The organism is Kitasatospora sp. NPDC058406 (assembly GCF_042722765.1).
Classification (GTDB): domain Bacteria; phylum Actinomycetota; class Actinomycetes; order Streptomycetales; family Streptomycetaceae; genus Kitasatospora.
Genome location: NZ_JBHXKE010000056.1, coordinates 1 through 41427, shown reverse-complemented (window position 1 = coordinate 41427; position 41427 = coordinate 1). Strand labels below are relative to the sequence as shown.

At 75.6% G+C, this 41427-nt stretch carries 35 protein-coding genes and 1 pseudogene; 22 read left to right on the top strand and 14 right to left on the bottom strand.

Features of this window, described 5'->3' with window-relative positions:
- Nucleotides 1–19: 19 nt before the first annotated feature.
- The 3 genes from ACFWOG_RS13780 to ACFWOG_RS13770 form a co-directional block, all read right to left on the bottom strand.
- Nucleotides 20–883: a thermonuclease family protein gene (locus ACFWOG_RS13780; protein WP_329950925.1), complete on the bottom strand. Its 864-nt coding sequence runs from the start codon at nucleotides 881–883 to the stop codon at nucleotides 20–22.
- Nucleotides 884–1223: 340 nt separating this feature from the next.
- On the bottom strand, nucleotides 1224–2135 hold the full coding sequence (locus tag ACFWOG_RS13775) for a hypothetical protein (protein ID WP_380358031.1): 912 nt from the start codon (nucleotides 2133–2135) through the stop codon (nucleotides 1224–1226).
- 234 nt (nucleotides 2136–2369) lie between these two features.
- Nucleotides 2370–3260, bottom strand: a complete 891-nt coding sequence (locus ACFWOG_RS13770; RefSeq protein WP_329950923.1) for a LysR substrate-binding domain-containing protein — start codon at nucleotides 3258–3260, stop codon at nucleotides 2370–2372.
- Between the two features lie 116 nt (nucleotides 3261–3376).
- On the opposite strand from ACFWOG_RS13770, the gene ACFWOG_RS13765 reads away from it, so the two are divergent.
- The 3 genes from ACFWOG_RS13765 to ACFWOG_RS13755 all read left to right on the top strand — a co-directional run bounded on the left by ACFWOG_RS13765 (nucleotide 3377) and on the right by ACFWOG_RS13755 (nucleotide 6684).
- The gene (locus ACFWOG_RS13765; RefSeq protein WP_380358027.1) at nucleotides 3377–4375 is read left to right on the top strand and encodes a DMT family transporter; all 999 of its coding nucleotides are present in this window, start codon (nucleotides 3377–3379) and stop codon (nucleotides 4373–4375) included.
- 333 nt (nucleotides 4376–4708) lie between these two features.
- Nucleotides 4709–6031, top strand: coding sequence for a sensor domain-containing protein (locus ACFWOG_RS13760; RefSeq protein ID WP_380358034.1), 1323 nt, complete (start codon nucleotides 4709–4711; stop codon nucleotides 6029–6031).
- Nucleotides 6019–6684, top strand: a complete 666-nt coding sequence (locus ACFWOG_RS13755) for a response regulator transcription factor (protein WP_329950921.1) — start codon at nucleotides 6019–6021, stop codon at nucleotides 6682–6684. The genes ACFWOG_RS13760 and ACFWOG_RS13755 overlap by 13 nt, the downstream gene beginning before the upstream one ends.
- 260 nt (nucleotides 6685–6944) lie before the next feature.
- Here ACFWOG_RS13755 and ACFWOG_RS13750 read toward each other — a convergent pair whose 3' ends face one another.
- From ACFWOG_RS13750 to ACFWOG_RS13740, 3 genes are all read right to left on the bottom strand, one after another.
- Entirely contained in the window at nucleotides 6945–7403 is a 459-nt protein-coding gene (locus ACFWOG_RS13750; RefSeq protein ID WP_380358025.1) for a GyrI-like domain-containing protein, read from the bottom strand.
- 76 nt (nucleotides 7404–7479) lie between these two features.
- On the bottom strand, nucleotides 7480–8733 hold the full coding sequence (locus ACFWOG_RS13745) for a glycosyltransferase family 4 protein (protein ID WP_380358022.1): 1254 nt from the start codon (nucleotides 8731–8733) through the stop codon (nucleotides 7480–7482).
- On the bottom strand, nucleotides 8730–10058 hold the full coding sequence (locus tag ACFWOG_RS13740; RefSeq protein WP_380358019.1) for a glycosyltransferase 87 family protein: 1329 nt from the start codon (nucleotides 10056–10058) through the stop codon (nucleotides 8730–8732). Before ACFWOG_RS13740 ends, ACFWOG_RS13745 begins: the two co-directional genes overlap by 4 nt.
- Nucleotides 10059–10548: 490 nt before the next feature.
- On the opposite strand from ACFWOG_RS13740, the gene ACFWOG_RS13735 reads away from it, so the two are divergent.
- The 8 genes and pseudogenes from ACFWOG_RS13735 to ACFWOG_RS13700 form a co-directional block, all read left to right on the top strand.
- On the top strand, nucleotides 10549–11646 hold the full coding sequence (locus ACFWOG_RS13735) for a GNAT family N-acetyltransferase (protein WP_380358016.1): 1098 nt from the start codon (nucleotides 10549–10551) through the stop codon (nucleotides 11644–11646).
- Between the two features lie 53 nt (nucleotides 11647–11699).
- The gene (locus ACFWOG_RS13730) at nucleotides 11700–12488 is read left to right on the top strand and encodes an aminotransferase class IV (protein WP_329950916.1); all 789 of its coding nucleotides are present in this window, start codon (nucleotides 11700–11702) and stop codon (nucleotides 12486–12488) included.
- Between the two features lie 309 nt (nucleotides 12489–12797).
- Nucleotides 12798–13595 (top strand): ABC transporter ATP-binding protein, encoded by a 798-nt coding sequence (locus ACFWOG_RS13725; protein WP_329878367.1) that lies wholly within the window; start codon nucleotides 12798–12800, stop codon nucleotides 13593–13595.
- Nucleotides 13592–16156 (top strand): FtsX-like permease family protein, encoded by a 2565-nt coding sequence (locus ACFWOG_RS13720; protein WP_380358011.1) that lies wholly within the window; start codon nucleotides 13592–13594, stop codon nucleotides 16154–16156. Before ACFWOG_RS13725 ends, ACFWOG_RS13720 begins: the two co-directional genes overlap by 4 nt.
- Before the next feature lie 403 nt (nucleotides 16157–16559).
- Nucleotides 16560–17102 (top strand): hypothetical protein, encoded by a 543-nt coding sequence (locus ACFWOG_RS13715; protein WP_380358008.1) that lies wholly within the window; start codon nucleotides 16560–16562, stop codon nucleotides 17100–17102.
- Entirely contained in the window at nucleotides 17099–18694 is a 1596-nt protein-coding gene (locus ACFWOG_RS13710; RefSeq protein WP_380358005.1) for a multicopper oxidase family protein, read from the top strand. Before ACFWOG_RS13715 ends, ACFWOG_RS13710 begins: the two co-directional genes overlap by 4 nt.
- Nucleotides 18695–18897: 203 nt before the next feature.
- Entirely contained in the window at nucleotides 18898–20271 is a 1374-nt protein-coding gene (locus ACFWOG_RS13705) for a DUF2252 domain-containing protein (RefSeq protein WP_329950911.1), read from the top strand.
- Between the two features lie 87 nt (nucleotides 20272–20358).
- Nucleotides 20359–20895, top strand: a pseudogene (locus tag ACFWOG_RS13700) (helix-turn-helix domain-containing protein); the annotation flags it as partial.
- Nucleotides 20896–21157: 262 nt separating this feature from the next.
- Here the strand turns inward: ACFWOG_RS13700 and ACFWOG_RS13695 are convergent.
- Together ACFWOG_RS13695 and ACFWOG_RS13690 are read right to left on the bottom strand one after the other, a co-directional pair.
- A complete protein-coding gene (locus ACFWOG_RS13695) occupies nucleotides 21158–22072 on the bottom strand; it encodes a diacylglycerol kinase (protein ID WP_380358003.1) in 915 nt (304 codons plus the stop codon).
- Entirely contained in the window at nucleotides 22069–23691 is a 1623-nt protein-coding gene (locus tag ACFWOG_RS13690) for an FAD-binding oxidoreductase (RefSeq protein WP_380358000.1), read from the bottom strand. Before ACFWOG_RS13690 ends, ACFWOG_RS13695 begins: the two co-directional genes overlap by 4 nt.
- A gap of 20 nt (nucleotides 23692–23711) precedes the next feature.
- Between ACFWOG_RS13690 and ACFWOG_RS13685 the strand changes: the two genes are divergently transcribed.
- Together ACFWOG_RS13685 and ACFWOG_RS13680 are read left to right on the top strand one after the other, a co-directional pair.
- Nucleotides 23712–24311: a helix-turn-helix domain-containing protein gene (locus tag ACFWOG_RS13685; RefSeq protein WP_329950909.1), complete on the top strand. Its 600-nt coding sequence runs from the start codon at nucleotides 23712–23714 to the stop codon at nucleotides 24309–24311.
- A 132-nt stretch (nucleotides 24312–24443) separates the two neighbouring features.
- The gene (locus ACFWOG_RS13680) at nucleotides 24444–26012 is read left to right on the top strand and encodes a glycerol-3-phosphate dehydrogenase/oxidase (RefSeq protein ID WP_380357997.1); all 1569 of its coding nucleotides are present in this window, start codon (nucleotides 24444–24446) and stop codon (nucleotides 26010–26012) included.
- Between the two features lie 95 nt (nucleotides 26013–26107).
- Here ACFWOG_RS13680 and ACFWOG_RS13675 read toward each other — a convergent pair whose 3' ends face one another.
- Together ACFWOG_RS13675 and ACFWOG_RS13670 are read right to left on the bottom strand one after the other, a co-directional pair.
- Nucleotides 26108–26401 (bottom strand): hypothetical protein, encoded by a 294-nt coding sequence (locus tag ACFWOG_RS13675; protein ID WP_329950907.1) that lies wholly within the window; start codon nucleotides 26399–26401, stop codon nucleotides 26108–26110.
- A 202-nt stretch (nucleotides 26402–26603) separates the two neighbouring features.
- Nucleotides 26604–27347 carry an SDR family oxidoreductase gene (locus ACFWOG_RS13670; protein ID WP_329950906.1) on the bottom strand — a complete coding sequence of 248 codons (744 nt, stop codon included), beginning with the start codon at nucleotides 27345–27347 and terminating at the stop codon, nucleotides 26604–26606.
- Between the two features lie 72 nt (nucleotides 27348–27419).
- On the opposite strand from ACFWOG_RS13670, the gene ACFWOG_RS13665 reads away from it, so the two are divergent.
- Together ACFWOG_RS13665 and ACFWOG_RS13660 are read left to right on the top strand one after the other, a co-directional pair.
- Nucleotides 27420–28334: a LysR family transcriptional regulator gene (locus ACFWOG_RS13665; RefSeq protein WP_329878348.1), complete on the top strand. Its 915-nt coding sequence runs from the start codon at nucleotides 27420–27422 to the stop codon at nucleotides 28332–28334.
- Nucleotides 28335–28518: 184 nt separating this feature from the next.
- Complete coding sequence (locus ACFWOG_RS13660) at nucleotides 28519–29094, top strand: TerD family protein (protein WP_329878346.1); 576 nt, start codon at nucleotides 28519–28521, stop codon at nucleotides 29092–29094.
- Here ACFWOG_RS13660 and ACFWOG_RS13655 read toward each other — a convergent pair.
- Nucleotides 29076–30434 (bottom strand): FAD-dependent monooxygenase, encoded by a 1359-nt coding sequence (locus tag ACFWOG_RS13655; protein ID WP_380357991.1) that lies wholly within the window; start codon nucleotides 30432–30434, stop codon nucleotides 29076–29078. The two genes, ACFWOG_RS13660 and ACFWOG_RS13655, sit on opposite strands and share 19 nt — an antisense overlap.
- A 290-nt stretch (nucleotides 30435–30724) precedes the next feature.
- Between ACFWOG_RS13655 and ACFWOG_RS13650 the strand changes: the two genes are divergently transcribed.
- The 5 genes from ACFWOG_RS13650 to ACFWOG_RS13630 all read left to right on the top strand — a co-directional run bounded on the left by ACFWOG_RS13650 (nucleotide 30725) and on the right by ACFWOG_RS13630 (nucleotide 36522).
- Nucleotides 30725–32764, top strand: a complete 2040-nt coding sequence (locus tag ACFWOG_RS13650; protein WP_380357989.1) for an FAD-dependent oxidoreductase — start codon at nucleotides 30725–30727, stop codon at nucleotides 32762–32764.
- 66 nt (nucleotides 32765–32830) lie between these two features.
- On the top strand, nucleotides 32831–33439 hold the full coding sequence (locus tag ACFWOG_RS13645) for a PadR family transcriptional regulator (RefSeq protein WP_380357986.1): 609 nt from the start codon (nucleotides 32831–32833) through the stop codon (nucleotides 33437–33439).
- Between the two features lie 90 nt (nucleotides 33440–33529).
- Nucleotides 33530–34372: a hypothetical protein gene (locus ACFWOG_RS13640; protein WP_380357983.1), complete on the top strand. Its 843-nt coding sequence runs from the start codon at nucleotides 33530–33532 to the stop codon at nucleotides 34370–34372.
- 235 nt (nucleotides 34373–34607) lie between these two features.
- Entirely contained in the window at nucleotides 34608–34916 is a 309-nt protein-coding gene (locus tag ACFWOG_RS13635) for a hypothetical protein (RefSeq protein ID WP_380357980.1), read from the top strand.
- Between the two features lie 232 nt (nucleotides 34917–35148).
- Nucleotides 35149–36522 carry an erythromycin esterase family protein gene (locus ACFWOG_RS13630; protein WP_380357977.1) on the top strand — a complete coding sequence of 458 codons (1374 nt, stop codon included), beginning with the start codon at nucleotides 35149–35151 and terminating at the stop codon, nucleotides 36520–36522.
- 70 nt (nucleotides 36523–36592) lie between these two features.
- On the opposite strand, the gene ACFWOG_RS13625 is transcribed toward ACFWOG_RS13630, so the two are convergent.
- Nucleotides 36593–37405 carry an NAD(P)H-dependent oxidoreductase gene (locus tag ACFWOG_RS13625; RefSeq protein ID WP_380357974.1) on the bottom strand — a complete coding sequence of 271 codons (813 nt, stop codon included), beginning with the start codon at nucleotides 37403–37405 and terminating at the stop codon, nucleotides 36593–36595.
- A 98-nt stretch (nucleotides 37406–37503) separates the two neighbouring features.
- Here ACFWOG_RS13625 and ACFWOG_RS13620 point away from each other — a divergent pair, with 98 nt between their 5' ends.
- Both ACFWOG_RS13620 and ACFWOG_RS13615 read left to right on the top strand, forming a co-directional pair.
- Nucleotides 37504–38460: a helix-turn-helix transcriptional regulator gene (locus tag ACFWOG_RS13620; protein WP_329950899.1), complete on the top strand. Its 957-nt coding sequence runs from the start codon at nucleotides 37504–37506 to the stop codon at nucleotides 38458–38460.
- Between the two features lie 243 nt (nucleotides 38461–38703).
- Nucleotides 38704–39327 carry a hypothetical protein gene (locus ACFWOG_RS13615; protein WP_380357969.1) on the top strand — a complete coding sequence of 208 codons (624 nt, stop codon included), beginning with the start codon at nucleotides 38704–38706 and terminating at the stop codon, nucleotides 39325–39327.
- A 112-nt stretch (nucleotides 39328–39439) separates the two neighbouring features.
- On the opposite strand, the gene ACFWOG_RS13610 is transcribed toward ACFWOG_RS13615, so the two are convergent.
- Nucleotides 39440–40099, bottom strand: coding sequence for a DUF642 domain-containing protein (locus ACFWOG_RS13610; RefSeq protein WP_380357966.1), 660 nt, complete (start codon nucleotides 40097–40099; stop codon nucleotides 39440–39442).
- 372 nt (nucleotides 40100–40471) lie between these two features.
- Entirely contained in the window at nucleotides 40472–41209 is a 738-nt protein-coding gene (locus tag ACFWOG_RS13605) for a hypothetical protein (RefSeq protein ID WP_380357963.1), read from the bottom strand.
- Nucleotides 41210–41427 lie beyond the last annotated feature (218 nt).

Here is a 41427-nt window from a genome sequence, read left to right as displayed (position 1 = left end):
GCGCCGGGGCGGCGCCCGCTCAGCCCTCGCTGAAGACGAGGTCCTCGACCTCGACGGTCATCCGCACGGCGTTGCCGTCGAGGACCTGGACCAGCGGCTCGAGGCTCAGCTCGGTCCGGTCGGTCGGGATGACCTTGACCTCGTCCTGCGCCCCGGCGAGGAAGGCGGGGAGGCAGGTGAGGGAGGTCCCGACCAGGTTGAAGTGGTCGACCAGCCGCCGGAACAGCTTGGGCAGCAGCACCAGGCCGGTGAGCGCCTCCATGGTGGGGATGACCGCGCCGGTGGCGGAGGTGGTGACGTCGTCCCGCCAGAGTCCCTTCTTCTCCGTGCGGGCCTGGTGGGCGACGGTGGTCAGTTCGGTGCGGAGGTCCGCGAAGAGCTTGCTGTAGAAGGTGGGGTAGGCCAGCCCCCTGGAGAGCAGGTCGTGGTTGGCGGTGGTCCGCAGCAGCGGGACGTCCATCTGGACCTGGCTGCCGTCGGCGCCGGGCGGGGCGCCGACGCCGACCAGGGCGACGCAGCGGCCGAGGTTGTCGGCGCCGAGGGTGGCGATCCAGCCGGGCGTGGTGGCGGGAGTGGCGGCGACGACCTTCTCGCCCTCGTGCTGGACGTGGCTGAAGCCGAGGAAGGCGAGCAGCGCGTCCCGGGCGGCGTGGGCGAACTCGTGCGGCTGGCTGACCTCGGGGCCGGTCCGGTCGTAGTGGGTCTCCAGGGCGTCCACGGCGTCGAGCCGCAGTCTGGTCTCGCCGGTGGCGGCGCTGTGCTTGACCGGACAGCCGGGGAGCCGGTCCCAGGCCTTCGGATCGAGCGGGACGAAGCGGACGGTGTCGCCGTCCGGCTCGGAACCGATGATCTTGAACGAGCCGTGGACCAGGAGCATCGTCATGGCAGCCTCTTCGTGGTGGCGACGGAGGCCGCCCGCCCGGTCGGGGGTGCCGGTCCGTGGGGGTCCGTCACGGCCGGTGCGGCCCCGGTGGTGGGAGGCGGCGGGGTGGCGCCACTGTAGGTTCGTGTCCGATCCGGTTCAATCACCCCCGGCGTTCCCCGTTCGGCGCGTCGCCGGTCCGGCGCGCGACCCGGTGGGGGCTGTCGTGCGGTGCTCCCCGGCGCGGGGGACGGGAACGCCCCGGTGCCGGGGGGATCGGCACCGGGGCGTTCTCCGGTCGGGCGGTCAGTGGGGCCGTGGGTCAGCCGGTCGGTCGGTCATTCGGATCGGTGTCGGACGGTCAGGAGGCGGTGAGTCGGCCCGCCGGGCCGCCGATCCGGTTCCACGTGGTGCCGTTGAGCCACTGGAAGACGCCGCCGCGGTCGGGGGACAGGGCGAAGATCCGGCCGACGCCGTCGATCACGAACTCGGCGCCCGGTCCGCCGATCCGGGCCCAGCCGGAGCCGGAGCCGAAGGACCGGTAGGCGTCGCCGGTGGTGGGGTTGGTGGCGATCAGGGTGTTGCCGCCGCCGGCGGTGATGGTGGCGGCGGGGCCGCCGACCTGGGTCCAGGAGGTGCCGCCGTTCCACTGGAAGACGGCACTGCCGTCGGGGGTGAGTCCGAAGATCCGGCCGGAGCCGTCGACGGCGAACTGGCGCCCGGGCCCGCCGATCCGGGACCAGTCGAAGGCCGCCCCGTTGTACCGGTAGGCGTCGCCGGTGGTGGGGTTGGTGGCGATCAGGGTGTTGCCGCCTCCGGCGGTGATGGTGGCGGCGGGGCCGCCGACCTGGGTCCAGGAGGTGCCGCCGTTCCACTGGAAGACGCCGCTGCCGTCGGGGGACAGGCCGTAGATGCGGCCGGAGCCGTCGATCGCGAACTGGCGTCCGGGGCCGCCGATCCGGGACCACGCGGCGCCGTCGTAGCGGTAGAGGTCCCCGGTGGTGGGGTTGGTGGCGGCCAGGACGCCGCCGCCGCTCACGACGGTGCCCGCCGGGCCGCCGACCTGGATCCAGGCGGATCCGTTCCACTGGTGGACCCCGGCGCCGCCGGGCGAGAGCGCGGCGAGCAGCGGGGAGGCCGCGACCGCGGCGGCTGCGGCTGGTGCGGCGGCTGCGACCGGTGCGGGGGAGAGCCCGGCGGCCTGCGCCGGGAGGGTGGCCAGCGTGCCGCCGAGGACGACGGCGGCGCCGGTGAGGAGGAGCTTGCGGGTCATGGCGCGGAGGTTCATCGGAGTACCTGCCTTCGGGTGAGGTGCGGGTACGTGCGGAGAGAGACCACGGCCGGCGGGGATGTGGCGCCCCGCCTTGACCGTTCAGCGCGAACATGCCACGGCCATCCTCGCCCGCGGTCCCCCCGCATGTCGTACGACGAAATGCGGATTCCGTTCGGGCGGCTCCTGCGGTACAAGCGACTCAGCATCAAGTCACTTGCGGTGACGCGTAGTTGGTCAGGACGGGCGGGCCTCGATCCGCTCGGCGCGGACGGCGGTCAGCAGGCCCGCGACCGCCGGGGACCACGGTCGACCGGTCGGACCGGTGAGTGTGAGCGTCCGGTGCACGGCGGGCCGGATCGGGACGAGCACGCAGTCCGCCGGAAGCATCGGCTGCGCCAGCGAGGGCATCACCGAGACGCCCACGCCCGCGTGCACCATGCCGATCAGCGTGTTGAGGTCCCGGATCCGGTGCCGGGGTGCGAACCGGACGCCCGCCCGGCGGTACGCCTCCCGGATCTGGCGTTCGCAACCGCCCTCGGAGAGCAGGAAGTCGTCGTCCTCCAGCTCGGCCACGTCCACGGTGTCCTCCCCCGCCAGCGGATGGTCGCGACGGAGCAGCGCGTGCATGGCGTCCGAGCCGAGCGTGACCGCGCCCGGCGGCACCTGGGTCGTGTCGATCAGGACCGCCGCGTCCACGGTGCCCGCCTCCAGCCAGGCGGTCAGTTCGTCGTCCTCGCCCTCGAAGACCCGCACGGTCAGCCGCGGGTGCGCGGCCCGCCAGTCGTGCAGCAGCCCCGGCAGCAGCCCCTGGCAGACGGTCGTGGGCGCAGCCAGCCGGACCGTTCCGGTGAGCCCGCCCGAGTGGCGGGCGGCGATCGTGCGGACGGCCGCCGCGGAGGCGACCGCCGTCCGGGCGTGCGGCAGGATCCGTTCGCCCAGCGGGGTCGGCCGGGCCGGTGCGGCCCGGTGCAGCACGGGCGCGCCCAGGACCCGTTCCAGGGCCGCCACCGCGTGCGAGACCGCGGACTGGCTGATGCCCAGCTCGGCCGCCGCCGCCCCGAAGCCGCCCGCGTCGGCCACCGCGACCAGCGCCCTGAGCTGGGCCAGGTTCACCTCGGGGGTCATGAGACTTCCTCATCTGCTGCGCACCTTGACTTGTTGGACTCATGGTCCGCCGACGAGCCACCCTCTGTCCACGCGGTCGGCCGGGGACACCCGGTCGGGGCGGCGAGGAAGGGCGGGTGGTCCGGGTGCGGCAGCGCTGGTGGCCGGGGTTCGTTGCACTGTCGGCGATCTGGGGCGCGAGCTTCGCGTTGATCAAGGTGGCCGTCGACGCGGGCGTGCCGCCGGTCTGGGTGGCCTGCTGGCGATGCCTCCTCGGCGCCGCGGCACTCTGGGCGATCCTCGCCGTCCGCCGGGAGGCCGCCCCGCGCTCGCTCGCCACCTGGGGTCACTCCGCGGTGGCGGCCGTCCTGCTGAACGCGGCGCCGTTCGTCCTCTTCTCCTACGGCGAGACGCGGGTCAGCTCGGTGCTGGCCGGCGTGCTGAACGCCACCACCCCGCTGTTCACCCTGCTCTTCGCGGTCGCCACCGTCGCCGGGGAACGCCGCCCCGGCCCGCGCCGGCTCGCCGGCCTCGGCCTCGGCTTCGCCGGGGTGCTCACCGTCCTGGGCGTCTGGCGCGGCGCCGGCGCCGGTTCCGTCGACGCGGTCGGCGGTCTGGCCTGCCTGGCCGCCGCCTGCTGTTACGGCGCCGGGTTCGCCTACCTGCGGCGCCACCTCGCGGCCCGCCCGGAGTCGGCGACCGCCCTGTCCGCCGTGCAGATCGCCTGCGGTGGTGCCGAACTGCTCCTGGTCGCACCCTTCGTCGCCGGTGCCCCGCACTGGCCCGGCGCCGGACCGGCCGCCGCCCTGCTGGTGCTCGGCGCCCTCGGCACCGGAGTGGCCTACATCCTCAGCCTCAACCTGGTCCGCACGGCGGGCACCGCCGTGGCCGCCGCCGTCACCTACGTGACCCCGCTCTGGTCGACGGCGCTCGGGGCCCTCCTGCTCGCGGAGCCGGTCGGCTGGAACGCGTTGTTCGGCGGGCTCGCCGTGATCGCCGCGGTCGCCCTCACCCGGCCCCCGGCCCCCGCCGGGGCGGGGGCGGGCGGTGAGGCCGGCGGCGGGGCAGGTGGCGGGGACGGTCGGAGCCGCCGGGGCTTCCCGAGCCGCCGGAAGGCGCGTCAGCCGGTCGGTTAGGGTGGGTTGATGGGCAAGGGGCGGGCAGGTGACGGAGGCCGTACGAGCACGGCCCTTCGTGGCGGGTACCCGGGTGGCGCCGCACCGGACGCGCCTGCGTCGGACTTCCCGGTGCCGGACGCCGTGACGGCGGACGCCCCAGCGCCGGACGCCCCGACGGCGGACGCCGCGACGGCGGACGACTCCGCGCCGGGTACGTCCGGTGTGGTCGAGGCCGCGCCGGCCGCCGGGCGCGCGGGTGGGCCCCTCCGCGCCGGGCTCGCGGCGAACGAGCCCCCGGCCGACGGCCCCGAACCGCCGTCGCCGTCGCCGCCCGTCGCCGTCTGGGCCGCGCTGCGCGCCCGACCGCTCCGCTTCCCGTTCACGCCCCACACGGTGCGCTGCTGGGCCTACCTGGTCGGCGGCGCCCTGATCGGGCTGCTGACGACGGTGCTCCTCGTCGTCCTCGCACTGCTCGGACTCGCCCTCTCCGTGGCCGGCATCGGCCTGCCGCTGCTGCTCGCCGTCGCCCTCGCCGGCCTGCCCGCCGGCGCCCTCGAACGCCGCCGGCTCCGGCTGGTCGAACCGAACGCCGTGCCGGACCCGCACCGCGCGCTGCCCGGCGCCGGCCGTCGCGCCCGGCTGCGGACCCGTCTGCGCGAGCGCGCGACCTGGCGCGAACTCGCCCACACCGCGCTGGTCGGTCCGGTGCTCACCGCCGCCGGACTCGGCCTGACCGCCCTGCTGGTGTTCTCCGCGGCCCTGGTCGTCAGCCCGGTCGTGGTGTGGGCGCTCGCCCCCGAGACCGTCATGCTGATCCCCGGCCATGCCGTCCCGGGGCCGCTCCACGCGCTCCCGGCGACCGGGGCCGGCCTCGTCGGCCTGCTGCTCGGCTCCTACGCCGGCGCGCTGCTGACCACCGCCCACGTCCGGCTGGCCCGGTTGCTGCTCGGCCCGCGGGAGGAGGACCTCGGTCGCCAGGTCGTCGAACTGACCCGCTCCCGGGCCCGGTTGGCCGACGCCTTCGAGGCCGAGCGGCGCCGCATCGAGCGCGACCTGCACGACGGTGCCCAGCAGCAGCTCGTCGCCCTCACCATGACGCTCGGCCTCGCCGCCCACGAACTGCGCGAGCGGGCCCACCCGCCGGGTGCGGGGGCCGACGAGCGCGACGGCCGGGCGGGTGGACCGGGAGGCCGGACCGACGAGGACCCGGCCGCCGTGCTCGTCGACCGTGCCCGGGCCGAGGCCCGGCTGGCGCTGGAACAGCTGCGCGACCTGGTCCGCGGCATCCACCCCCAGGTGCTCACCGACCACGGGCTCGCCGCGGCCGTCGCCGAGATCGCGCTGCGCCACCCGGTCCCCGTCGAGGTCGACCTCGACCTGCCCGGCCGGCTGCCCGGCCCGGTCGAGAGCACCGCCTACTTCACGGTCACCGAGGCCCTCACCAACGCCGCCAAACACAGCGGTGCCACCGCCGTCAGCGTCCACGGACGGGTCGCGGACGGCCGGCTGGTGGTCCAGGTGACCGACGACGGCCGCGGCGGAGCCGACCCGGCCGCCGGGGCCGGGCTCCAGGGACTGGCCGACCGGGTCGCGATCCTGAGAGGACGACTCATGGTGACCAGCCCGACCGGCGGGCCGACCAGGCTCCGGCTGGAGGTGCCGTGCTCCGGCTAGTCATCGCCGAGGACGCCGTCCTGCTCCGGGCCGGCCTCGTCGAACTGCTCACCCGGGGCGGCCACCGGGTGGTCGCCGCCGTCGGCGACGCGGCCGCGCTCGCCGACGCCGTGGACGCCGAACGGCCGGACGCCGTCGTCACCGACGTCCGGATGCCACCCGGCTTCCACGACGAGGGACTCCGCGCCGCCCTGGAACTCCGCGAGCGCCACACCGACCTGCCCGTCCTGGTCCTCTCCCAGTACGTGGCCACCCCGTACGCCACCCGGCTGCTCGGTGCCGCGGGCGCGCAGCAGGCCGGGCTCGGCTACCTCCTCAAGGACCGGGTCGGCGACGTCGGCGACTTCCTGGACGCGCTGCGCCGGGTGGCCGCCGGTGAGACGGTGATCGACCCGGAGGTGGTCCGCGTCCTGCTCCGGGGCCGTTCCGCGGACCGGCCGCTCGGCCGGCTCACCCCGCGCGAGCGCGAGGTGCTGGGGCTGATGGCGGAGGGCCTGAACAACCAGGCCCTCGGCGCCCGGCTGAACATCACCGAGGCCTCGGTGGTCAAGCACTGCGGGAACATCTTCATGAAGCTGGACCTCGACCCGGCCGAGGGCAACCGGCGCGTCCTCGCCGTCCTGGCCCACCTCGCCGATCAGCGCGGCGAGTAGCCGCCGGACGTCCCGGGGCCGGGTCACCACCCGCTGACGCTCTCCGGTCTCCTGGCACGTGGCCGAGCCGGAGACCGGCCACCGGCCGATGTTCTCCCAGCCGCGCGAACCGGCCTGCGTCCTGCGGGAAGCCGCCGCCCCCTGAATGCGGACTCCCGGGCCCGACGAGCGGCGACGGGCGCCTGCCCCGTAGCCTTTCGATTGAATTTCCCCGGGGGGGGGGTGGGTAATTCACGGCCGTGCGAAGAAACCGGCTCGTCTCAGCAGGGGAGGACGGGAACGCAGATCTCGCACAGGTGAGCGTCGAGCATCTGTGGACGGTACCGTTCGACAATCGGCCGCCCGGGGTCCGGACTGAAACCCGCACCTGTCAGTGCGTGGAACAGTCCGGCCCAGGCGCGTGACAACCCCTCGGGGGTGTGCGGGACGACCAGGACCGCGTGACGGCCGCCGGCCAGTCGGGCCTCCTCGACCTCGCCGTGCGGGACCCCGGCGTCCTGCGGAAGGACGAGGCACGCGTCGTACCTGCAGTTCTGCGGCGTCGTCCGCGCGGGGTCGTCCCGGGCGATCCCCAGGACGACCGAGTCGGCCCGGAACAGGCCGTTGGTGGTGGCCCATTCCTTGAGCCTTTCCATCGGGGCGGCATTTCCGGGCCCGTACGGGCCGACGTGCCTCAGGTAGGCGATCCGGAATTCCGGAATGTCCTCCACGGTGAACACGACGTCCCCTCCGTTCGATCGGCGTGAATCGAACAGTAGCAAGGTATAAAATCCCTTCCGGTCGATATTTCAAAAGTCATCGCTCGGGAGTGCCCGGCCCGCTACTCCCGAGCCGGTTGCCGGTTGCCGGTTGCCGGTCGCCGGTCGCCGGCGTGGGCCTCGGAGTCGAGGGGGACGCGTCGGGGTCGAGGAGGGCGGCCAGCCGCTGGGCGGTGGTCTCCCAGGACCACTGTTCCCGGACCCACCGGCGACCGGCCTCGCCCGTCCGCGCGCGCTCGGCGGCGGGCGTCCGGAGTATGCGGACGATCGCCTCGGCGACGGCGGTGTCGTCGCGGCCGTCGACGACGGTGCCGGTGACGCCGTCGAGGACGGCGTCCGGTGCACCGCCGGAGCGGCCCGCGACGACGGGGAGTCCGGAGGCCGCCGCCTCCAGGAAGACGATGCCGAGACCCTCCGCCTCCAGACCGGCCCGGCGGGTGCGGCACGGCATCGCGAAGACGTCGGCCGCCGCGTAGTGGGCGGGCGTCTGCGCGTGCTCCCGGCCGCCGGTGAACACGACCGAGCCCGGCTCGGTGTGCCGCCGCGCGAGGTCGCGCAGCCGCTGTTCGTCCGGGCCGCGGCCGACCAGCACCAGGGTGGCGCCGGGGACGGCCCGCCGGATCTGCGGGAGCGCGCGGATCAGGGAGTCCTGACCCTTGCGCGGGACCAGCCGGGCCACACAGAGGATCACCGGCCCGGTGGGACCGCCGCCCCGCTGCTCCCGCCACAGTGCGGACGACTCGTCGGACGGCCGCCCGGGCCGCGGCCGGAACAGGTCGGCGTCGACGCCGGGCACGAGCCGTTCCAGCCGGGCCGCGGGTCCGAGCGCGGGGGCGATCCGCTCGCGGGTGTACGGACCGAGGTAGGTGACGACGTCGACGCTGTCACCGATCCGCCGCAGCAGTCGACGGGCCCCCGGGGTGCGCGCCCACCAGATCTCGTGGCCGTGCGTGGTGGCGACGGTCCGCCGGATTCCCGGCGCTCGGCGGCGGAGCCCGGGCGTCATCGCGGCGAGCGGGGCCGCGGCGCCGAACCAGACCCGGTCGCAGCCGTACGCCCGGGCGATCTCGGCGGCCCGGCGGGTGACCCGCCCGGTCGGCAGCAGCGTCCGGGACCGGTCGCGGATCACCGGGAACGGCAGTGCGGCGTCGTGGTGGGCGGAGCCCGGTTCGTCCGAGGTGTAGACGACGACCTCGCCGCCGGGCAGCCGGGTGGCCATGGCGTGGACGAAGGTCTCGATGCCGCCCTGTCGGGGCGGGAAGTCGTTGGTGACGATGAGGGTGCTGGTCATGGGGTGGTGACGACCTCGGTTCGGGGGAAGGCGGTGGCGGTGGCGGTGGCGGTGGCGGTGGTGCGGGCCGGGGCGCGGGCCGGTTGCCGGGGGCGGGCGGGCACCGGGGTGGTGGGGCGGCGCGGCGCGGGACGGACGCACCCGCCCGCCCGCGGCGGCGGGGCGAGGAGAGCAGGGGCACGTACGGACGGGGCGGGCACGGCGGGCACGGCGGTGGCGGTGCGGGCACGGTCGGCCCCGGGGCGGTCGCGCGCGGACAGCCTGGCGAGGAGGACGAGGAGCGCGGGCAGCGCGAGGTAGCCGAACCGTCCGGCGGGCGCCAGCAGGAAGGCCAGGCCGAGTCCGAGTGCCAGCCGGTTGGCTGCGCCGGTGGCGTCCCGGGGCGGGCGGAGCGCGAGCGACGCGGCGACCGCGAGTCCGGCGAGCAGGAGCAGGGTGAGGGAGGTGTACCACCCGGCCGGGCCGAGGTCGGCGAGGATCCGGCCGGGCAGGGGGCTGCTCGCGGGCGTGGGCAGCCCGCCGCGCCCGGTGGGGAAGGCGAACACCTGCTGCACCAGCGGTCCGGGCGCGCGCAGTGCACCGGGCAGGACGATCGCGGCCGTGCCGGCCACGGCGGTGGCCGTCGCGCGCACCGCCGCCCGCCGTCCGGCGGTGGCGGCCAGCAGGGCGGCGACCACGGCGACCGCCGGCCAGGCCGTCCACTTGAGCGTGCAGGCCAGGGCGAGGGCCGCTCCGGCGCCGAGAGGGCGGGCCCGGCCGGCCAGGGCGAGCGCCAGGCAGCAGAGTCCGGTGAGTGGCAGGTCGACCCCACTGACGCAGAGCGGCAGCGCGACCGGCGGCGAGGCGATCAGCGCCGCGACCTGCGTGCCGACCTGCGGGCCGACCGGGCCGACGGCAGGCCCCGAAGCCAGAACAGGTCCGCCCCGATGCCGACGCCGATGCTCACGCCGCAGCCGCAGCCGCAGCCGCAGCCGGGTCCGGTGCGGTCCGACGGCCGCGACCAGGCAGCCGAAGAACGCGGCGGCACACCACACCCGTGCGTCGCCGAGCATCCGGACCGGCCACCCGTCCGATCCGAGCAGCGCGCGAGGCAGCCCGAACAGCGCCATGCCGGGCAGGTACGGCGTGTACTCGGCGACCGTGTGCGGCTCGGCCAGGTACGGCGTGCCGTGCCGGAGCAGCAGTTCGCCCGACCGTTCGATGACGGTGACCTCGCTCTGCCCCTGCCCGGTGGCGACCAGGACGAACAGCGGTACGGCGATCGCGCCGGCGAGCGCGACGGCCGCCGCGCAGCGGGACGCCCACCGCCGGGGCAGCACCAGCACGGCAACCGCCGCCGCCAGGTATCCCGTTGCGGCGTGCAGTCCCCAACTCCGGTGCGGTCCCAGCCCGGAGACGAGCGGGAACGCCCCGGCCCAGCCGGCCGCGACCAGCCATCCGCCGCACCACAGCAGCCGTCGCCCGCCGGGGGAGCGGTGGCGGTGACGGTCGTGGCGGTGGCGGTCGTGGAGACGAGGTCGATCGTGAGGGCGGGGAGGGCTCGGACGGCTTCGACGGGCGCGGTGAATCAGCACCACTTCATTGCAGCGGCGCAGGTCGGCGAGGTCATGAGGGCCAGGTCGAGTCCTGTGGTCGGGTTTCCCCTACCACGGTCGGGCGCGCGGGGAGGGCCGCGCGCAGGCCGGACGGTGGGATCGTGCACGGGTGGGGTCCGCCCTTTCGCGAGGTGTTCCGAACAAGTGAATTCGTACCCGACCTGACGTTCGGTGTCCATGGAATTACGCTCGGTGCCGTCCGGTCGCTATCGTGGACGGCGTGGTGAGGTCCTGGGATGCGGCGGTGGAACGGGCGCAGGCGCGGCTGGAGGCGGCGCCCGGGGTGCGGGCGGTGGGGGAGGGCGAGGGGCGGCGGTTCGCGCTCTGGGACCTCGCGTCGCGCGCCGAGGGGGAGTTGGGCGAGCAGGTGGATCCGGAGGCGATCGGTCCGGCGGAGGAACGCGCCCTGCGACAGCGGCTCGGAGAGAGCGGGCGCGAGTGGCCGGACGGTGAGCTGTACCGCCGCCGCTACTGGTTGACCGGCGCCGCCGGGACCGCCGACCCCGTGGGCGGAGCGGCCGACGCCACCGGTGCCGTGGCCGGCGCCCCGGTCGGCACCGTCGCCGTCGACAACTGGACGAAGGGGCCCGGGCAGTTGGCCGTCTCCTCGCTCTACCTGCGCCCCGCCGCGCGTGGGCGCGGCCTCGCCGCGACGGTGCTCGACCAGCTCTACCGGGCCGCCACGGCCGAGGGCCTGCCCGGCTACCGCCTGGAGGCGCACTGGACGTGGCAGCACGCCGTCCGGTACTACCTGCGCCGCGGTCTCTGGGTGGTCTCCTGGAAGCACGCCGTCGGCCTGGCGCGGCTGCCCCAACTGCCGCCCTACAGGGTGCGGGAGGAGGAGGACCGGCTGGTCCTGCTGGTCGCGGACGGGGCGCCGGGCCCCGGTGGCGGCTGGACCCCGCTGCTCACCGCCGGCCGCGAGGGCCGCTGGCTGCGGCTGGACGAGACCACGGACTACCGCCGGGCGGACGGCTGGGTGCGCGACTTCGCCCGCTCCACGCTCGCCCTGCACCTGGCGCTCGCCGGACGCCCGCTGGTGCGCGGCCCGCAGTGGTGGGCGGAGGCGTGGCGGTGGTCGGACGCGGGGGAGCCGGAAGGGCTCGCGTACCGGATCGAGCACGTCGAGCGGTCGGCGCGCGACGGCGGCCGGCCGGTCACGACCCCCTACCGTCCGATCCTGGCCGGCCCGGGCGGCGGCCCGGGCGGCAGGCAGGTCCGTGAGCAGGCCCACGACCAAGGCCGAGATCAGGGCCGCGATCAGGGCCGCGACCGGACCGGCGACCGGAGGGGGGAGCCCGGCGATCCCGCGCGATGACCTCGCCGCGCACCGCTCCGCACCCCGGCGGGCCGACCTGGGAAACTCGCCGCATGGCAGAGATCGAGATCGACGGCGCACCCGCCGACCCCGCGCAGCTCGCGGCGCTGGGCCTGCTCAACTACGGGCACTTCACCACGCTGCGCGCCGAGGCGGGCCGCACCCGCGGGCTGACGCTCCACCTGGACCGGCTGGTCCGCGACTGCCGCACGGTGTTCGGGGCCTCCCTGGACCGGGAGCTGGTCCGCGACCGGATCCGGCACGTCCTCCCGGCCGACGGCGCGCCGGTGATCGTCCGGGTCACCGTGTTCGACCCGGCGCTCGGCCTCGAACGCCCGGCCGCGCCGGCCGAACCCCGGCTGCTGGTCACCACCCGCCCGGCGCCGGCCGGCCCGCCCGGCCCGCTGCGGGTCCGCACCGCCGTGTACCGGCGCGAGTTGCCGGGAGTGAAGCACGTCGGCCTGTTCGGGCTGCTCCATCACCGCAGGCTGGCCCAACTGGCCGGTTTCGACGATGCGCTGCTGGTCGACGAGGACGGTCGGATCACCGAGGGCGCCACCTGGAACCTCGCCCTCCACGACGGCCGTGACCTGGTCCGACCGGACGCCGCCGCCCTGCCCGGCGTCACCGAGGCACTGCTGGCCGGCGCGTACGGCGGCCCGCAGCGGCGCGAGCCCGTCGCACCGTCCGGGCTGGACCGCTTCGTCGCCGCCGTCGCCGTCAACGCGGGCGTCGGGGTCCGCCCGGTCGCGGCGATCGACGGCACCCGGTTCGACCCGGCCCACCCCGCCGTCGCCGAACTCCGCGCCGCGTACGAGGGCATCGACGGCGAGCGGATCTGACGAGGAGGCCCGAGGGGGAGGGTCCGAGGAGAGAGCCCGGGGAGGAGATCCGCCCGAGAGGCCGGACGGCGAGGCCCGACGGCGAGGCCCGACGGAGAGTCCCGGGCGTGCGACCGGCGCCCTGGCGCGACCGCGCCCGCACGCGGGCCGTCGTCCGGCGGCGGCGGGGAGGGCTGGCGCCACCCGGAGAGCGCGCCGGGGGATAACCCCACCCCCCGTCCGCCAGCGGCCTCCATGGTCCGCCGCGCCGCGTCTTCCTAGCCTGGAACACGTCGACGACCAGCGACGATCCCCGAAGGAAGGCCCACCATGGCACCCCGCCGCACCCGCCCCCAGCCCGAGCCGTACGGGCGTTCCGACGCCCACGCCGCGATCGAGCTGCGCGGCGTGCGGCGCAGCTACGGCCGGGGCGGCGAGACCGTGCACGCCCTGCGCGGCGTCGACCTCGCCCTCGGCCGCGGTACCTTCACCGCGGTCATGGGCCCGTCCGGCTCGGGCAAGAGCACGTTCCTGCAGTGCGCGGCCGGCCTGGACCGCCCGACCGCCGGCGAGGTCTACCTGGGCGGCGAGGAGATCACCCGGCTGAGCGAGAACCGGCTCACCAAGCTGCGCCGCAGCCGGATCGGCTTCGTCTTCCAGTCCTTCAACCTGCTGCCCTCGCTGACCGTGCTGCAGAACGTCCTGCTCCCGCAGCGCCTCGCCGGTGAGCGCCAGGACCGTTCCCGGGCCAAGGAGTTGCTCGCCCGGGTCGGTCTCGGTGACCACGCCGGGCGCCGGCCGGGGCAGCTCTCCGGCGGTCAGCAGCAGCGGGTGGCGATCGCCCGCGCACTGATCACCGACCCGGACGTGCTCTTCGCGGACGAGCCGACCGGCGCACTGGACACCAGGACCGCGCACGAGGTGCTGGGCCTGCTCCGCGGCGCGGTGGACTCGATGGGTGCCACCGTCGTGATGGTCACCCACGACCCGGTGGCCGCCTCGGTCGCCGACCGGGTGCTCTTCCTGGCCGACGGCGCGCTCGCCGACGAGCTGTACCGGCCGGACCCGCGGACGATCGCCGACCGGATGGTCACGCTGGCCGCGCGCCCGGTGGGGGTGGCGGCATGACCAACGGACTCGCCCGCGCCTCGGTGCGGTTCCGCCCCGCCTCCTTCGTCGGCACCTTCGTCGCGCTGCTGTTCGGCGCGGCCGTCGTGATGGCCTGCGGCACGCTGCTGCAGACCGGCCTCACCGCCTCCGTGCCGGCCGGCCGGTACGCGAGCGCGCCGGTGGTCGTGGCCGCCGACCCGACCGTCACGATCACCTACAAGAGCGCCGAGGACACCGAGACCGAGAGCCAGTCGGTGCCCGAGCGGGCCCGTCTGGACGCGGGGCTGGCGGCCCGGATCGCCGCCCAGCCGGGCGTGGCCGCCGCCCGCCCCGACACCGCCTTCCCGGTGCAGGGCGCCGCCGGCACCCCGCTGGCGGGATCGCCGCTGACCGGCCGGGGCTTCGCCTCGCTCGGCATCACCGGCCCCGCCGACAAGCTGGTCGAGGGCCGCGCCCCCGGCGCCGGCGAGGTCGTCCTGGACGCCGACACGGCGCGCGCCGCCAAGCTGGCGCCCGGGACCACCGTGACGCTCACCGCGCCCGGCGGCAGCGGCAGTTACCGGATCTCCGGCCTCGCCGCCCCGCAGCAGTTCGGCGCCGCGGCGGCCGGGACGCCCACCGCCTGGTTCGCGGACCAGCCGGCCGACCGCCTCTCCGGCCACCCCGGCCGGGTCGACGCCATCGCCGTGCAGCCCCGCGAGGGTGTCGACGCCAAGGCGCTCGCCGCGCAGGTCGAGCAGGCCGTGGGCGACCGGGCGGAGGTGCTGACCGGGGACGACCGCGGCACCGTCGAGCAGCCCGTGCTCGCCGAGGCGCGCACCATGCTGACCGCCCTGGGCGGCTCCTTCGGCGGCACCGCCACCATGACCGCCGTCTTCGTGGTCGTCTCCACCGTCGCCCTGGCCACCGGCCAGCGCGCCCGCGAGTTCGCCCTGCTGCGCGCCATCGGCGCCACCCCGCGGCAGATCCGCCGCACCATCGCCACCGAGGCGATGCTGGTCGCCCCCCTCGCCGGTGCGCTCGGCATCCTGCCCGGACTGGCCCTGGCCCGCTGGTGGTTCGACGAGATGGTGGAGCGCGGCGCCGTCCCGGACTCGGTGGAACTGTCGGTCGGCCCGGTGCCGATGCTGGCAGCCGTCGGCGTCTGCACGCTCGCCGCGCTGGGGGCCGGCTTCGTCGCCGCCCGCGGCCCGGCCCGGATGCGCGCCGGCCAGGCGCTCGGTGCGGCAGCCGTCGAAGCCGGCCGTCCGGGCAAGGTGCGCACCGTGATCGGCCTGCTCTTCGCCGCGGGTGGCGTGTCGCTGGCCGGCCTCGCCTCGGCCCTGAAGGGTTCCGACGCCGCCAACACCGCGCTCGGCGTGGTGATGTGCTTCCTGACCGCCGTCGCGCTGCTCGGCCCCTGGGTGGCCCGGGGCGCGGCCGGGGTGCTCGGTGCCCCGCTGCGGGCCGGCGGCGCGCCAGGCTCGCTGGCCGCCGACAACACGCGGGCCAACGCCCGCCGGCTGGCCTCCGCGATCACGCCGATCGCCATGGTCACCGCCTTCTGCGGCACCCTGCTCTTCCTGCAGACCACGATCAGCCACGAGACCGGTGAGCAGGTGCGCAGCGGCATCACCGCCGACCACGTGCTCGCGTCGACGGGCCCGGGCCTGCCCGCCGGCACCGCCGAGCAGGCGGCGAAGGTGCCCGGTGTGGAGGCGGCGGTCGGCGTCCTGCGCACCGGTGTCCTCTACCGCAGCGGGCAGACGGTGCAGACCGCCAACGCGCTGGGTGTCGCCGGTGACCCGGCCCGGCTCCCCCGGGTGCTCGACCTCGGCGTGCACGAGGGCTCGCTGGCCGAGCTCGGCCGCTCGACGGACACCGTCGCGCTCTCCCGGACCATGGCCGACGACCTCGGTGTCAAGGTCGGTGACCGGGTCCCGCTCTGGCTCGGTGACGGTACGGAGGCGAAGCCGCTGCTGGTCGCCACCTACGAGCGCGGGCTCGGCTTCGGGCAGGCGCTGCTGCCCCGGGCGGCCGTCGCGGAGCACGTGACCGCCGGCTACGACAGCCAGGTGCTGGTCACGGACGCGCCGGACGCCGACCGGGCCGCGGTCGCGAAGCAGCTGGCCGGGGTGGGCGGCGGGACGGCTCTGCTCGTCACCGACCGGGCCGGGTTCGTCGCCCAGGCCGACAAGGCGCAGGAGCTCGGCGCCTGGGCGAACACCGTGATGGCGGGGGTGCTGGGCGGGTTCGCGGCGGTCACGGCCGCCAACACCCTGGTGATGACGGTGCTGGACCGGCGCCGCGAGATCGCGCTGCTGCGGTTGGCGGGGACGACCCGGCGGCAGGTGCGCGGCATGATGCGCTGGGAGGCGCTGCTGGTCGCCGCGACCGGCCTGGTGGTCGGCGGTGCGATCGCCTGGACCACCCTGGTGCCGGTCACCCGGGGCATCGCCGGCGCGGCGCCGCACGTCCCGGTCGGGACGGCGCTGCCGCTGGGGGGCGCGGCGGTGCTGCTCTGCCTCGCCGCGACCGCCCTGCCGGCCCGGGCCCTGCTGCGGACCCGTCCGGTGGCGATGGGCGGCGGCCGGCAGTAGGGACGGCGAGGAGGGGACCGGTCCGGTCCCAGCAGGCCGGGCGGGGAAGGCCAGGCGGGAAAGGCCGTCCCGGGGGAGGTCGTCCCGGGGGAGGGAACGGCCTGGGGAAGGACCGGAGCTCCGGCTCCGCAGGGGGCGTGAACGGGCGGTGCGCGCGGGTCTGGCGCACCGCCCGTTCGGGTGACAAACCCGCGCCGAACAGGCGCCAGAGAGTGGTAGAAGGCCGGAAGGCCCTTGATCCACACCGATCGTGATGTCTGATCAGCTACGCTCACGGCCGCGTCCGTCCGGTGCCGCACGCCCGGGGACGCCGTCCCGTCCACCCCCGCGCCGAGCCGGTCCGGCACGCCCGGTGTGCCCGCTGCCGGGCCCCGGCGCGCCCCGGCAGAGAGAAGGCCGACCGATGAGCAGTCCTCCTGCGGCCCGCACGCCCCGCCCGCCCCGTCCGTCGCTGCGCCTGCGGCCCCGCCTGCCGCCGCGTCTGCCGCTGCTGGCGCTGCGGGCCACCGCCACCGCGCTCGCCGTCCTGGCCGTGGTCCAGACGATGCTGGCCGCCAGCTTCCTGAACGGCCACTACGACTCGCTCAAGGCCCACGAACTGGCCGCCATGGCCCTGGACACCCTGGTGCTCGTCCAGCTGGTGGCCGCCGCGTTGGTCGGCCTGGTCGCCCGTCGCGGCCCGGGCGGCACGCGCGGACCGTTCCGGCCGCTCGGCACCGCGGCGCTGCTGGCGGTCGCGGCAGGCGCCCAGACGGCCTTCGGATACGACCGGGCGGTCGGGCTGCACGTCACCCTGGGCGTCCTGCTGGTCAGCGCCCTGCTGTTCGCCCTGGTCGGCGCCTGGCGTCTGCCGCTGCCCGCGAGCGGCGGCGCCCCCGCCGCCCCGCAGGGCGCCGCCGCCGGACGGCTGCCCCGTCCGAGCGGCTCGATGGAGGTGGCGCAGTGAGGCGCCGCCGGTTCCTCGGCGTCGGCGCGGCCGTGATCGGCGCGGGCGCGGTCGGGGCCTTCGCCGTGCCGCCGGCCGCCCGGCTGCTGGCCGAGGCGCGGCCGGGACGCCTGCTGACCAGCGAGGTCCCGCTGCCGGAGCCGTTCCGGGTGCCGCTGCCGGTGCCGCCCGTCCTCGCCCCGGTCCGCTCCGACGCGACCACGGACCACTACGAGATCGTCCAGCGGGTCGCCGGCCTGGAGATCCTGCCCGGCCTGCGCACCGAAGCCTGGACGTACGGCGGGACCTTCCCCGGCCCGACCATGGTCGCGCGGGCGGGCCGCGAGGTCGTGGTCCGCCACCGCAACGAGCTGCCGGTGCCCTCGGTGGTCCACCTGCACGGCGGCCACACCCCGGCGGACAGCGACGGCTACCCCGTCGACCTGCTGCTCCCGGCCGGATCGTCGGCCGACCACGCGGCGCACGCGATGGCGGGGATGGCCGGGATGGCGGGGATGGCCGGGACGTCCGGGACAGGAACCGTGGGCCGGACCGTCGTCGGTGAGCGCAGCTACACGTACCCGGGCCACCAGCGTGCCGCCACCCTCTGGTACCACGACCACCGGATGGGCTTCACCGGCCCCGGCATCTGGCGCGGCCTGGCCGGCTTCCACCTGATCGGCGACGAGGAGGAGGACGCCCTGCCGCTGCCGCGCGGCGAACGCGACCTCCCGCTCATGCTCGCCGACCGCGCCTTCGCCTCCGACGGCTCGTTCCGCTACCCCTCCGTCGACCCCGGGCTGACCGTTCCGGGCGTCACCGACGACTACATGAACGGCGTGCTCGGCGACGTCATCCTGGTCAACGGCGCGCCCTGGCCACGCGTCGAGGTGGACCGCGCCCACTACCGGCTGCGCCTGCTCAACGCCTCCAACACCCGGATCTACCGCCTGGAACTCGACCCGCAGCCCGCCGACGGCGGCGCGCTGGTCCAGATCGGCGGCGACGGAGGACTGTTGGAGACACCGATCCGGCACGACGCCGTCGAGATCGCCCCCGCCGAGCGGTTCGACGTCGTGGTCGACTTCTCCCGCTACCCGCCCGGCACGTCCGTCCGCCTGACGAACCGCTTCGGCAGCGAGCGGACCGGCGAGGTCCTCCGCTTCGACGTCACCTCCCGCCCGGTGACCGACGACGCGACCGTCCCCGAACGCCTCTGCACCCTCGAACGGCTCGACCCCGGCGCCGCCGTCACCACCCGCACCTTCGGCTTCCGCCGCAGTCGCAACGACGGCTGGACGATCAACAACCGGCCGTACGAGCCGGGCCGCGTGCTGGCGGCCCCGGCGCTCGGCACCACCGAGATCTGGAGGTTCTTCAGCGACGTCCACCACCCCGTCCACCTGCACCTGGACCAGTTCCAGGTGCTCTCCCGCAACGGTGGTGACCCGGGCCCGTACGACGCGGGCTGGAAGGACACCGTGGACCTGCGGCCGTCGGAGGGGGTGGAGGTGCTGGTGAGGTTCACCGACTACCCGGGGACGTACATGCTGCACTGCCACAACCTGGAGCACGAGGACATGGCGATGATGGCGGACTTCGTCGTGGAGTGAGCGGGGACGGTGCGCGGCTCCGTCCGCTCGCGCACCTTTCACCCGTTCGGCGGAGCGTCGGCGGGGGAGTCGCGCGCCCACCCACCTCGTGGCAGCCCCCGCCCGCGCCCCGACATGCCGCCCCGCGGCGCGTGGCCTAGCGTCGCGAGGGAGGGGGGTCCCGGCCGTGGAGGGGCTCCGGGCCGCACAGCGAGGAGCCGCGCATGACCAGTCCCGCCGAACGCCGCCGGCGCGGCCGGGCCGCCCGCAGCCGGGTCTCCCGCTCCGCCCACGGCCGCTGGATCCCCGCCGCCGACCGCCCGGACCCGATCCGCCTGCTGGAACACCAGGCCGAGGACCGGCTCGCGGACCTCCGCCCGATCCGCTACGGACGGATGGCCGAATCCGCGTTCGCCTTCCTGCGGGGCTCCGCCGCCGTCATGACCGCCGACCTCGCCGCCGTCCCCGACACCGGCCTCACCGTCCAACTGTGCGGCGACGCCCACCTGCTGAACTTCGGCGTGTACGCCTCGCCGGAACGCGCCCTGCTCTTCGACGTCAACGACTTCGACGAGACCTACCCCGGCCCCTTCGAGTGGGACGTCAAACGGCTCGCCGCCAGCGTCGCGGTCGCCGCCCGCGACAACGGCCACGACGACGACCGCGCCCACCGCGCCGCGCTCGCCGCCGCGGACGGTTACGCGGTCGCCATGCGGCGCCTCGCCGAGATGGGCGAACTCGAGGTCTGGTACGCCCGGATCGACACCGCCGACCTGCCGGCGACGGTCCGCGGGGGCGGTCGCCGCCGACAGGTCGAGGCCAACCTCGACCGCGCCCGCCGCCGCACCAGCCTGCAGGTCTTCGGCAAGCTCACCGAGCGGGGTGAGGACGGCCGCCGTCGCATCATCAGCGACCCGCCGCTGATCGAACCGGTGCCGCGCGACGAGCTGCGCAGGGTCGGCAAGATCTTCAGCGACTACCGCGCCACCCTCGCCGAGGACCGCCGGGTCCTGCTCGACCGCTTCCAACTGGTCGACGTCGCCCGCAAGGTGGTCGGCGTCGGCAGTGTCGGCACCCGCTGCTTCATCCTCCTCCTGGAGGGCCGGGACGAGCGCGACCCCCTCTTCCTCCAGATCAAGGAGGCCGGACGGTCCGTGCTGGAGGACTACCTGCCGGAGACGCCGACCGAGGGCCGTCACCTCACCGAGGCGCCGGTCGTCCACGGCGGCCGGCGCGTCGTCACCGGCCAGCACCTGATGCAGGCCGCCAGCGACATCTTCCTCGGCTGGACCACCGGCCCCGGGGGCCGCCACTTCTACGGACGCCAGCTGCGCGACATGAAGGGGGCCGCCGCCGTCGCCGACATGGCGCCCGCGGACCTGCGCGCCTACGCCGACCTCTGCGGCCGGACCCTGGCCCGCGCCCACGCCCGCTCCGGCGACCGTCTCGCCGTCGCCGGCTACCTGGGCAGCGCCGACACCTTCTCCGAGGCCGTGGCCGACTTCGCCGTCCAGTACGCGGACCGGACCGTCGTCGACCACGCGGCGTTGCTGGCCGCGATCGACGCGCACGCGGTGGCGGCACGGCGGGGTATCTGAGGCCGCCCCGGCCTGCCCGGGACCGAGCCCGGCCCGGGTCCGGCCCCGCCCGGGGGCCGGAGCCGCCCCCGTGGACAAATGGCTCCCGTGGACTTCCCCCGGACACTGCGCGAGCGCCGCACCCACCGCCGTCTCAGCCAGCTCGAACTCGCCACCCGCGCCGGGACCACCCGGCGCCACCTCAGCTTCATCGAGTCCGGCCGCTCGGCGCCCGGGCGCGGCATGGTGGTCCGGCTCGCCGAGTCCCTGGACCTGCCGCTGCGCGAGCGCAACGAACTGCTGCTGTCCGCCGGTTACGCCCCCGTCTACGCCGAGCACCCGCTCGACGGTCCCGAGCCGGCGCCGGTCCGGACCGCCCTCGGTCACCTCCTCGACGGCCATCTCCCGTACCCCGCCCTGGTGGTGGACCGCTCCGGTGACGTCGTCGCGGCCGACGCCGCCCTCGGGCTGCTGACCGAGGGGGTGGCCGCCGAGTTGGTCGGCCCCGGCACCAACGCCTACCGGCTGGCCCTGCACCCGGACGGCCTGGCCCCGCGGATCCTCAACTTCGGCGCCTGGGCCCGGCACATCCTCGAACGGACCACCCACCTGGGCGCGCTCCACGCCGAACTGCTCGGCTACGTCGGGGCGCCGGAGGCGGCGCGGTCCGACCGGCCGTCCGGCCTGCCCTCGTCTCCCTGCTCCTGCTCGGTGTCGCAGGGGTGACCTTCGGGAGAGGTCCTTCAGGTGCTACCTCTGGTTTCTTGGGTCTGACCAGGATGACCGCCGTCGCGTCTTGATCGACATCCTGGAAAGCAGTCTTCGCGGCCTCCGAAGGCTCGAAGAGGTGAATTCGGAAAAGGTGACGGATGCCGCGGGGCCCTTCGGCGTTCGGGGGTGTGGCGGGTCAGGCGGGGGTGAGGAGGTGGAGGGCGGCGGGGGTGACGGTGACGGTGACGGGGAGGGGGGCCATGAACTCGCCGTCGGCGTAGGCGGTGATGGCGGGGGAGTCGATGCGGACCGACGTGGTGCGGTGGGTGGTGACCTCGCGGCGTCGGACGTGGGTGCCCTTGAAGAGGGTGGGGAAGAAGCGGGCGATGCGGTGGCGGGGCATCGCGTCGACGAGGGTGAGGTCGAGGAGGCCGTCGGTGGGGTCGGCGGTCGGGCAGATGAGCATCCCGCCGCCGTAGCTGCTGGTGTTGCCGACGGCGGCGAGCGTGAGGTCGCGGGTGATCTCGGTGCCGTCGGCGAGGGTGAGGTGGAAGGGCAGCGGGCGGAGGTTGGCGAACTCGACGGCGATGGCGAGGTTGTAGCGCATCCGGCCGCGGGGCCAGCGGAGCCGGTTGGTGCGGTCGCTGACCAGGGAGTCGAAGCCGCTGGCGAGGACGGAGCCGAACCGGCGGGTGCTGCCGTCGGCCGCCGTGACGAGGCCGAGGTCGACGGTGCGGGTGTGGCCGGCGGCGACGACGTCGGCGGCGGCCTCCGGGGCGTTGCGGGGGAGGCCGTAGGCGCGGGCGTGGTCGTTGCCGGTGCCGGCGGGGACGACGCCGAGGGGGACGGACGTGCCGGCGGCGGCCTGCAGGCCGAGGTTGACCATGCCGTCGCCGCCGACGACGACCAGGGCGTCGCAGGACCCGGAGCCGACGGCGGCGCGGGCGAGTTCGAGGGACTCGGCGGCGGAGGTGCCCGCTTGCGCGTCCACGGCGATGCCGAGGTCGCGCAGGCGGGCGGTGGCGCGGCGGGCCGCCGGCTCGGCGTGGCCGGCGGCTGCCGCGGGGTTGGTGAGGAGAACGACGCGGGCGATGGTTCTCCGGCCGCTCACGGGATCAGCTTGCCCGGGTTGAGGATGCCCGCCGGGTCCAGCTCGGCCTTGACGGCGCGCAGGATGCGCACGCCCAGCTCGCCGATCTCGTCGGTCATCCAGGGGCGGTGGTCGGCGCCGACCGCGTGGTGGTGGGTGATCGTGCCGCCGGCCGTCAGGATGGCGTCGCAGGCGGCGCGCTTCGCACCGGCCCACCGCTCCAACGGGTCGTCGCCGAGGGCGGCGACGACCGTGAAGTAGAGCGAGGCGCCGGTCGGGTAGACGTGCGAGATGTGGCAGAGCACGAGCGAGCCGGGGAGGGCCTCGGTGAGGGCGGTGGTCACGGCCAGACGGAGCTCGGGGAGGTTCCGCCAGCTGGTGGCGGTTTCGAGGGTCTCGCAGAGCGCGCCCGCGCGGAGCAGGGAGTCCCGCAGGTAGGGGGCGTTGAACCGGCCGTGTTCCCAGGCCCGGGCGGGTGCCTCGCCGAGCGGGGTGCCGCCGGCGGCGAGCAGGACGGCGCGGGTCTCCGCGTGGCGGGTGGCGGCCTGTTCGGCGGTGCCCTCGAAGACGGTGACGGCCAGGCAGCCGGTGACCGCGGGTTCGCCGCCGATCCTCTCGGTCATCGCGAGGTTGACCATGGTCTCGGCCTCGTCGGAGAGCCGGATGACGGTCGGGCCGGTGCCCTGCTGCTCGACGGCGCGCAGCGCGGCCGAGCCGGTGGCGAAGTCGGGGAAGGACCAGGCCTCGTACGCCTTGGCGGCGGGCGCGGGGTGGACGCGGACCCGGACGGCGGTGATCACGCCGAGGGTGCCCTCCGAGCCGAGGAACAGTTCGCGCAGGTCGGGTCCGGCGGCGGAGGCGGGGGCGCGCCCGAGGTCGAGGGTGCCGGCCGGGGTGACGACGCGCAGGCCGCGCACCATCTCGTCGAACCGGCCGTGGCCGGCCGAGTCCTGACCGGAGGAGCGGGTGGCCGCGAAGCCGCCGATGGTGGCGAAGCGGAAGCTCTGCGGGTAGTGGCCGAGTTCGAGGCCGTGCGCGGCGAGCAGCGCCTCCGCCGCCGGGCCGGTGAGGCCCGCGCCGAGGACGGCCTCGCCGGAGGTCTCGTCGAGGTCGAGCAGCCGGTCGAGGCGACGCAGGTCGAGCGACACGACGGCCGCGAGGCCGCCGCGCTCCGGGTCCAGCCCGCCGACCACGCTGGTGCCGCCGCCGAAGGGCACGACGGCGATGCGGCGTTCGGCGCACAGCGCGAGCAGGGCGGCGATCTCGTCCTCCCCTCCGGGCAGGACGACGGCGTCGGGCGCGTCCTGCGGTGCGCGGCTGCGGCGGCGCAGCAGGTCGGGGGTGGACTTGCCGCCGGCCCGGGGGAGGCGGTCGGCGTCGGCGGCGCTGACGTGCGCTTCGCCGACGACGGCGGCGAGGGCCGCGAGGTCGTCCGGGGACAGGGCGGACGGCCGCAGCACGACGTCCGGGGCGTCCGGGCCCGGCTCGGCGTCGCCGGTGACGCCGAGGGCGGCGGCGAGCAGGCCCTTGACGTCGGCGGACAGCTCCTTGGCGAGGGCCGGGTCGCCCCAGGCGTCCCACTTCATCGGGGGGAGCGGCAGCGCGGCGTCGGCCGGTTCCGCTTGCTTCTCGGCGGTCATGCGTTACAGTTTTACACATCATGTCAAGTAGTAACGCGGACCTCGACCGGTCGTCCGAGCCTCGCGGCACCGACGACGCCATCCTTGACGCCGCCGCCGATCTGGTCATCCAACTCGGCGTACGCCGGACCCAGTTGGCCGAGATCGCGCGCCGTGCCGGGGTCAGTCGGCCGACCGTCTACCGGCGCTGGCCGGACGTCCGGGCGGTGATCGGTGCGCTACTCACCCGCGAGATCGCGGCCACCCAGGAGGCCGTCCGGCTCGCCGGGGTGGACCGGGCCGCGTTCGTCGACGGTGTCGTCGAGGTCGCCGTCCGCCTGCGCGACCATCCGGTGCTCGGCGCGCTGCTGCGTTCCGCCGACTCCGACACGCTCTTCGAGTACGTGGTCGAACGCCTCGGGACCAGCCAGCGAGGGCTCCTCGAAGCACTCCGCGCCGGCATCGCGCAGGGGCAGGAGCACGGCTCGATCCGGGCCGGTGATCCGGTCGAGCTCGCCGCGATGGTGCTGCTGATCGCCCAGTCCACCGTCCAGTCGCACCGTATGGTGGCCCAGTTACTGTCCGAGGACGCGTGGCGGCGTGAACTGGCCCGCGCCCTGGACGGGTACCTCGCGCCGTGAACGACCGCCGGGGACCGGTGAACGCCCGCGCCGGGCGGGCCGTCCGTCTGCGGGTGACCCCCGTCCATGCCCGGTCGGCCGCCGTCGGCAGCCGGTGAACCGCCGCAACGCCACCCGCCACGGAGGCCGCAGATGACCACCACCGCCGGACCCTACGCCGGGACGACCCGACTCACCGCCCGTCGCCGGGAGTTGGAGCTCGACGCGCTCGCCGCCGACCCCGTCGTCGACGTCCTGGTGATCGGCGGAGGCATCACCGGCGTCGGTGTCGCCCTCGACGCGGCGGCGCGCGGGCTCTGCACCGTGCTCGTCGAGTCCCGCGACCTCGCGTTCGGGACCAGCCGGTGGAGTTCCAAGCTCGTCCACGGCGGCCTGCGCTACCTCGCCTCCGGGCGGATCGGCGTGGCGCGGGAGAGCGCCCGCGAACGCGGTGCGCTGATGACCCGTACCGCCCCTCACCTGGTCCGTTCGCTGCCCCAACTCGTGCCGCTGCTGGACGGGTTGTTCCGCCCGGGGCAGGCCGCGCTGGTCCGGGCCGGCTTCCTCGCGGGCGACGCCCTGCGGCTGGGCGCCGGCACCTCGGGCACCCTGCTGCCCCGGGTCCGCCGGGTGGACGCCGCCCGCGCCCGTGACCTGGTGCCCGGGCTGCGGGCAGCCGGTCTGAACGGCGGCCTCGTCGCTCACGACGGGCAACTCGTCGACGACGCCCGGCTGGTGGTCGCCCTCGCCCGTACCGCGGCGCAGTACGGGGTCTCGGTGCTCACCCGCGTCCGCGCCGACGAGGTCACCGGAGGCGGCGCCCGGCTCACCGACGGACTCACCGGCCAGTCGTTCACCCTCACCGCCCGCGCCGTCGTCAACGCCACGGGAGTCTGGGCCGGCGAGGTGGATCCGTCGATCCGGCTGCGGCCCAGCCGGGGCACCCACCTGGTGGTCGACGCCGCGGCCCTCGGCCGGCCGACCGCCGCGCTCACCGTCCCCGTGCCCGGGTCGACCAGCCGGTTCGTCTTCGCGCTGCCGCAGCAGCTCGGCCGGGTCGCGATCGGCCTGACCGACGAGGACGCGCCCGGCCCGATCCCGGACGAGCCCCGGCCCACCGACGCCGAGCTGGACTTCCTCCTCGACACCGTGAACTCCGCCCTGGAGACGGCCCTGACCAGGGCCGACGTGCGCGGCGCCTACGCCGGGCTGCGGCCGCTGCTCGACACCGGCGACGGCGCCACCGCGGACATCTCCCGGCAGCACGCGGTGCTGGAGTCGCCCAACGGCGTGATCACGGTGGTCGGCGGAAAGCTCACCACCTACCGCCGGATGGCCGAGGACGCCGTCGACACCGCGGTCCGCCTGCGCGAGCTGACCGCCCGCGACTGCTGGACCACCCGCCTGCCGCTGGTCGGTGCGCCCGGCCACCGCGACAGCCGGCCCTGCCCCGAGGGCGAGGTGCCGGCCTCCCTGGTCGCCCGCCACGGCGGCGCGGCGCGCGAGGTGCTCGTGGCGGGGGAAGCGCTGGGTGCCGGTTACGCGGCGCCGGTCGCGGGCGGCATCGACGTCAGCCGGGCCGAGATCGTGTACGCGGTGACGCACGAGGGCGCGCTGGACGTCGAGGACGTGCTGCACCGCCGGACCCGGATCGGCCTGGTCCCGGCGGACGCGGAGCGGGCCGGGGCGGCCGTCGAGGAGATCATCGCCAAGGTCCGCTGAGCGCCGAGCGCTGAGCGCCGAGTGCCGAGCCTTGCGGCAGGCGGCAGGCGGCAGGCGGCAGGCGGCAGGCGGCAGGCGGCCGGGTCGCCGGGCGGTCACTGCCCGGTGCGCTCCGCCATCGGGTGCACCGCGCCGTGCACGTCCAGCGCGCACGCGAGGGGGCGCTCGGGGTCACCGGTCCGCTTGAGCTCGACGGCGAGCGGCAGCGGAGGCTCCTCGGGCAGCTGGGCGGCCAGCGTGAGCGGGTAGACGCCGTGCCCGTGGACGCGGTGGAAGGCGACCTCCTTGCCGTCCACCAGCACCTCGGTCTCGGTGATCCAGCCGGACCGGACGTTCACCGTGACGGAGTGCCCGGCCCGGTCGAGATGGAAGCTGTGCCGCTGGCGCATGAAGACCTCCGGGGGACCGCCGGGCCCCCCGCGCGACCACGCCAGTCTACGTCCGGCCCCCCGGCCCGGCCGGGCGAGCGCGAGCGCTGCGGGAGTGGTGGGCCGCCCCCGTTCCCGCCCGGAATCGGGAACGGGATCGGGAACGGGGCCTCGGGAACGGGCCCCCGGGGAAGGGGGGACGCCACGGCGCCCTGGGCGCGCCTCAGACGAGGCGGCCGCCGCCGTCGACGTGCAGGACCGTGCCGGTGACGAAGGGGCTGGTCATCGCGAAGTGGACGGCGCGGACCAGGTCCTCGGTGGTGCCGGTCCGGCGTGCGGGGTTGCGGTCGGCGACGGAACGCAGGAAGTCGGTCTTGTCGGCGCCCATCCGGTCCCAGGCGCCGGTGTCGACGATGCCGGGGGAGACGGCGTTGACGCGGACCGGGGCGATCTCCACGGCCAGGGCCTGAACGAGGAAGGCGAGGGCGCCGTTGGTGGTGGCCATCACGGTGCGGGCGGGCGCGGGGCGCCAGGCGGCGACGCCGGAGAAGAAGGTGAAGGAGGCGCCGTCGGGGGTGTCGGTGGCGGCCTGGCCGGCGAGGTGCTTGGCGAGCAGCAGCGGGCCGTACACCTTGGCGGCGAACGCGCGGTGGACGTCGGCGAGTTCGAGTTCGGCGAGCGGGCCGTTGGCGGGCATGGCGGCGGTGGAGACCAGGTGGTCGAAGCGGCCGGTGGCGGCGGCGAGGGCGGCGATCGAGTCCTCGTCGGCGAGGTCGACCGGGACGACCTTCGTGGGGCCGGTCAGTTCGCCGGCGGTCCACTCCAGCTTGCGGGGGTCGGGGCCGGCGAGGACGAGTTCGGCGCCGGCGGCGGAGGCGGTGTGGGCGAGGGCGCGGCCGGTGTGGGAGCCGGCGCCGACGACGACGACGCGGCGGCCGGCGAGGGGGAGGGTTGCGGAGGAGGTCATGTCCGCAACCCTCCGCCGAGCAGGGGTGATACGTCCAAGGCTTGTTTTCTGGGAAAGCCATAAACTGCCTGCATGGCCACTCTCCGACAGTTCGAGTACCTGGTGACCGTCGTCGACACCGGTTCCTTCACGCGCGCGGCCGAGCTGCTGCACGTCACTCAGCCGGCGCTCTCGCACCAGGTGCGGGCGCTGGAGAAGGCGGTGGGCGGCGCGCTGCTGGAGCGCCTGCCGCGCGCGGTGCGGCTGACGCCGATGGGGCGGGCGGTGCTGCCGCACGCCCGGGCGGCGCTCGCGGATGCCGAGCGGCTGCGGGCGGCGGCCCGCTCGGCGGCCGGACTCGACGGCGGTGAGCTGGAGTTGGCGACGGTGTACTCGGTGAGCCTGGGCATCCTGCCGCCGGTGCTGCGGGCCTGGCGGCGCGCGCACCCGGGGGTGCGGATCCGGTTGCGCGAGTACGCGCACAACGAGGAGCTGCGGGCGGCGATGGCGGCGGGGCAGGCGGACGTCGCGGTGGGGACGCAGCCGGCCGACTGGGAGGGGCCGATCAGGGAACTGGGGGTGGAGGAGTTCGTCCTGGCGCTGCCGCCGGAGGACGCGGAGCCGGAGGGATGCCGGCGCGTTCCGCTGGCCGAGCTGGCGGAGCGGGACTGGGTGCACTACGCCCCCGGGAACGGGCTCGCGGACCTGCTGGACGCGGCCTGCGCGGAGGCCGGGTTCCGGCCCCGGGTGGCGGTGCGGACCGAGCAGACGGCGGCGGCCCCGCTGCTCGCGGCGGCCGGTCTGGGAGTGGCGCTGGTGCCGGCGAACATCGTGCCACCGGGGTTCGACGGGCTGGTCCGCCGGCCGGAGCCGCCGGTCCGGCGGGCGCTGGTGGCGTACACCCGGACCAGGCCGGACCCGTTGACGGCGGCCTTCGTCGACCTGCTGGCCCGGCAGGCGTGCCTGCTTCCGCCGCAGGTGGCGGCGCTGCTGGCGGAGGGGGGCTGAGGCGGCGGGCCGCGAAGGGTCGGGGCCCGGCCGGGGAGCGTGCCGGGGGCGGGCGGGGTGGTCGGCCGTGTGCCGGCCGGGGATGGCCGGGGATGGCCGTATTCGGTCGCACGGATTCTCGTGATCTCTACAGTGTTGTAGATTCTTTTCCAGGGAGAGCAGTAGCGCAACCGAGGAGGGCACTGTGGGAGTTTCGCTGGCCAAGGGCGGCAACGTCTCGCTGACCAAGGAGGCGCCGGGCCTCACCGCCGTCATCGTCGGACTCGGCTGGGACGTGCGGACGACCACCGGCGCCGACTACGACCTGGACGCGAGCGCGCTGCTCTGCAACGCGGTCGGCAAGGTGCTCTCGGACGGGCACTTCGTCTTCTTCAACAACCTGCGCAGCCCGGACGGTTCGGTCGAGCACAGCGGTGACAACCTGACCGGTGGCGGTGACGGCGACGACGAGCAGATCAAGGTCGACCTGGCCACCGTGCCGGCCGAGGTGGCCAAGGTGGTGTTCCCGGTGTCGATCTACGACGCGGACGCCCGGCACCAGAGCTTCGGCCAGGTCCGCAACGCGTTCATCCGGGTCGTCAACCAGGCCAACGGCCAGGAGATCGCCCGCTACGACCTCACCGAGGACGCCTCGACCGAGACGGCGATGGTCTTCGGCGAGCTCTACCGCAGCGGCGCCGAGTGGAAGTTCCGCGCGATCGGCCAGGGCTACGCCTCCGGCCTGCGCGGCATCGCGACCGACTACGGCGTGAACGTCTGACGGGTCGAACCGTCCGGCACTGAAGGGGAGTTCGACGGCCGGTCGAGGGACAGGCCGCCGAACCCGCCCGTACCGGCGAGCTGTTCGCGCCACCACTCGGCCATTCCGGCCTCGTCGATGGTCCTCCAGTCCGGTGCGCCGGTGACCTGGGCCCGTCCGAGCCGGCGGCCGAGGTCGACCAACGCCCGCCCCACCGTGCCGCGTTCGCGGTCGTAACCGGGCAGCAGATCGTCCCAGCCGTCCGCCGACCGCCAGGCGTCCTCGAAGGCGCAGGCGTCCTGGAGGGCCTTGGCCGCGCCGCTGGTGTTGTGCGGGCGGACCAGGGTGGCGGCGTCCCCGGCGAGCAGCAGGCGTCCGGCGGTGCGGCGCGGGGTCGCGAGGTCGTGGATCGGCTGGAGCAGGATCCGCTCGACCGGGGTCAGGTTGACCACCCCGGCCCAGTACGGCGGGAGGTGCCGGTCGGCGAGGTCGGCCAGTTCGTCGAGGCGGACGCGGTCGAGCGAGCCGGCCGGGATGCCGTTGGGGTCGGCCGGCGTGTGGGCCGGGGCGCCGGCCCCGGTGTCGCCGGCCCTGCTGTCGCCGGCCCCGGTGTCGCCGGTCGGGTGCAGCCAGGCGGGTGCGGGGGCGTAGAAGACCCAGTTGACCAGGGTGGTGCCGGGCTCCAGGCCGGGAATGCGGTAGAGCACGACCTGGCCGCCGGGGTAGCAGGCGGTGATCACCTCGTGCCCGGGCCAGCGCGCGCCCCCGCCGGGCAGCCGGTCGAGGAGGCGGGCGTCGAAGCTGCCGCGCCAGCAGACGTAGCCGGCGTACTCGGGCCGGGCGTCCGGGCAGACGGCGCCCCGGACCACCGAACGGTGGCCGTCGGCGCCGACCACCAGGTCGTACGGGTCGCGCCCGCCGGAGGTCGCCACCCAGGCCTGCGGGCCGTCGTCGGGGCCGCCCCCGCCGACCGCCGTGACGGTCGTCCCGGTGCGGAACTCCACGGCGTCCGGGGCGCGTTCGCGCAGTCCCTGCCAGAGCACGCCCCAGTGGAACGCGTGCATGGTCATCGGCTGGACCCAGAGCACCCGCCCGCGCGGGCCGTGCGTGCCGGAGGGGTCGGCGGCCACCCAGTGCCGTTCGGTGAGCGGGTGGTGGCGGATGCCGTCGTCGAGGTGGCCGGCCCGGACCAGTTCGGCGTAGCGGTCCAGGACCACGCACAGGCCCACGCCCCGGTCCTCCAGGCGCCCGGGGCTGCGTTCCAGCACGGTGACCTGCTCCGCCCCGCCGCGGGCCGCGGCCCGGGCGAACGCGCACCCCGCGATGCTGCCGCCGACCACGGCGACCGATCCACCCCGCACGGCCGTGCCCCCTCTCCGGGGCCTCGGCCGGCCCCGCCCGTCTCCCGACGACCATACGCCGTGGACTGACGATCCGTCAGTAAAGGGGCGGGTGGAGCGCCGTGGCGGCCGGGCCGCCCCGGGGGCGGCGCCGCGGGTGGCGCCGCATGGGGGGTTCGGCGGGGCCGGGGGAGGGGTCCGGCGGGAGTTCGGCCGCACCCTCTTGTGCAACTAGTTGCATATAGGCATCCCCTCCCCTACCGTGTGGTAACAACGAGCCGCCGCCTCGACGAAGCCCTGGGAGACCCCCGATGACCGCCACCCCGCCGCCGCCCTACCCGCACCTGCTGCGCCCGCTCGACCTCGGCTTCACGACCCTCCCCAACCGCGTCGTCATGGGGTCCATGCACGTGGGCCTGGAGGAGGCCCCCGACGGCCCCGAGCGGCTGGCCGCCTTCTACGCCGAACGCGCCCGCGGCGGCGTCGGCCTCATCGTCACCGGTGGCATCGCCCCCAACGAGGCAGGGCGCCCCTGGGGCGGCGGCGCCATGCTCACCACCGAGGAGGAGGCCGACCGCCACCGCGTCGTCACCGACGCCGTGCACGCCGCCGGCGGCCGGATCGCCCTCCAGATCCTGCACTTCGGCCGCTACGCCTACCACCCCGACCTCGTGGCCCCCAGCGCCGTCCAGGCGCCGATCAGCCCGTTCCCGCCGCGCGCCCTCACCGCCGACGAGGTCGAGCGGACCATCGAGGACTTCGCCCGCTGCGCCGCCCTCGCCCGGCGAGCCGGCTACGACGGCGTCGAGATCATGGGCTCCGAGGGCTACCTGATCAACGAGTTCATCGCCGCCGCCACCAACCACCGCGAGGACGAGTGGGGCGGCCCGTACGAGAACCGGATGCGGTTCCCGGTCGAGATCGTCCGCCGCGTCCGCGAGCGGGTCGGCCCCGACTTCATCCTGATCTACCGGCTCTCCATGCTCGACCTCGTCCCCGGCGGTTCCACCCTCCCCGAGGTGGTGCAGCTCGCCCGGGCCGTCGAGGAGGCCGGTGCCACCATCATCAACACCGGCATCGGCTGGCACGAGGCGCGCATCCCGACCATTGCCACCTCCGTGCCGCGCGGCGCCTTCGCCTGGGTGACCCGCAAGGTGATGGGCTCGGTCGGCATCCCGCTGGTCACCTCCAACCGCATCAACACCCCCGAACTCGCCGAGCAGTTGCTCGCCGACGGTTACGCCGACCTGGTCTCCCTCGCCCGCCCGCTGCTCGCCGACGCCGACTTCGTCGCCAAGGCCCGCGACGGCCGCGCCGACGCCGTCAACACCTGCATCGGCTGCAACCAGGCCTGCCTCGACCACACCTTCAGCGGGAAGACCACCTCCTGCCTGGTCAACCCGCGCGCCTGCCACGAGACCGAGCTGGTCCTCGCCCCCACCAGGACGCGCAAGCGCATCGGCGTCGTCGGCGCCGGACCGGCCGGCCTCGCGTTCGCCGTCTCCGCGGCCGAACGCGGCCACGCCGTCACCCTGTTCGACGCCGCCGACACCGTCGGCGGCCAGCTCGACATCGCCCGGCGCATCCCGGGGAAGGAGGAGTTCGACGAGACCATCCGCTACTACCGCACCCGCCTCGCCGAACTCGGCGTCGACCAGCGGCTCGGGGCCCTCGTGGCGGCGCCGGAACTCGCCGCCGAGGACTTCGACGAGGTCGTCCTCGCCACCGGCGTCACCCCGCGCGTCCCCGCCGACCTCCCCGGCATCGACCACCCCAGCGTCCTCGGCTACCTCGACGTGCTGCGCGACGGCGCGCCCGTCGGCGAGCGCGTCGCCGTCGTCGGGGCGGGCGGCATCGGCTTCGACGTCGCCGAGTACCTCACCGACCAGGGCGACGAGGCGAGCCTCAACGCGCCCGTCTACCAGCGCAAGTGGGGCATCGACCCGGAGTACCGCGAGCGCGGCGGCCTCGCCCGGCCCGAGCGGCCGACGCCCCCGCGCCGCGTCCACCTGCTCCAGCGCCGGACCGGCAAGGTCGGTGCCGGCCTCGGAAAGACCACCGGCTGGATCCACCGGGCCGAACTCAAGCACCGCGGCGTCACGATGGTCGCCGGCGCCCGCTACGACCTGATCGACGACGCCGGGCTCCACTTCACCCTCGACGGCGAACCGCAGCTGCTGCCCGTCGACACCGTCGTCCTCTGCACCGGCCAGGAACCGCGCCGCGACCTGGACGCCGCCCTGCGCGCCCTCGGCATCACCCCGCACCTGATCGGCGGCGCCGACGAGGCCGCCGAACTCGACGCCAAGCGGGCGATCAAGCAGGGCACCGAGCTGGCCGCCGCGCTCTGACCGCCGCACTCCGACCGCCGCTCCGAGGGGCGCGGGCGGAATCCCCGCGACCCCTAGGATCGACCCATGTCGCTGCCGCACGCCATCCTGACCGCCCTGCTGGAGAAACCGTCCTCGGGGCTGGAGCTGACCCGGCGGTTCGACAAGTCGATCGGCTTCTTCTGGTCCGCCACCCACCAGCAGATCTACCGTGAGCTGGGCAGGCTGGAGACCTCCGGGCTGATCCGGGCGCTCCCGCAGACCGGGCCGGTGCGCGGGCAGAAGAAGGAGTACGAGGTCCTGCCCGAGGGCCGTGCCGAACTCGCACGGTGGACGGCCGCCGGGGACGACCCCAAGACGGTCCGGGAACCGCTGCTGCTGCGGCTGCGTGCCGCCGCGGTGGTCGGCACGGCCGGCCTGGACGCCGAACTCCACCGGCACCTCGCCCTGCACCGGGCGCAGCTGGCCGACTACCGGGCGATCGAACGGCGCGACTTCCCGCCGGGGGAGGGCGACGCCGCGAACCCGTTGCAGCACGCGGTGCTGCGGGCCGGCATCGGGCTGGAGGCCTTCTGGGCGCAGTGGCTCACCGAGACCCTCGCCACGCTGCCGTCCGACCGGACCGACGGCGGCCCGCCGGGCGGTCCGGCGCGTGGTCCCGCGGAAGGCGCCGCCGAGGCCCTCGGCCCGTCCTGACCTGCGGATCCACCCGTCGGACGGGCGGGGTCCCGGACGCGGTGGGAGACTGGACGCCTGTCCCTGCCCGAACTCCCGACCGGGGGCCGCATGTCTCTCCCCAGGCCTCTTCTCGCCCTCACCGTCGCGGCAGCCGGTCTCACCGTGTTCACCCTCGGCACCACCGGGCTCGCCGCAGGATCGCCGTCCGCTCGGCCCGCGCCGGCCGTGACGCTCGCGACAGCCGCCGGGGCCACGGTCGCCGCCGCTCCGGCCGCCGCCGCACAGCTGCCCACCGACGACCGGCTCAGGGCCGCGCTGCTCACCGCCGACGAACTGGGACCGGACTTCACCGAACTCCCGGTCGGCGCGAGCCCCTCGCCCGAGAGCGACGCCTCCCCGGTGGCCGGGTGCGACGCGCTGCGCGCGCTGCTGAACCGCGAGACCGCCCGAGGGCCCTCCGGACGCCCGCACCAGGGCGTCGAGTTCGACGGGCCGGCCGGCAACCCGATGATCACCGAATCGCTCACCGCCGAGGAGCCGGACCGCCTCACCACCGACTTCGCCGCCGTCACCGCCGCGTTCGCCGACTGCCGCAGCATCACCTTCACCGACGACACCGGCGCCCCCGTGGTCTTCACCGTGACCCCGGTCGCCCTCGGGGACCGGCCGGGCGCCCCCGCCGTCCGCCTCGACGGCGAACTGGCGGGCATCCCGCTCAACGGCTACCTCGGCCTCGAACGCCTCGGCGACGTCGCGCTCTCCTACGGATTCTTCCAGCGCGACTCCGTCTCCCCCCAACTCGCGTCCCTCTACTACCGCGCCGCCGTCGCCAAGGCCGAACGTCACCTCGGCGCGCCGGCGGGGTCCACGACGGCCCCGACGGCCCCGGGCGTTCCCACCACCCCGACGGCCCCGACGGCTGCTCCGGGCGTTCCGTCCGCGGCGGTCTGACGGGCCGCCGCCGGTCCCGTCCGGCCCGGTCGCCACAGCCCGAGCCGGCCTCCGAGCCGGCGGCCGATCCGACGGCCCGCGCCGAACTCTGGTGCGGGCCGGCCGCCGGGGCCACAATGCGGGCATGCGGAAACGGCTCCTGGCCGGCCTGGCAGGTCCGGCCCTGGTTGTTGCGGCGGCCACGGCGTCGGGATGCGGTGGACCCGGCGCGTCATCCGGGAACGCGTCACCCGGGATGGCCGCCCCGTCGACCACGCCGACGGCGCCTTCGCCGTCGTTCGACCCCTTGGAGGACTGCGTCCTGAGCATCGCGCCCTGGCTGCGCACGTACCTCGACGGCGGTACGGACGTCGGTGACTACCAGGAGATGGGCCTCTCCAGCGCCCAGGGCGGCGCACTGCGCGAACTCCAGCGGCAGGCCGCCGCCCTCGGGGCGCAGGGGCCGCTGCCGCCCGACTGGGCCGACCGGGAGGTCCGCGGGGCGTGCGCCGCGATCGTCGCGGCCAGGGCCACCATGACCGTGAAGCCGACGGGCTGGCCCTGACCGCGCCCGGTCGGCGGCGCACCGGCCCGTCGCCACGGGTCCGTCGCCACGGGCCGGGCGGGGAGGGGTGCGGCGCCGGGCGGCACCGGGCCTCGTCCGGCGGAGAACCACCCGGTGAGCAGGGGGTTTACCCCCGGACAGGTTCGGAGGACGGCCCCAGCGCGGCCCGCCCCCGTCCCGAGCCATGATCATTCCACCGCCCAGTGGAACACCGAACTGAGGAATGATCAGGATGACTGCGCACATGACGGCGATCGGACGACGCGGGCTGCTCGCTGCGACGGCAGCGCTCGCGGCCACCGCCCTGCTGGCCCCGGTGGCCTCCGCCGTGCCCGCCGGTCCCGCGCCGGCCGCATCCGGCGCCACGGCGGTCGACGGACGGCAGGCCGCCGCGATCCGTGCGCTGGAGAGCGCCGCGCAGCCGCTGCGGTCGACGGAACCCGGTGGCCGCAGCACCGACCTCCGGGCGCTCGGTGCGATGGTCGGCGACGCCGCCGTGGTGGGGCTGGGCGAGGCCACCCACGGCTCGCACCAGTTCTTCGCCATGAAGGAACGCGTCTTCCGCTACCTCGTCGAGGAGAAGGGCTTCACCACCTTCGCCCTGGAGATGAGCTGGTCGGCCGGTCTTCGGATCGACGAGTACCTCCAGGGAGGCCCCGGCGACGCCCGGCAGACGGCCAAGGAGGCGCTGGCCGGATCCCCCTGGGAGCGTGAGGAGTTCGTCAGCCTCATCAGCTGGATGCGGCGGTACAACGACCGGCACCCGGACCGCAGGGTCCACTTCATGGGCAACGACGTCGGAGCGCCGAGGCTCGGTGACCAGGTCTTCGACCGGGTCACCTCCTACGTCCGCACGGCCCGCCCCCAGGACCTCGCGCAGGTCGAGGCGCTGTACGCGGGCCTGCGCCCCCTCGACGACGTGTTCGCCTACCTGGGCAGGCCCCTCGCCGAACGGCGCCACAACGCGGCCGTCGCCCAGCAGGCGTTCGACCTGGTCACCGCGGGCAAGGGCGCCGGCGGCGAGGCCTACGAGTGGGCCGAGCAGCACGCCCGCAACATCCTCCAGACCTTCGTCTTCACCTCCCTGGACCTGGCCGACCCCGAGTCGGTGTCCGTCGCGGAGCACTACCGCGACCGGGCGATGGCCGACAACACCGCCTGGTGGAACCGCCGCACCGGCGACAGGATGCTGCTGTCGGCGCACAACGGCCACGTGGGCTACCTGTCCACCGACCCCGTGATGTACCCGACGACGCAGGGCGTCTACCTGCGCAACGCGCTCGGGCGGGGCTACGCCGCCATCGGCTTCACCTTCAACCAGGGGTCCTTCCTCACGGCGACCACCCTCGGCAGTCCCTGGAACGCCGTGACCGTCCCGGCAGCCACCCCCGACATGCAGGAGTACACCCTCGACCGGGTCCGCCACCGCGACTACTACGTCGACCTGCGCACGCTGTCGGCCGCCGGCCGCGACTGGCTCGACACCCCCCGCCCCGTCCACGACGCCGGATCGAGCTTCACGCAGCCGGCCCCCAGCCTCGCCGTCAACCAGGCGTACGACATCCTGATCCACCTCCACCAGGTCCACGAGGCCACCAAGCTCTGACCCTCGCCGCACCGGCCCGCCGTCGGCCCGGCCCGCCGCCGCACCGGCCCGGGGCCGAGCCGGCGGCGGGTCAGCCGCGCGGCGCGAGGTGCAGGCTCGGGCCGGCCGTGCCCGGCTCCTCCACGCCCGGCAGCAGCCGCATGTCCCGCCCGTAGTCGCCGCCGTCGAGGCGCCGGAAGGGCACCGGCTCATCGGTGAACAGCCCGTCCAGCCGGCGCCCGTACTCCCGCGCCAGCTCCGCGAACCGCTCCGACGACACGTCCACCGACCCGTACACGGCGAACGGTTCGAGCGCCGCGATGCCGGTGAACCAGAGCACCCCGTGCTGCACGGGGAACAGCAGGTCCGCCAGCGGGCCGTGCGCGCCCCGGTCGGAGAACGCCGACTCCCGGGCCCCGGCCGTCACGGCCAGCAGGCCCCGGCGCCCGCCGAGCGCGCCCTCGCTGTACGGCGGCGGAACGGCCGGCCCGTGCGCGAACTCGAAGGTGAACACCCGGTCGATCCAGCCCTTGAGGATCGCGGGCACCGAGAACCACCACAGCGGGAACTGCAGCACCACGGCGTCGGCCCGGCGCAGCTTCTCCTGCTCGGCGGCGATGTCCGCCGAGAGCCGCCCCGCGTGGGTGGCCTCGCCCTGGGCGGCCAGAACCTCCAGCCGCTCGTCCGCCGGCAGGTCGGGGAAGTCGTCGCCGTCCAACGACGCGTGCCACTTCATCGCGTAGAGGTCGGACACCTCCACGCGGTGCCCGGCGGCCCGCAGGTGGTCGGCCGCGAACGCGGACAGCGCGGAGGTGAGCGAACGGGGCTCGGGGTGCGCGGTGACCAGGAGGACGGTCTTCTGCCGGGTGGGGTCGGGCTGTTGCCGCGATGCGTGGTCGGTCATGGCACCACCCTCGCGCCGGTCGCGAGGCGCAGCCAGCACCCTGTGATTCCGGAGGACCGCCGGTCCTGGTACTGCGAGGGCCACCCATACTGGATCGCATGGACACCAGCACGGGCAGGAGCTCCGACAGCAGGACCGGCAGCAGCACCGGCGGGGACGGCGCCGCCACCGCGGCCACCCCGCCGGACGGGGTCGGCGACCCCGGCCGGGCGCTCGGAGCGTTCCTGCGCGCCCGCCGGGGCCGGGTGGCCCCCGAACTGGTCGGCCTCGCCGGGGGCGGGCGCCGACGGGTGCAGGGGCTGCGCCGGGAGGAGCTGGCCCAGCTGGCCGGGATCAGCGTGGACTACTACGTCCGGTTGGAGCAGGGACGTTCCACCCAGCCGTCCCCCGAGGTGCTCGACGCGCTCGCCCGCACCCTCGGGCTGGACGAGGCGGAGCGCCGTCACCTCGACACGCTCGCCTCCGCCCGGCGGGTGCCGGTGCCCAGGCCCCGGGTCAGTCCGCTGCTGCGCCGGATGCTGGACGCGCTGGGTGCGGACCTTCCCGCCTTCGTGACCGACCACCGCCTCGACGTCGTCGCGTGGAACGGACTCGGCTCCGAACTCGTCGGCGGTGTGGGCGAGGTGCCTCGCCGTGACCGGAACCAGGCCCGCTTCCTCTTCCTCGACCCGGCCTCCCGCACCGTCCATCCCGACTGGGCGGACCGAGCGGCGGAGGCCGTCGGCCAGCTGCGGGTGGCGGCCGGCACCTGGCCGGGCGATGCCGAGCTGGTCGCCCTGATCCGCGAACTCTCCTCGCAGAGCCGGGAGTTCCGACAAGTCTGGGAATCCGGCGAGGTGGTGATGTGCGCGGCGGGCCGCAAGCGCCTCCACCACGCCCTGACCGGCGTGCTCACACTGGACTTCGAGCCCCTGAACGTCCCGGCCGCCCCCGGCCAGACCGGCCTGGTACTGCACGTGTTCAGCGCGGGGGAGGACCGGGTGACCGCCGCCGCCCTGACCCGGCTCGCGACGGCGGCGCCGGTCGCGACGGCCGGGCCGGGGACGAGGGACTGACGAACCCGCCCCGCCCCGCCCCGGTCCGGTCCGGTCCGCCCCGAGCTGCGCCCTGCCGTGTCCAGGCCCCGGATGAGGGGCGGAGGCACTGTTTTCGGCCGGAATCGATGATCGGTGGGCGAGGTTCCGGCCGTGGTTCGTGTCCGCACCCTCGGAACGGTCCGTGGTCTCGGATGCTGGACGGAGTGCCCCGCCCCGATCGGGCGGGCGCCTTTCCGCAGCTCTACACACGGAGGTGGACGGATGAGGTCGGGGATTCGTACGTGGGTGCGCGGGGCGGGTGTCGCCCTGCTGGCGGTCGCGGTGGCGGCTCCGGTGGCGGGCGCGACGCCCGCCGACACGCAGGGCCGGCCGGGGATGATCGACGTCGCCGACCTGCCGCCGGACTCGCTGACCTGGATGGGCGGGGCCTCGGACGAGCCGGGCGGGAGCTACACGCCGACCTGTCTGTGGGACCGGATCAACGAGGTGCCGGAGCAGAACACCTGGAGCGCCGACTTCTTCACGTCGGAGACCGCCTCGGCCGTCGAGCGGGTCTTCGTGCTGCCGACCGAGGCGGAGGCCGTCACCCTCGCCGAATCGCTCCGTCAGTACTACGCGGGCTGTGCCGACCGCCTGCGTGCCGCGTACCCGGGCGACACCGTGACCGGGCAGGACCACGGCTCGCTCGACGTCGAGGAGGGCGCGACCGTGGGAGGCGTGCACCGTTCCTGCACCTCCCCCTGGGCGTCGTACAACAACCACCTGTACGGGGTCGGCCGGGACGGCAGCACGGTGGCGGTCGTCGAGTGGGAGAGCAACTGGACCCAGCCGGACGTCCCCGCCTTCAAGGAGACGGTCAGGGCCGCGGTGAACAAGCTCTACTGACAGGCCCGTTGGCGCTCCCATCCGTGCGCCGCACGGGTCCCGCCGGGTCCCGCCGGGTCCCGCCGGGTCCGGCCTGTTCCGGCCGGTTCCTGCGGGGCGGTGCACGGGTCCGTCAGGGCAGGCAGAGCACCAGCAGGCAGCTGCGGACCTTCACGTCGTCGATGACCGGGCCGCCGTAGCCGGGGGTGGTGCTGGCGAACGTGAGGGTGGCCGAGGTGCCCAGCAGGTTGGTGAAGGCGGTGGTCTGCTCGACGTAGCCCATGGAGCGCAGGCCGTGTCCGCTGACGTCGAAGGCGAAGTCGAGCACCGTCGTGCCGTTGACCCGCACCTGGCCGGTCTTGAGGGCCGGGGCCCACACGGGGTTGCCCGCCAGCTTGAAGGTGACGAGGTAGGTCGTCAGCGGTGCCACCGGGAACGTCTGCGAGACGCTGCCGGTGGTGCTGCCGTTGAGGTCGAGCGACTGGTGGCCCTCGGCCACGTCCCACAGGCGGTCGGAGGTCAGGTCGGCGCTGTCGCCGCCGACCGTCCAGGGGCCGAAGGTCTGTCCGCCGAGGTAGTCGGTGAACGGTGCGGGTGCCGGGACGACGGGGCTCTCGAAGCCTCCGTCGGAGAAGGCCACGGCGGCGACCGCTGTGGCGGCAGCCCCGGCGGCGGGCGGGGCGGCGGGCGCGGCCGCGGCGGTTCCGGCGGTGGCGGTCAGCAGGAGGGCGGCGGTGGTGACGGCGGCGGTGCGGGAGACGGCGCGGGCGCCGGACGGGCTCGGCGGGTGCATGGGTGCCTTCCGGTTGCGCGGGGAGGCCTCCGGTCAGGAGCCCCATCCGGAGTGTGCGGTCCTGCGCGCGCCCCGCCAAGGGGTCCGGGCGCGGTGCGCGGGAGCACGGTGGCCATGCCAGGGGCGGGAGTTCTGTACGCCTGGCGCGCACGCCTCGCCGCGCGCCCCCTGATCGACGACGGTCTCGGGGTCAGGACCAGGATCCGCCGGGACGTCCGCCGCGACGTCCACCGGAACGGCTCCGACCCCCCGGAGCCGAGCCGATCCGAGCCGAGCCGGGGCCGGACGGTTCACTACGCGCGCCGGCGGGCGGCGGAGGCGACGGGCCGGTTCGCCGCGAGCGGCACGGGGCCTCTCGCGGCGCTCCGCGGATCAGCCCTTGAGGGTCTTGGCGAACTGGCGGGCCAGGGACTCCTCGGCGGCGGCGTCCTTGGCCGCGTCGGGGTTGTTCGCGCCCAGCTTGCGGTTGGACTGGACCTCGACCCGGTAGAAGTGCGGGCCCAGCGCGAAGAACAGGGCCGGCTTGCCCGCGTTGCCCCGGGACGCGACGAACACCTCGTCGCCGACGTCCTTGACCGCCGGCTCCTTCGCGTCCGGGCGCTGGGAGTCCCGCTTGTGGCTCGCGAACGTGGAGGAGTCCACCTCCTGGAGCGAGGTGAGGGAGTCCCAGTTGCTCCAGCCGCAGCCCCAGACCGCCGAACCGTCGAGGCCCCGGCCCAGGGGCATGCCGTTGAACGGGCCGGGCGTGCCGACGACGGCCACCACCTGGTCGGACGTCAGCAGCGTGCAGGGGTCGGCCGGGCGGTTGGCGGGAGGGGCCGCCTTGCCGCCCCCGCTCGGCGCGGCGGTGGTGCCGGCCGGCGCGGTACCGGCGGGCGGCGTCGCGCCGCCGGGGGAGGTGCCCGGTGCGGCGGTGCCCGCTGCGGAGGTCCCGGCCGCGGTCTCCGAGGGCGCCTTGGCGGCGTCCGGGGCGGAGTCGCCCGAGGACGAACAGCCGGCCACCGCGACCGTGGCCAGGGCGAGCGCGGTCAGCCACGTGTACGGGCGGGACGTGGACGGGCGCGACTGGTGTGCGTGTTTGCCGTGTCGGACGGCGGAGTCGAACTGCATGCGGGATTCCCCCCTCTTCGGCGGTTCGTCCCGTCGGACGGACCGGTCGTGCGGCTTGATCGTACCGAGCGGTAGACGATCACAACCCGGTTCGCCCGGGACGGAGTTGGCTGCCCGTCAGATTCGCCCGACCGGTGGGGGCGCCCGCGGGCGGGGGGGGGGGGCGGGGGCGGGGGGCCCCCCCCCCGCGGGGGGGCCCCCGCCCGGGGGGTAAAAAC

Coding starts and splice junctions, on each gene's coding strand:
- ACFWOG_RS13645 (WP_380357986.1), top strand. CDS start 32,831: ATGTCGCTGCCGCACGCCATCCTGACCGCCCTGCTGGAGAAACCGTCC.
- ACFWOG_RS13635 (WP_380357980.1), top strand. CDS start 34,608: ATGGCCGCCCCGTCGACCACGCCGACGGCGCCTTCGCCGTCGTTCGAC.
- ACFWOG_RS13665 (WP_329878348.1), top strand. CDS start 27,420: ATGGCCACTCTCCGACAGTTCGAGTACCTGGTGACCGTCGTCGACACC.
- ACFWOG_RS13745 (WP_380358022.1), bottom strand. CDS start 8,733: ATGACCAGCACCCTCATCGTCACCAACGACTTCCCGCCCCGACAGGGC.
- ACFWOG_RS13720 (WP_380358011.1), top strand. CDS start 13,592: ATGACCAACGGACTCGCCCGCGCCTCGGTGCGGTTCCGCCCCGCCTCC.
- ACFWOG_RS13775 (WP_380358031.1), bottom strand. CDS start 2,135: ATGACCCGCAAGCTCCTCCTCACCGGCGCCGCCGTCGTCCTCGGCGGC.
- ACFWOG_RS13675 (WP_329950907.1), bottom strand. CDS start 26,401: ATGCGCCAGCGGCACAGCTTCCATCTCGACCGGGCCGGGCACTCCGTC.
- ACFWOG_RS13725 (WP_329878367.1), top strand. CDS start 12,798: ATGGCACCCCGCCGCACCCGCCCCCAGCCCGAGCCGTACGGGCGTTCC.
- ACFWOG_RS13625 (WP_380357974.1), bottom strand. CDS start 37,405: ATGACCGACCACGCATCGCGGCAACAGCCCGACCCCACCCGGCAGAAG.
- ACFWOG_RS13605 (WP_380357963.1), bottom strand. CDS start 41,209: ATGCAGTTCGACTCCGCCGTCCGACACGGCAAACACGCACACCAGTCG.
- ACFWOG_RS13620 (WP_329950899.1), top strand. CDS start 37,504: ATGGACACCAGCACGGGCAGGAGCTCCGACAGCAGGACCGGCAGCAGC.
- ACFWOG_RS13770 (WP_329950923.1), bottom strand. CDS start 3,260: ATGACCCCCGAGGTGAACCTGGCCCAGCTCAGGGCGCTGGTCGCGGTG.
- ACFWOG_RS13730 (WP_329950916.1), top strand. CDS start 11,700: ATGGCAGAGATCGAGATCGACGGCGCACCCGCCGACCCCGCGCAGCTC.
- ACFWOG_RS13715 (WP_380358008.1), top strand. CDS start 16,560: ATGAGCAGTCCTCCTGCGGCCCGCACGCCCCGCCCGCCCCGTCCGTCG.
- ACFWOG_RS13650 (WP_380357989.1), top strand. CDS start 30,725: ATGACCGCCACCCCGCCGCCGCCCTACCCGCACCTGCTGCGCCCGCTC.
- ACFWOG_RS13705 (WP_329950911.1), top strand. CDS start 18,898: ATGACCAGTCCCGCCGAACGCCGCCGGCGCGGCCGGGCCGCCCGCAGC.
- ACFWOG_RS13685 (WP_329950909.1), top strand. CDS start 23,712: ATGTCAAGTAGTAACGCGGACCTCGACCGGTCGTCCGAGCCTCGCGGC.
- ACFWOG_RS13780 (WP_329950925.1), bottom strand. CDS start 883: ATGACGATGCTCCTGGTCCACGGCTCGTTCAAGATCATCGGTTCCGAG.
- ACFWOG_RS13680 (WP_380357997.1), top strand. CDS start 24,444: ATGACCACCACCGCCGGACCCTACGCCGGGACGACCCGACTCACCGCC.
- ACFWOG_RS13640 (WP_380357983.1), top strand. CDS start 33,530: ATGTCTCTCCCCAGGCCTCTTCTCGCCCTCACCGTCGCGGCAGCCGGT.
- ACFWOG_RS13690 (WP_380358000.1), bottom strand. CDS start 23,691: ATGACCGCCGAGAAGCAAGCGGAACCGGCCGACGCCGCGCTGCCGCTC.
- ACFWOG_RS13630 (WP_380357977.1), top strand. CDS start 35,149: ATGACTGCGCACATGACGGCGATCGGACGACGCGGGCTGCTCGCTGCG.
- ACFWOG_RS13615 (WP_380357969.1), top strand. CDS start 38,704: ATGAGGTCGGGGATTCGTACGTGGGTGCGCGGGGCGGGTGTCGCCCTG.
- ACFWOG_RS13610 (WP_380357966.1), bottom strand. CDS start 40,099: ATGCACCCGCCGAGCCCGTCCGGCGCCCGCGCCGTCTCCCGCACCGCC.
- ACFWOG_RS13670 (WP_329950906.1), bottom strand. CDS start 27,347: ATGACCTCCTCCGCAACCCTCCCCCTCGCCGGCCGCCGCGTCGTCGTC.